Source organism: Salinivibrio sp. VYel1, from assembly GCF_009377945.1.
Taxonomy (GTDB): Bacteria; Pseudomonadota; Gammaproteobacteria; order Enterobacterales; family Vibrionaceae; genus Salinivibrio; species Salinivibrio siamensis.
In genome coordinates, this window is record NZ_RSAM01000003.1 from 173,015 (window position 1) to 230,685 (window position 57,671).

Here is a 57,671-nt window from a genome sequence, read left to right on the forward strand (position 1 = left end):
CGCCTTTTCCCCCTAATCACAATATCGAGCTGGCGCTCGGTATTCGGTTTTGCTGTGCGTGATGCACAGCCAAGGAGAACGAATGAATAAATTATCCCCCGCCAATCGGTATTCTTTATGGCACTACGTCGCATTGGTGCTGATATTAATCGTCCTGACCCTGCAGGCGTTGCCAAGCTTTTTTGGCGACCACCCGGTGGTGAGCGTGTCTCATCACTCGCATCAAGCACTGCAAAACTGGCTAAAAGCCCATCCTGAGACCGTGAGTGAAGTGCGTTATGACTCGCAAGGGACGGTTACCTTAATCACGCCCGATATTAGCCAGCAACAGAACGTACAACAGCAATTAAAAGGCACTCTAGGACCCGACGCGGAAATCACCCTCGATTATTTATCCGCAGCACCCGCGTGGCTATCGCGACTCGGTGCCGAGCCGGTAAAACTAGGGCTCGATCTGCGCGGCGGTGTGCAATTGTTGCTTTGGGTTGATACCGACCAAGCACTCGCCCATCAAGCCGAGACGTTAGTACAAAGCCTCAACCTTTGGTTAGACAGTCAGCACTTACCCGCTAACGCAACGGTCAACACCAAAGATAAGACGACGGTGCGCTTGCCGATGCTCAGTGCCAGCGATCGCAGCAAAGCTGGCGCTTGGTTTACCAAGCATTATCCGCAATGGCGATTCAATCGCACCACGAATGGCTGGCAGATGACCGATACCGAGCAAGACGCGATGAGCCATCAAGCCGTGCGTCAGAATATCGATATTCTTCGCAAACGTATCGACGCCTTAGGCGTGGCTGAGGCGAGTGTGCAACGTCAGGGTACAGACTATATTCGTATCGAACTGCCCGGCGTGCACGATCCTAAGCAAGCTAAAAATGTCATTGGCGCGACAGCCTCACTCGCGTTCTATGCCCTCGATACCACCAGCCCGAAACGCCTGTATGACTCACAGCACAATGTAGTGCCGTTAGCACGTCATGCCATTTTGGGTGGAGAACACATTATTGATGCGCGCACCAGCGTTGATGAAATGCGTCGTCCACAAGTGGATATTCGCTTGGATGGCCCCGGTGGCGAAACCATGCTGGCCTTTACCCGACGTCACTTAGGCGATCCCATGGCCACTGTGTACCGTGAGTATCAAGCTAATGAGCAGGGCGATCTGATTGCCAACGAGCGTGTGATCAACGTCGCGACGATTCAAAGTGCGCTCAGCGATCGATTCCGGATCACGGGCCTGTCGAGCCCAGAAGAAGCCCGTAACCTCTCGATGTTGTTACGCGCTGGCGCACTCACCGCACCGATTAAAATCGTTGAAGAACGCGCGATTGGCCCGACCTTGGGGGCCGATAATATCAAGGCAGGGTTTTCTGCACTGGCCGTCGGCATGATAGGTATGGCTATCTTTATGGTGCTTTGGTATCGCCGCTTTGGCTGGGTCGCGATTGTCTCGCTGGGTGCCAACTTGATGATGCAAGTCGGTCTACTCGCGCTGCTGCCCGGCGCAGTCCTGACCCTACCGGGGATCGCCGGCTTGGTATTAACCGTGGGGATGGCGGTCGATACCAATGTGCTTATCTTTGAGCGTATTCGCGATCGCTTGCGCGCGGGGAACAGCCTTGCCAATGCTATTGATACCGGTTATCGAGCGGCCTTTAGCACGATTTTCGATGCCAATATCACCACCTTAATTTCTGCGCTCTGCTTGTATGCGGTCGGCTCAGGACCATTACAAGGGTTTGCCACCACACTGATTCTGGGACTATGCGCGAGCATGATCACCGGCATTGTCGGCACGCGAGCCATTATCAACCCAATTTGGGGACGCGACCGCCGCCGCACCGTGACCATTTAAGGAGCCTGTTTATGAAACTGACACACGTCCGCTATGCCAGCTTAGCGCTCTCGGGACTGCTTATCCTGATCAGCCTCTGGGCGATCGCTTATTATGGCCTAAACTTGGGGATCGATTTTACCGGCGGTATCGTGATTGATTTCGCCCTCCCTAGCCTAACTGGCAGTGAACCGCTGATCGCCGCCCTGCACAGTCAGTTTGGCGAGTTGGCAGCACTCACGCCAAGTACAACTCAGGGCGAGTGGCAACTCATTTTACCCCACGCGTCCCAATGGCAAGATCCGCAACAGATCATCGCCCAAATCAGCCGTGCGCTCGCCATGCCCGTCACTTTAGTTCAAGCGAACGTCGTCGGCCCTCAAGTGGGGCAGGTGCTGTTTGAACAAGGCGGGTTAGCACTGCTGGTTGCCTCGTTAGCCATCATGCTTTATTTGGCCATTCGCTTTGAATGGCGTCTCGCCCTGGCGGCGGTAGGAGCGCTGGTGCACGATGTGACGCTTACCTTGGGCCTACTCGCAATGCTTGCGGTGCCGATGGATCTCAATGTCATTGCCGGGCTCCTCGCCGTGATCGGTTACTCGCTCAATGACTCGATTGTGATCGGCGATCGGCTGCGCGACGTGCTCAGAGCCAAACCGAACCAATGTGTGTATGTCAGCACCAATATTGCGGTCTGTGAGACGTTCTCGCGCACCTTGATCACCGCTGGCACCACGCTATTTACCATCGGATGTTTGTTGGTATTAGGTGGCGATGCCTTGTATGGCTTTGCGCTGACGCTCTTTGTTGGCGTGCTCACAGGCACTTGGTCATCGGTCGCGGTGGCGTCTTGTCTACAAGAAATGCTGGGGTTATCCCCTGCGCATTATCAGCGCGCGCCGGCTCCCGAGCGAGAAGGCGCTCACTGACTCACCCTTATTGACTCACCATAGGCACAAAAAAACCGAGCGACCGCTCGGTTTTTCATTGCTCGTGAGACGCTCTGCGCGATGATTAGCGTTGCCAATCGCCGTGAAAATTAATCCAATGGAATCACTTTACCGACGTACGGCAGATGGCGGTATTTTTGCGCATAATCAATGCCCACACCAACCACAAATTCATCTGGAATCGTAAAGCCCAACCAATCAACCTTAACGTCAACTTCTCGGCGCTCTGGCTTGTCTAACAATGTACAAATGCGTACTGAATTTGGCTCGCGCAAAGACAGGATTTCACACACCTTGCTCAGCGTATTGCCAGTATCGATGATGTCTTCGACTAAGAGTACGTCTTTGCCTTTAATATCATCATCCAAGTCTTTCAAAATACGCACATCACGCGTACTTTCCATGCTGTTGCCGTAACTTGATGCGGTCATAAAGTCGACCGCATGCGGCATATCAATCGCACGGCATAAATCCGCCATGAAAACGAACGAGCCACGCAGCAGCCCCACTAATACCAACTCAGATGAGTCTTTATAGTGCTCGCTGATCTCAGTGCCCAAGGCTTTCACTCGCGCCTGTACGTCCTGCTCTGAAATCATCACTTCAACGGTGTGTTTCATATCTGCCCCGATGGTTGTCTCTCCACAAAAGGGAGGTCACTAACAAAGGTGGCATAGTCTAGCACTAAATCGATTGCGGATCCCAGCGAGCGCGTTTTCATCGCTTATGCACCCGCACACTAGTTGGGTATCACACTGATTGATAAGAAAAAATAATCCGTGCCTTTGTTTTTTGTAATGAATGACTTTTTTTGCAGACAAAATTACGTTTTTACGGCCTAGATCAGGCTTCTAGCCGTTGTCAGGTCATAAATGGCTGGTATAAACTCAATCCCGCTAATAATAAAATCATTAGCACAAACAATAATTAATTTGTACAAACCAAAAATAAGTTGGCAGGTTTTAGGATGGCTCAATCAAATGAGAGAACAAGGACGCGGCTATCGCCCGAGCGCCGCAAAGAGCAGTTATTAGGGTGTGGCTTAGATGTGTTTGCCAAACGCGGGATTGGTCGTGCGGGGCACGCCGATATTGCCGAAATGGCAGACGTCTCCGTCGCAACGGTATTTAACTACTTCCCAACCCGTGAAGACTTGGTGGAAGAGATCTTGGCCCAGACCGAGAAACACTTCATTAAACTGATTAATGAGTGCACTGGGCAAGATCAATCAATGCGGGCATCGCTAAACTGCATTACCTCGCAAATTATTGACACGGCACTGGCAGACAAAGCGTGGATGAAAGTCTGGTTTGAGTGGAGTACCTCTATTCGCGAGGATATTTGGCCACGCTTTGTCAAAGGCAGTCGAGACGCGATGGATCAGTTCGAGCAAGTGTTCGAGCACGGGATGGCAAAAGGTGAGATGGTCGACCGTCACCAACCGCGTGAGCTTGCCAGTATGTTGGCAGGGGTATGCTATGTGCTATTTTTACAGGCGCATCAGCAACCCGACAAAACGGCTTTAAACGCCATGGCTCAACACTATATTGACGTATTGTGCCAACAAAGCTAGCCGCGTTGTCAACGCCGTAAAAAGCCAACCCCTCGGTTGGCTTTTTTGGTTCTGGTGTCTTAATCGTCAATAAAACTCGGCCCATCATTGAACAGGACTGGCTCGTGGGGGCGAATATGTAAGCTGACTTTATCCCCTACCAATAGCGGCTCACGCGCGTGTACCGACAGTTTTTGACCATGGATATCGATGGTATAACGGCTACTGTCACCCATAAACTGTTGGGATAACACCTGTCCTTCCCCCTCAGCATCAGCACGAATGCTTAGAAATTGAGGGCGCAGTAACCACCAATGCGGGCCTGGGTGACAATGCACCGGACGTGGCCACGGACCGAGCGGTGTCTGCATTTGTTCTTGCGACGAGACCGTTACGGGCACATAAGAGCCCTGGCCAAGAAAATCAGCGACGAAACGGCTCGCAGGTTGGTAATACACGTCTGTGGTATCGCCATACTGTTCAATGAGCCCCTGATTCATTACCGCTAGCTTATCGGCAAACGCGAATGCTTCCTCCCGACTGTGCGTCACAAGGATCGCCGTGACGCCTTGGGATTTAAAAATGCGTCGGATTTCTTCAATTAAATCATGACGAACCTGGGTATCAATATTCGAAAAGGGCTCATCAAGCAATAACAGATCCGGTTCATAAGCCAGCGCTCTCGCTATCGCTACGCGCTGTTGTTGGCCGCCCGAGAGCTGATGAGGATAGCGGTCACCCAGCTCCGCCAGACGCACCAGCTTGAGCATCTCAGCCACTTTTTCACTTCGCGCTGCCGCGCTGAATCCAGACAGACCAAACCCCACATTGTCTGCCACCGTAAGGTGTGGGAACAGCGCATAGTCTTGAAAAATCATCCCAATATTACGTTGCTCTGGCGGGATTGAATGCTGATTATCGTCCATGAGTTTGCACCCAATCGATAGTTTTCCTGACGATAATGGCATTAATCCTGCCATCGCTTTTAGCAACGTCGTCTTCCCGCAGCCACTGGCGCCGAGCAAGCACACAATTTCTCCCGGCGCGACTTGCAGCGACAAATCTTTTAAAACAGGGGTGCCGTTATAACTGCAGGTCAAATTCTCTATCGCGAGCGCACACTTCATTGATATTTTTGCTCCAATGACCGATTAATCAGGATAAGGGGGACCAAGCCAACCACGACCAACAAAATGGCAGGTAAGGCGGCATACTCTAGGTGCTCATCCGAGGTAAAGTTGTACACATAAGTGGCCAGTGTTTCGAAATTAAAAGGGCGTAATAGAATCGCAGCATTAAGCTCTTTCATCGACTCAATAAACACCAACAGCATCGCAATGAGTGTCCCCCGCCGAATTAAGGGTAAATGCACACGACGAATCACCCCTGTGATGGTGCACCCCATGGTTCGCGCCGCCATATCCAATGAAGGAGGAATTTTGGCCATGCTTGATTCAATGCTGCCAATGGCGACGGCACTGAACCGCACGACAAAGGCCACCAATAAGGCCACCATGGTGCCAGATAATAGGAGGCCAGGCCGTCCCCAGCCGTAATGCGTGGCGATATCGTTAATGAAGTGATCGCTGCGCGTCAGCACTAACATCACGCCAATCGCAAGCACCGTGCCCGGCACCGCATACCCCATAGACGCCAATCGCATGGGCGCCACACTGACCCCATGCCCACGCAGGCGGCGATACACATTCACTGTCCACGCAATGCCGACGGCAATGAGCGCCGCTAAACTTGAGGTATAAAAGCTGTTATAGCTAAAAGTGGCAAACTCGCTGACCGCATTTTTTTCGTAGTAGTGCCATGCATAAACTAAAAGCTGGAGCAGAGGTAAAATAAACGCCAGTGACAGCAGACTCCAACACCAGGCTAACACCCCCACTTTACGCCAGCCTGTTAAGGGCATTTTCTCAATCGCATCACTGCTCGAGCTTGGACTAAATTGTGCTTGTTTACGTCGCCCATAACGTTCAGCACTGATCAAAAGGAAGATAGCAACCAGCATGATCGCAGAGATTTTGGCGGCAGCGGTTAAGCTCGAGTAGCTCAACCAAGTATCATAGACTGCGGTTGTCAGGGTGCTGACCGCAAAGTAATTGACCGTACCAAAATCGCCCAGCGCCTCCATCGCCACCAAAGAGGCCCCCACCGCAATCGCCGGCCGTGCCAAGGGTAAAGAAATGCGACGAAAGCTTTGCATCGGCGAGCAACCGAGCAAACGCGCAGAGTGGGTCAAGGTGACACTTTGCTCCATAAACGCGGCACGGGTGAGCAGGTAGATATAAGGGTATAAGACTAACGCCAGCACAAAACACGCACCCGGCAAGGTACGCATATCGGGAAACCAGTAATCATTGACCGTTTGCCATTCAAACAATGCCCGCAAGCCACGTTGTAGCGGACCGGCATAATCAAACCAATCGGTATAGATATAGCCAATAATATAGCCCGGCATCGCAAGCGGAAGCACCATCGCCCACTGCAGTTGCCGGCTGCCCGGTACCTGATACATGGCCAGCATCCACGCGGTGGGCACCCCGAGGATAATCGCAATCGCCACCACGCCAGCCACTAACAAGCTGGTGTTCAAGGTATAAGTCGGCAGTACGGTCTCGAACAAATGGGGGAAAATATCCCCAGTATCGCCCACCGCGGTATAAAAGATCGCTAAGATCGGCAAAACCAGCAATAGGGCTAAGCCCCAACTGCTGGTTTTTATCATGGGTAATCTATCTCGCATGGCCTACTACATTAAGGCGTCAGAGAAAGACAACAGGGGCGGCATCCGCCCCTATGCAATGGCTTACAGGTCGAACTGAACTTCATCCAGCAGTTTCACTGACTGGCTGTAGTTATCCGCAATCGCCTCAAGCGGCATTGGGTCATGCTTGTAGTCGCCCCAAGACGCCACGAGCTCAGACTGCTCAACACCCGGCTTCACAGGCTCTTCGAAGTTCACCTCAGCATACATATGCTGTGCTTTGTCTGACGTTAAAAATTCCATTAGTTTTAGCGCGTTTTCTTCGTTCGGTGCGTACTTCGCCATCGCCATGCCACTCACGTTCACGTGCGTACCGTGCGCGTTTTGGCCAGGATAGTTCAAGTAAACCGCTTCCGCCCACGCTGTTTGTTCTTCGTCGTTCAGCATTTTGCCTAGGTAATAGCTATTACCCAGTGAGACGTCACACAGGCCTTCTTTGATCGCTTTCACTTGTGCACGATCATTGCCTTGTGGTTTACGTGCGAGGTTGTCTTTTACGCCCTCAAGCCACTCTTTGGCTTTCGCTTCACCGTGGTTTTCGATGATAGCTGACACTAAAGAGACATTGTATGGGTGTTTACCTGAACGGGTGCAAATCTTGCCTTTCCATTCTGGTTTTGCCAAGTCGAGATAATCAAAATCGTCACCCAATTTGCCGACACGCTCGCGTGAAGAGTATACCGCACGAGCTCGTGTTGTCAGCGCGACCCACTTATCTTCACTATCTCGGAACTGCTCAGGCACGTTTTGATCGATAACATCACTTTGCACGGGCTGTACCACGTCTTGGTTTACCAGCTCTTTAAGGCGTGAAATATCAACGGTTAGCAGTACGTCAGCCGGGCTGTACTCACCTTCTTGCTTGACCTTTTCCGCCATGCCTTTTTTAGCGAATTTAACATTCACAGCAATGCCGGTCTCTTCGGTAAACGCATCGAACATGGGTTCAATCAAGAAAGGTTGGCGATACGAGTAAACATTGACTTCTTCGGACGCAACCGCGGCGCTGGTTCCTAATAGGCTTGCGGTGATAGCCGAGGCAATCAGTAGTTTTTTCATCGTGGTAGTCCTTAAATATGATGATAAATGATAACGAATCTCAGTTTCGTTAGTATACAACTAATGACTCAGGGCTCAATATGATCAGACGCAAAAAGAAAGAAACCTTACATCCAAAAATGTAAGGTTTCGTTTCAGAGTTTACTCGAGTTACGTGTAACTGACTATTTTACGCTAACAAATTCGGGATACGCATCAATACCACAGTCGTGAAGATCCATCCCTGACATCTCCTCTTCTTCGGTGACACGAATGCCCATGGTATTTTTCAGCACCAGCCACACGAGGAAACTTGCCGCAAATACCCAAGCAAAAATCACTGCCGCCCCCAGAAGCTGCGCACCAAAGGTCGCCCCTGTGTTACTTAATGGCACAACCATCAGGCCAAAGAAGCCACATACACCGTGCACGGAGATAGCACCGACAGGATCATCCACTTTGACCTTATCCAGACCAACAATACTGAATACGACAATCACACCCGATACCGCACCGATAATCAGCGCTGCCACGGGTGAAGGCGATAACGGATCCGCCGTGATGGCCACTAAGCCGGCTAAGGCACCGTTGAGTACCATGGTCAAATCGGCTTTCCCCCATAGGGTTTTACACACCAGTAATGCTGCTATCGCACCAGCCGCTGCCGCCGCATTGGTATTCAAGAAGATTTGTCCGACAGCCGTGGCATTTTCAAAATCTGACACCATCAGTTGTGAGCCGCCGTTAAAACCGAACCAGCCGAACCACAAGATGAAGGTACCCAGTGTTGCCAGAGGCAGGTTTGAGCCAGGAATGGGGTTAATTTTACCATTTTTTCCGTATTTACCTTTACGCGCCCCCAAAAGTAGCACACCTGCGAGGGCTGCCGCCGCGCCCGCCATGTGAACAATCCCAGAGCCGGCGAAGTCACTAAAACCAGCCTCTGAGAGGAAGCCTCCGCCCCATGTCCAGTAACCTTCAACCGGATAAATCACCGCAGTTAAGATGACAGAGAACACGAGGAACGCCCACAGTTTCATGCGCTCGGCAACCGCCCCTGACACCACAGACATGGCGGTGGCAACAAACACCACTTGGAAGAAGAAGTCAGATTCGAGCGAATGATCCGCATCGGCGCCTTGGGTGCCAATCAAGGCCCCAAAAGAAGGGACAAAACCGCCGCCACTGTTGTCCACGTACATAATGTTGTAGCCCACCAACAGGTACATGGTACAAGCGATAGCATAGAGGCAGATATTTTTGGTCAGTATCTCAGTGGTGTTTTTCGAGCGCACCAAGCCTGCCTCTAACATGGCAAAGCCAGCCGCCATCCACATCACTAACGCACCAGATAAAAGAAAGAAAAAGGTGTCGAGCGCGTAGCGCAATTCAGTCACCGTGTTTACCAGTTCCATTGTCTTTACTCCCTGTTTTTAAATTGCTTCCAGATCCATCTCACCAGTACGGATCCGCACCGCCTGCTGAAGATCAAAGACGAAGATTTTACCGTCGCCGATCTTGCCCGTTTGTGCGGCCTTAGAGATCGCCTCCACAACACTGTCGACATGTTCGCTCTGCACAGCGATTTCTAATTTTACTTTGGGTAAAAAATCGACCTGATACTCAGCACCACGGTATAACTCTGTGTGCCCTTTTTGGCGGCCGAAACCTTTCACCTCTGAGACAGTCATGCCGTCAATGCCAGCATCCGCCAACGCTTCACGTACGTCATCAAGCTTGAACGGCTTGATAATGGCGCTAATCAGTTTCATATCCTTCTCCTGAGTCCTTGTGTTTGCATCATCGTCTAACTATCAAGAGCCGTGCCAACATTTAACTTATTTAAAATCAATAATTTAAATAAGCTCGGGATAGAAAGGCTTTCATTTGCACCATATAAGTGCGAATTATTCACCAACACAGCGCATGCCAGGGGGAGCAGCATGCGATTGCACCAAGGAGGAACATCGGAACGAGAATCAGGAGAAAAAGCGAGGGGGAGGTTCAGCCATTCGAAGCACGCACACGGTGATACGTGCTCAGCCATGAAGAGTTGACTCAGAGAACCCGCTTAACGTCGACCGTAACGGACAATGAAGTCTTGGTAGGCGTCCAGCATCACCACAAAGTCTTGGTAACCACACGCCGCGTAACTTTCTTCATCGTAAAAGGTCAGCGCTTGCTCATTGAGCGTGGTTTGCGCCTCGTCCGAGGCAGGTTGCAGCATGGCATTCGCCACCACCACGACCTCATCACGATTGGCGGTAAGCGTGAACGTATGCCCGCGCCACTGCTGCTCTGACTCAAGTTGCTGCAGGGTATGTAGACAGGATGTTACTTGAGTCAGCTCAGTGCCGAGTTCATCCAATAGCCAACGTCCTATGGCTTCATGTCCCATCGAAAAAACAATCCGGTAGCTGTCATCAAAACTGTTGCGAGAAAATTCGTAATCCACACTGACCTCCAAAATTGGCCGGCTATTGTCCTGCTTTTTGTCAGAATTGCCAAGCCAGTGCTGTCATCAAAATGTCACTTCAACCATACTTAAATGGAATAACAGTAAGCAGTAAAGGATAGGCTTATGCATATCGTGATCGCGCCTGATTCATTTAAAGAGAGCCTGAATGCTCGCCATGTTGCACAGGCGATCGAGGCAGGCATGGCGCCTATTTTGCCTCACGCTCGCTTTTCACAACTGCCAATGGCGGATGGGGGCGAAGGTTATGCGCAAAGTTTTCTCGACCAAATCGGCGGTGAGCGTTATCACTGTGAGGTGACTGGACCCGACTTTCGCCCGGTGACCGCCGAATTTGTTATCAATCGCGAACATCGTCTGGCCGTTATCGATGTTGCCAGTGCTTCAGGCCTTCCCTTAGTCCCACAAGACGCACGCAACCCTCGTCATACCTCCAGCTTAGGCACTGGCGAGCTTATTCGCGCCGCACTTGACCATGATATTGACGAAATCATTATCGGGTTGGGCGGCAGTGCGACCAATGATGCCGGTGCGGGGATCTTGACCGCCCTCGGTGCCAAGCTCCTTGATGGCGCAGGCCACCCCATCACGCCCACCGGGGAAGGACTCGGCGCCTTGATGACAATTGATCTTGATACGCTTGATTCACGGCTTAAGCCCGTGACACTGACCGCCGCCTGCGATGTGGATAATCCATTATGTGGACCGCACGGCGCCACCACTATCTTTGGGCCACAAAAAGGCGGACAAGAAGAGGATATCCGTGTCTTAGAGCAATACCTGCACCGCTTTGCGAGTATCTGTCACTTGCAACTGGGACAGTCGGTTTGCCACTTTTCTGGCGCCGGCGCAGCAGGAGGTATAGGTGCTGCCTTGGGCGGGCTACTCGGGGCAAGACTCGAACCCGGGGTCGACTTATTACTCTCACGCACCCAGGCTCATTCATTATTGGCCAATGCCGATTGGGTGATCACTGGCGAGGGGCGTGTCGATGGACAAACGCAGCACGGCAAAGTGCCGGCTGCTATCGCCAGCATTGCACAAGCTTATCAGATCCCAGTCGTGGTGCTCGCAGGCAGTGTGGGTGACGATTGCGAAGCGCTTTACCAACAAGGTGTCACGGCGATATTTCCCATTCAAGCCGGCCCCTGTGAATTGAGCGACGCGCTAATGAACAGTAAAAAAAACCTCATTCGCACCAGTGAAAACATCGCACGCATGATCCGACTCTCCTCCCATCGATCCACAACGGCTTAACACACATAAAAAAAGCGCCCCACGTCTGGGGCGCTTTCAGAACGAAATGAGTCAGCAGCCGTTATACCGCTGCTTTAATAATCACATCATCCGCTTTTTTGGTGTAGGCATCCATTTGATGGAAGTTGAGGTAGCGATAGGTATCGCTGGCGGTCGCATTGATTTGCTCCGCGTACTCAAGGTACTCCTCTTTAGTCGGAATACGGCCAAGGATCGCGCCGACAGCAGACAACTCCGCTGACGCGAGATAGACATTCGCGCCTGTACCCAGTCGATTAGGGAAGTTTCGCGTCGAGGTCGACAGCACAGTCGATTTTTCTGCCACACGCGCTTGGTTACCCATACACAACGAGCACCCTGGCGTTTCGATGCGCACCCCTGCTCGGCCATAAATACCGTAGTAACCTTCGGCGGTGAGCTGATCTCGGTCCATCTTCGTCGGTGGTGCCACCCACATACGGGTAGATAAACTCCCTCCGAACTTGTCCAGCAGTTTACCCGCCGCGCGGAAGTGACCAATGTTCGTCATACAGCTGCCGATAAAGACTTCATCAACACTGTCACCTGCCACATCTGACAAGCTACGTGCATCATCTGGGTCATTCGGCGCGCACAAAATCGGCTCTTTGATGTCAGCCAAGTCGATCTCGAGCACATGCGCATATTCGGCATCTTTATCTGCTTCCATCAAACTTGGGTTTTCCAACCATTGCTGCATAGCTTGAATGCGGCGCTCGATGGTACGGCGATCGCCATAGCCCTCAGAGATCATCCACTTAAGCATCACAATGTTCGACTCGAGGTATTCAGCCACTGAATCTTGCGACAGCTTGACCGTACAGCCAGCCGCAGAGCGCTCCGCTGACGCATCTGACAGCTCAAACGCTTGCTCTACCGTCAGGTGCTCAACCCCTTCGATTTCCAAAATACGGCCAGAGAACTCGTTAATCTTGCCCGATTTCTCCACCGTCAGCAGCCCTTTTTGAATGCCAAAGTAAGGGATAGCATGAACCAGGTCGCGTAGCGTTACCCCAGGTTGCATCTCACCTTTAAAGCGCACTAGGACAGATTCTGGCATATCCAGTGGCATCACGCCGGTCGCGGCCGCAAAGGCCACGAGACCTGAGCCAGCAGGGAACGAAATGCCCAGCGGGAAACGGGTGTGTGAATCCCCACCCGTCCCCACGGTATCGGGCAACAGCATTCGGTTGAGCCATGAGTGGATCACACCGTCACCGGGACGCAGCGCCACGCCACCACGGTTCATAATAAAGTCGGGCAACGTATGGTGTGTTTCCACATCAACCGGTTTTGGATAAGCAGAGGTATGGCAGAACGACTGCATGGTCAAATCAGCGGTAAAGCCAAGGCAGGCCAAATCTTTCAGCTCGTCGCGCGTCATGGGCCCGGTGGTATCTTGTGAGCCCACGGTGGTCATTTTTGGCTCACAATAGGTGTTCGGGCGCACGCCCTCAACGCCACACGCTTTACCCACCATTTTTTGTGCCAAGGTAAAGCCTTTGGTGGAATCAGCCACCGGACGTGGGCGACGGAACACCTCAGACGGCTCAAGCCCTAAGCATTCGCGGGCTTTGTCAGTCAGGCCTCGGCCAATGATCAATGGAATACGTCCGCCAGCACGCACTTCATCGTACAAGATGTCTGTTTTTAGTTGGAAGGTAGATAGGACATCATCGGTGCCGTGCTTGCACACTTTGCCGTCGGCCGGATACAGGTCAATCACATCGCCCATGTTGAGCTTGCTCACATCAAGTTCAATCGGCAGCGCGCCCGCATCTTCCATGGTATTAAAGAAAATAGGCGCGATTTTGCCACCTAAACAAAAACCACCTGAGCGCTTGTTAGGGACGTTAGGAATATCGTGCCCCATAAACCACAACACCGAGTTGGTTGCCGACTTACGAGACGAGCCAGTACCGACCACATCACCGACATAAACCAGTGGATGACCTTTTTCTTCCAGCTTTTTCATTTGCTCGATCGGGCCAATCTCTCCCGGTTTGTCCGGGTGAATACCTTCACGCTCGTTTTTCAGCATGGCCAGCGCGTGCAGGGGAATATCAGGACGAGACCAAGCATCTGGCGCGGGTGACAAGTCATCGGTGTTGGTTTCACCCGAGACTTTGAACACCGTCAGTGTCACTTTTTCAGGAATTTGTGGTTTTTCCAGGTACCACTCAGCGTTCGCCCACGACTCCATCACCTGCTTGGCGTAGGCATTGCCTGCTTTCATTTTGTCTTCAACGTCGTAAAACGCATCGAACATCAATAAGGTATGAGACAGCACTTTCGCCGCAATCGGCGCGAGCTTGTCATCATCAAGTAAGGTGATCAGCGGCTCGATGTTGTAGCCACCTTGCATGGTGCCAAGTAATTCAGTGGCACGCTCGGGGCTAATCAACGGAGACTGCGCTTCACCTTTTGCCAGTGCGGCCAGAAAGCCTGCTTTCACGTAAGCGGCTTCATCCACACCGGGTGGGATTCGGTTTTCCAGTAAATAAACGAGAGTTTCTTCTTCGCCAGCGGGCGGGTTTTTCAGCAGTTCTATCAAACTGGCGGTTTGCTCAGCGTTAAGCGGTTTAGGCACAATACCCTGAGCGGCACGTTCTTCGACGTGTTTACGGTAGGCTTCAAGCACGACTATTTCCTCTTTTCTCGGTCAGACCGTATGATCCAACATCCTTGGAAAGTGTTAGTACTCGTATCACGCTTATCCGGCGAAGTTTATTAAAATTTTCCAGCAAGACGAGGGTTCGAGCACGTAACCGCTGCGTGAGGATAGCATTTTTAACCTAAAATTAAAATCTACTCGTTTTGTGAAACATAATACTTAGGTCGTAGTAACGCGGTACGCTAATCCACACCTCTAGGTATAAGTTACCCAGAGCCTGTCGCGGTTGTAACTGATTCTACACCGCTTTTCGCCATCGCGCAGTGATCCGACTACCATTGCTTTGCGCCCTATCTCCTTCAAACGACGACGCACTTTTACCGCTTTATGTTGAAAGCGCGAGTAAAGTGTCATTTTTATCAATAACCCTGAGCAAAGGCTTCAATTTTATTGTTTCATGGTCGATACATAACCAATCATTCACACATATCTGCTAACTTAGATGTTAGTGCCATAAACATCATCACATTTTTGTCACGCTAACCTATCGTCTGTTAATAGACCAAATAGAGAGAAGGGCATGAAGCTAAAGCAACTCACGATCAAACAAAAACTCGTGTTGGCATTTGTCTCAGCGGTGATCGCCTCCACCGCCATCATCAGTTATATGAGCTTAAGCCAAGCACGCGACATCATGGAAAAGCGCCTGTTAGAAAACGAGCTTCCCACCACCCTCACCCAGTTTAGAGATACCATTGACAGTGAGGTCAACCAGCTACAATCGGCCGCACGCCAGCTTGCCTCTAACCCGGTGATGCTAGATATCATCAACCAAGATATTACACCCGCAGAAGAAACCCGCGTGATCAAACAGCTCAACGTATTACGTGAGCAATACGATTTGAATGATGCCTCCATTGCCAACCGCAACACCGGGCAGTATTGGAATCAGAACGGATTTTTACGTGTGTTAACGCGTGAAAAAGACAGTTGGTTTTACAACTTCCTCGACAGTGGCAATGCCACCATGGCCCAGGTTTTCCAAGAAGAAAACGGCGAACTCAAGCTATTTGTTAACTTCCAACAGCTCAACGGCAAAGGGTTAGCCGGTTTCTCACGCTCGTTGGAGGACATGACCCGCTTTTTGAATCAATTTAAAATTGAGCAGTCAGGGTTTGTGTTCTTAGTCAACGCTGAGGGCTTGGTCCAATTACACCGCGACACCAATCTGATGGGTGAGCAAACCCTGAGTGATATTTATGGTGGCCAAGCGCGCAGCTTGCTGCAAAAAGGCGATTTTAACCTGCTCGACACCCGTATTAATGGTGAAGAGGTCCTGCTGGCATCCAGTTATGTGCCCTCCATGGATTGGTTTGTTATCGCCGATGTCCCTGCCGAAGAGGTTTACGCGCCTCTCAATGAAACGCGCAATCAGATCCTGATGGTATCGGTCGTCGTCGGTCTCATTTTTATCGTCGTTGCCGTCTGGTTAGCTGCGACCATTACCAAACCCATCCAATATGTCGCCAATGTGTTCCGTGAAATCGGTGAAGGTGAAGGGGACTTGCGCCAACGCGTGGATATCAATAGCCAAGATGAAATTGGCCAACTCGCCTCTGGTTTCAACAGTTTTGTGGAGAAAATCCATCGTCTAGTCTCAGACGTTGCCCGTACCGGTGGCGAATTACGTAGTGCGGCCGAGCAAGTCTCTTCACAAGCCAGTGCTACCCAATCGCAAAGCGAGTATCAGCGGGATCGCACCGTGCAAGTGGTTACCGCCATCAATGAAATGGGGGCGACCGTTAATGAGATTGCAGGCAATGCCGCCAGTGCTGCCAGTGCCGCCAACCAAGCCTCTGATGATGCGGCAAGTGGCCAAGGCGTGGTGACCCAGGCACGGGATACAATCGCTCGCCTTGCTGATGACATGGAGAATATGTCGAAAGTGATCAGCGCCTTGGCTGAAAACACCGATTCGATCGGCGGCATTTTGGATGTGATTCGCGGGATCTCCGAGCAAACCAACTTACTGGCGTTGAATGCGGCAATTGAAGCGGCGCGAGCCGGCGAGCAAGGACGTGGCTTTGCGGTTGTCGCCGATGAGGTACGCAGCTTGGCCAGTCGCACCTCTGATTCCACCGATGAAATCCAGACCATGATTGACCGCCTGCAGCAAGAAGCGCGCAACGCCGTGGATGCTATGGAGCAAAGTCGCACCATGACCGCTGAAGGGGTCAATGCCTCCGATGAGGCCTCACAATCGCTCAATGCAATCAACGAGCAGATTGTACAAATCTCGGACATGAACACCCAGGTGGCCACCGCGACTGAAGAGCAGTCCACCGTGGTCAACGATATTAACCAAAATATCGAAGAGATTAACCACAGCTCGCAGCAAACCGCTGATACCGCCAACACCATGGCAGAAGCCAGTGAGTCACTGCGCGATCTTTCCAAACGTCTTGATACCTTGGTTGGGAGCTTTAAGCTTTAAACCATTGCGATGCTACCGACTGACGCACTAAGCGGGCCTTGGCCCGCTTTTTTATTGTTCACGACCCAGAAGTACATCACAGGTACAAAAAAGCCCCGCATGGCGGGGCTGAGTCAGAAAAACATAAACGTGTGGTTTATTTCTTTTTCTTCGCTTTCGGGTTAGGCATATCAGTGATTGAGCCTTCAAACACTTCTGCAGCCAAACCAACCGATTCGTGCAAGGTGGGGTGAGCGTGTACTGTCAAGGCGACATCTTCGGCATCACAACCCATTTCGATGGCAAGACCGATTTCACCCAGCAGCTCACCGCCGTTGGTACCCACGACGGCACCACCAATCACACGGTGGGTGTCTTTGTCGAAGATCATTTTGGTCATACCGTCTGAACAGTCAGACGCAATCGCACGACCTGAAGCCGCCCATGGGAAGGTCGCCACTTCGTAGTTAATGCCTTCTTCTTTACACTCTTTCTCAGTTTTTCCGACCCAAGCCACTTCTGGCTCAGTGTACGCAATCGATGGGATCACTTTTGGATCGAAGTAATGCTTCTTACCTGAGATAACCTCTGCCGCCACATGGCCTTCGTGTACACCTTTGTGCGCCAGCATAGGCTGACCCACGATGTCACCAATCGCATAGATGTGCGGCACGTTGGTGCGCATTTGCTTATCAACATTGATAAAGCCACGATCGTCGACTTCAACACCCGCTTGGCCCGCATCAAGCAGTTTGCCATTCGGGCTACGGCCGATAGCAACCAAGACAGCGTCATAGCGTACAGGCTCTGCTGGGGCTTTCTTGCCTTCCATGGTGACGTAGATGCCGTCTTCTTTGGCTTCTACCGCGGTCACCTTGGTTTCCAGCATGAGGTTCATCTTCTTGCTGATGCGCTTGGTAAAGACTTTGATCACATCTTTATCTGCCGCAGGGATCACCTGATCGCACATTTCGACCACATCAACCTGTGAGCCGAGTGCGTGGTAAACGGTTCCCATCTCTAGACCAATGATACCGCCACCCATTAACAGCATTTTTTCAGGCACTTCTTTGAGCTCAAGCGCGTCGGTGGAGTCCCAAATGCGTGGGTCATCATGCGGGATAAATGGCAGCTCGATTGGACGAGAGCCAGCCGCGATGATGGCATTATCAAAGTTGATGGTAGTGCTTTCTTCCCCTTCGACTAACAGGGTGTTGGCACCAGTGAAACGGCCTGTGCCATTAACGACTGTCACTTTACGCTGCTTGGCCATACCGCCTAAGCCGCCCGTCAGTTGACCAATAACCTTATCTTTCCAAGAACGGATCTTGTCGATATCGGTTTGTGGTTCGCCGAATACCACGCCGTGCTCGGCCATGGCTTTGGCTTCTTCAATCACTTTGGCAACGTGAAGTAGGGCTTTAGATGGAATACAGCCGACGTTTAGACACACACCGCCAAGGTTGTTGTAACGTTCAACCAATACGGTTTCCAAACCTAGGTCGGCACAGCGGAAAGCGGCGGAGTATCCAGCAGGACCAGCGCCAAGGACGACGACTTGCGCTTTGATTTCTTTACTCATTCTGACCTCGTTATAGTCTTATTCCCTGACAGGCTAAGAGCGGTAATTTTTTATTGTTGTGGGTATCTGGGAGCCACAGTTTACAGCCATGTTAATGGGCTGAAAAATAAAAACCCATAGCCTGTGAGCTGCACAACAATTCCCGACCGACCTTTAACCGGCCAGTCGGGTTGTTGGTATTGCGATTAGAGTACCAAACGGCGAATATCAGACAGTAAGCCGTTGAGGTAGCTAATAAAGCGCGCGCCCTCGGCACCGTCAATCACACGGTGGTCGTAAGACAGCGATAGCGGCAGCATTAGGCGAGGTTCAAAGTCCTTACCGTTCCATACTGGCTTCATTTCTGACTTAGACACGCCCAAGATAGACACTTCTGGTGCATTAACGATTGGCGTAAACGCCGTACCGCCGAGCCCCCCTAGGCTAGAGATGGTAAAGCAACCACCTTGCATGTCAGAGGCCGTTAGCTTACCGCCACGGGCTTTCTTCGATACCACCATCAGCTCTTCAGATAGCTCGTGGATGCCTTTCTTATTCACGTCTTTAAAGACAGGCACGACCAGACCGTTTGGTGTGTCAACCGCGATACCGATGTTGACATACTTCTTCATGATCAGGCTTTCACCATCTTCAGACAGTGACGCGTTGAATGAAGGGAAAGCTTCCAGCGCTTTAGCAGCCGCTTTCATGATGAACACCAATGGGGTGATCTTCATGCCTGACTCTTTCTTCTTCTCGATCGCGTTTTGCTCTTTACGGAACGCTTCAACTTCAGTGATATCGGCGTTATCCCACTGGGTCACGTGCGGGATCATTACCCAGTTACGTGCCAGGTTCGCACCCGAGATCTTCTTGATGCGAGACAGTGGTTTTTCTTCCGTTTCACCGAATTTGCTGAAGTCGACTTTCGGCCAAGGTAGCAGACCCAGTGCACTACCGTCGCCTGAGCCAGATGCTGCGCCAGATTCAAGACGCTTAAGCGCCTCTTTCACGTAGCCTTGCACGTCTTCTTTCAGTACACGTCCTTTACGGCCAGTGCCTTTGACTTTTGCCAAGTTAACACCGAATTCACGCGCAAGACGACGCACAACAGGTGACGCATGGGCGTACTCTTTGTTTTCGACAAACTCGTCTTTACCGGCATCAGCTTTAGCCGCTGCAGGTGCTTCCGCTTTTGGCGCTGGCGCAGATTTTTCCTCTGCAGCAGGTGCCGCGGCAGGTGCTGCTGGTGCGCTACCGGCGACTTCGAACACCATGATGTGCGAGCCGGTAGACACTTTATCGCCCGCGGCGATTTTGATTTCTTTAACCGTACCCGCAAACGGTGCCGGCACTTCCATCGACGCTTTGTCGCCTTCAACGGTGATCAGAGACTGTTCTTCTTCAACCGTATCGCCTACAGCGACCATGATGTCAGTCACTTCAACTTCATCACCGCCAATGTCAGGAACGTTTACATCTTTTGCTTCTGACGCAGCGGCGGCAGGTGCAGCCTGTGCTGGCACCTCAGCAGGGGCACTGCTGCCGACTTCAAACATCATGATAAGAGAGCCGGTTGACACTTTGTCACCCGAAGCAATCTTGATCTCTTTGACAGTCCCTGCAAACGGTGCTGGCACTTCCATTGAGGCTTTATCGCCTTCAACGGTGATCAGTGATTGCTCTTCTTCGACGCTATCGCCTACCGCCACCATGATCTCGGTGACTTCGACTTCATCGCCGCCGATATCAGGCACGTGCACTTCTTTGATTTCTGACGCAGCCGCTGGAGCAGCAGGGGCAGCTGGCGCCGCCTCTTGCGCGGGCGCACTTGGCGCGGCGTCTTCTGCTTCAAAGATCATCATCAAAGAGCCGGTGGTCACTTTGTCACCTTCGGCAATTTTAATTTCCTTGACCACACCCGCTTGTGACGCAGGGACTTCCATGGATGCTTTATCACCTTCAACGGTGATTAACGACTGCTCTTCTTCAACCTTGTCACCCACGCTGACAAGGATCTCAGTCACTTCTACTTCATCCGCACCGATGTCAGGTACATTAATCTCGATTGACATTATTTCAGCCTCTTACGCGAACAGCGGGTTTACTTTGTTGGTATCGATGTCGAATTTTTTGATCGCTTCTGCGACCACTTTTTTGTCAACATCGCCACGCTTAGCCAGCTCATTAAGTGCCGCCACAACCACATAGCCTGCGTTCACTTCGAAGTGACGACGGAGGTTTTCGCGGCTGTCAGAACGACCAAAGCCGTCAGTGCCCAGTACTTTGTAGGATTCAGCTGGGATAAACGCACGAACTTGGTCAGCATAGTTCTTCATGTAGTCAGTCGCAGCGATAGCTGGCTCTGTGCCCATGACCGTTTGGATATAAGGCACTTTGCTTTCTGCATCTGGGTTCAGCATGTTGAAACGATCCACATCCTGACCGTCACGTGCTAGCTCGTTGAACGAGGTCACGCTGTAAACGTCAGACGCCACGCCGAATTCGTCGCTCAGCAGTTTCGCCGCTTTGCGCACTTCGGTCATGATGGTGCCCGAGCCCATTAGCTGGACTTTCGCTTTGTCGCCCGTGTAGGTTTCTAGCTTGTAGATACCTTTGCGGATACCTTCTTCCGCGCCCTCAGGCATGGCTGGCTGATGATAGTTTTCGTTCATCAGCGTCAGGTAGTAGTAGATGTTTTCTTGGTCAGGGCCGTACATGCGACGGATACCGTCTTGCATGATCACCGCCACTTCGTACGCGAAGGTTGGGTCGTAAGAAACACAGTTAGGTACCGTGCTCGCCAGGATATGGCTGTGACCGTCTTCGTGCTGTAGACCTTCACCGTTAAGCGTTGTACGACCGGCAGTGGCACCCAATAGGAAACCACGTGCTTGTTGGTCACCCGCCATCCACGCCATGTCGCCAACACGTTGGAAGCCGAACATTGAGTAGTAGATGTAGAATGGGATCATGGGCAGATCATTAGTGCTGTAAGAGGTCGCCGCGGCTACCCACGATGACATCGCACCGAGCTCGTTGATCCCTTCTTGCAGTACCTGACCGCCTTGGTCTTCTTTGTAGTAAGACACCACACCGCGGTCTTCTGGAGTGTAAGTCTGACCGTGTGGGTTGTAGATACCTACTTGACGGAACAGACCTTCCATACCAAAGGTACGCGCTTCGTCGGCAATGATTGGCACAATGTTTTTGCCAATGCTTTTGTCTTTCAGCAATACATTCAAAGAGCGTACAAAGGCCATGGTGGTGGAGATATCACGCTTCTGCTCAGACAGCAGGGCTGAGAAATCGTCCAGTTCTGGCAGTGTCAGTTCTTGCGTAAATTTCGGCAGACGCTGTGGAGTATAACCGTGAAGTGCCTTACGACGTGCGTGCAGGTATTCGTACTCGGCAGAGCCTTCTTCCAACTTTAGGTACTTCAGGTTTTGTACATCGTCGTCAGACAACAAGTCTTGTAGGCCAAGACGATCACGCATCGCGTGAACATGGGTCATGTCCATTTTCTTGACTTGGTGCGCGATGTTTTTCCCTTCAGCCGCTTCACCCATGCCATAACCTTTTACGGTTTTCGCCAAGATCACGGTTGGACGGTCATTGCACTCTTGTGCTGCTTTGAAGGCAGCAAACAATTTAGATGGCTCGTGGCCACCACGCTTAAGTGCAAAGATCTCTTCGTCAGTCATGTCTGCAACCAAGGCTGCCGTTTCTGGGTACTTGCCGAAGAAGTGTTCGCGGACGTAAGCGCCATCTTTCGATTTGAACGTCTGGTAATCACCGTCGATGGTTTCATTCATCAACTGCAGCAATTTACCTGAGGTGTCTTTGGCCAGCAGTTTGTCCCAGCCAGAGCCCCAAACCACTTTGATCACGTTCCAGCCAGCGCCTTTAAAGAGGCCTTCCAGCTCTTGAACGATTTTACCGTTACCCATCACAGGGCCATCAAGGCGCTGCAGGTTACAGTTAATCAAGAAGCAGAGGTTATCCAGTTTTTCACGCGCCGCAAATGACAGCGCACCGCGTGATTCTGGCTCATCCATCTCACCGTCACCAAGGAACGCATAAACACGCTGCTCAGAGGTGTCTTTCAGGCCACGACCGTTGAGGTATTTGAGGAAACGCGCTTGATAGATAGACGCAATGGGACCCAGACCCATAGATACGGTTGGGAACTGCCAGAACTCAGGCATCAGTTTCGGGTGCGGATATGAAGACACCCCTTTGCCATCGACTTCCTGACGGAAGTTGTCGAGCTGCTCTTCGCTCAAGCGGCCTTCAACAAACGCACGCGCATAGATACCTGGAGAAATATGACCTTGATAGTACACCAGGTCGCCACCGTCTTTCTCGTTAGGCGCACGGAAGAAGTGGTTAAAGCAGGTTTCATAAAATGCCGCCGAAGACTGGAATGATGCCATGTGGCCACCCAGCTCTAAATCTTTCTTGGACGCACGCAACACGATCATGATTGCGTTCCAACGAATGATAGAACGGATACGGCGTTCCAGATTCACATCACCTGGGTAAGCAGGTTCTTGATCAGCAGGAATGGTATTTACATAGTTGGTGGTCACGCCCGTTGGCATGTCAACACCGTCTAAACGTGCTTGCCCTAATACTTGCTCCAGAAGGAACTGGGCACGTTCTACACCTTCTTCACGAACGACTGACTCAAGAGCTTGCAACCACTCTTGTGTTTCAAGTGCGTCCACGTCATGTTTCATGACTTCAGACATGGCGATCTATCCTTTCGTTGATTGACTCGTACAAAACAAACGTTGTCGCAGCTGCAGTGCCCTTCGCGTTTTTATCGGTGCGAATAAGGCTACTCCAACTCGTCCTTGCGTTGTTGAATTCGACGTAGAGACCGTTCGCGACGGCTTTCTTCTCGACCAAGATCCAACAGAGTTTCCTCAATGTAAGCCAAGTGTGCATGCGACGCTTGTCGGGCTTTTTCTGGCTCGCCAGCGGTAATCGCATCCACTATCTCAGCTCGGTGTCGGCTGACGTTTTCCACCGTCTCTTGACGGCGATAAAGTAGCTCAAAATTTTGCAAAATATTCTGTTCCAGTAACGGCGCGAGACTGCGCATGATGTGAAGTAACACCACATTATGCGCCGCTTCCGTTACGGCAACGAGATACTGCATCACAGCCGATGCTTCTGCCTCTAAGTCCCCATTTTGCTGCGCTTGGCGAATGGCGTCATGACAGTCTTCAATGCGAGAGAAATCCTCTTCTGTGCCCCGTAGTGCGGCAAAATAAGAAGAAATACCCTCCAAGGCATGTCGTGACTCCAGTAAGTCAAGCTGGGTTTCTGGATGGTCCGCCAATAACTCTAGCAGTGGCTCAGAGAAGCGTTGCCAAAGGCGTTCACTGACAAAGGTGCCGCCACCTTGCTTGCGCGTCAGTAGCTTTTTGACTTCCAGCCGTTGAATCGCTTCGCGCACTGACGGGCGAGACACATCAAATTGCGTCGCTAACTCTCGTTCAGGCGGTAACTTCTGGCCTGGAGACAAGGTCCCTTCCAGAATTAAGCCTTCGAGCTCTTTTTCAATTACATCTGAGAGTTTAGGTTGACGAATTCGCTGATATGCCATTGTATTTATTGACCATCCGCACCCTAAGCTTGGCGCTTAATTGCAGAAACTGACTGATTGTAAATTGGTAAGACCAATTACTTTATTGATCCCTAAAGTTACCAGACAGCGGGTATTCTGTCCACCTGAACTTTGATTGACATCATGGAAACCTGTGTATTTTTAGCCTGACAGCCACGAATACTCCGCCCTTCAAAATTGGTCAGACCATTTAGATCAATCAACGCAATAGGCATTTAAATCAGCGCGTGTAACTTTTTCCAGTCAAACGCCGCGCCAGGATCCGTTTTTCGTCCTGGGGCAATATGTTGGTGTCCTGTGATTCGATCACGGGTAATGGCTGGGTAGTACTGCATCAGCGTCTGCGTGATCGCCGCTAACGATTGGTACTGCTGATCGGTGTATGGATGTGTGTCTGTGCCCTCTAGCTCAATACCGATAGAAAAATCGTTACATTGCTGCCGACCGTCAAAACACGAAGCGCCAGCATGCCATGCACGCGCACTGAATGGTACAAACTGGATCACACTTCCATCTCGTCGGATCAGTAGGTGGGCAGAGACGCGAAGCGATGCGATCTCGGCAAAGTAAGGGTGTTCAGCCGGATCGAGGTGCCCCTGAAAAAACTGTTCAATATAGGGACCGTCAAACTGACCGGGCGGCAGGCTGATATTGTGGATCACCAGCAAGGAGATATCGTTACTCTCCGGGCGTTGGTTATGATGAGGAGACAGGCAAGCGCGCGCGCCTACCAACCAATGATTGTCAATCTGTGAAAAAGACATACCCGATCCGCTTGAGCAAAATCGCTACTTTATCTGGTCAGTCGGTAGATTGGAATACAAGCAACAACGCGCTGTCGGATGGGTTTTGGCGTAATACATGGCGGCATCTGCTTGATTCATCATCTGCTGTAGCTCGAGTCCATCCGTTGGGAAGCAACTCACGCCGATACTAATGGCCAAAGACAATGAGGTCTCGGCAACCTGTATTGGCGCATGCATTTCGTCTTGGATACGTGTGATCACTTCATTCAACGCCGATTTGTCGGCTAACAAATCCAGCCAGACAATGAACTCATCACCGCCCAAGCGGCCAACCAAATCAGATCGACGCACAGATTGTTTCAAGCGCTGACTGACCACCTTGAGAAGCTCATCTCCCACACCATGTCCATAGGTGTCGTTCACTTGCTTAAAGTTATTCAAATCAATAAACAGTAAGGCAGCGTTCGTTTGGGCGCGATTAGCGCGCATTAACGCCACTTCAACATGCGATTCAAACGCACGCCGATTGAATAAGCCCGTCAACTCGTCGTGTTCGGCAAGGAATTTAAGTTGGTGTTGCTGTTCACGAAGCTGTTGGGTTTGGCGTGCGACTTCTTCGCTCAACTGTTTTTTGTCCACCATGGTATGGCTCAGCGCACGCTTCATCTCATTGACATGATCAGCCAACTCAGTCAGCTCATCTTTGTCAGTCAAGGTTAATTCAGTGGTTAAGTCACCTTGCTTTATTTGTGTAATCGTCGAATGCAATGCTTTTAGGCGGTGTGTTAACCGTCGCCGCAAGCTGGTCACAAACATGGTCACCAACAAGGCTAACACCACCAGTACGCCACCATGTACGACTAGCAGGGTTTTCTGTTGCTGCCCCGACTGGTGCATGACTTGCTGACGCACCGAAAAAGCGGTTTCACTCATCGCCTGCAGTAACACATTAAAACGTGAAAACAGCATCAAACGCCTGTCATCCACAGAGGGATCATCATCTAATTGCTCGGCGGTAATGCCCAATAGGCGATCAATGCTGTTTGCCGCGAGTCGGATCGACTGCGCGGACTGCGGCGGTAACGCCTCTTCATCACTGCTTAACTGCGCCCGCAATGCGTTGGTTGACTGATGGACATCTTGACGTGTTTGCGTGCTGGGGTATTGGCGATACAACCATAGACGGCCTCGCAGACTATCAATCTGCGAATGCACCGCCACGATGCTGTCTAACCGTGCTTGGATTTGATTTTGCTTATAAAAAAGCTCCACCGTAATTAACAGCGTAACGAAAGTGAGCGCCGTGCAAGCATACACAACGATACTGAGCTGCTGACCAATCCTCATTCTAATAAACTCACTTTTTGCGTGGCCTCAACCAAGGGGCCTGGGTTGAGTATGTGGCGGAATGACGGCGTGTTCCCTTCAACTAAACCCGCCTCTTGCGCCCATCGCGCTTGGTTTTTTAACCGCAGTAACAATGAGTCATTCAATGAAAGGCGAAATAAGTAATCTTGCCATAGCCAGCTGAGTTTATCGTCTGACATGTCAAGATACGCGGAGACCTGTGCCTTCGCTCGCTCTGGGTGCTGATGAATAAAGCTCACCGCGTCGTCTAAGGCACTGACAACCCGTTGCATGTCCTGGTGTTGCTTATTGACGAGCAAGCGATCACTGACTAACAGAAAAGAGAGGCTGTGCAAGCCTTTACTGTCAAGCGACTGTACCGGCTGGTTAGACTGCCTGAGTAGCTGATAGCCATAGGGCTCCCATATGGCTATCGCATCCACTTTCTCATCTAGGAGCGCGTTGGGCAGTGCTTCGGGGGGATAATCAACTTTTTCCACCTGATCTCTAGGAATGTCGTGCAATTGCAGCAAGGAATCAAAGAAATATTCACTGGCACTCGACGCAACAATGCCAACGCGTGCCTTGTCGAGCGCGTCCACCAGCGAGCCGCTAATCTCACGGCGAATAGACCAGAGTTTTACGTCGTTATCTGACTCGACAAAGCTAGTTAGCACATTAAAGTCATCGCGCTCAAAACTGTTAAACATCACCACCGTCTCTGAGGTAGTGGCTAAGTCCACTTCCCCTGACATCAAGGATTGAAAGCTTTTTACGCCCCCATGAACCGGCTTTAGCGTCATGTCGATGCCCTGCTTTTTAAACAAACCTTGCTCCTTAGCCACAATAATCGGTGCCGATAAGGGGGTAAGCGAGACGGCGATGGTCAGTGACGATAATGGCTCGGACACCGGAGGTCTGAGTTGCTGCCAAGCACGAAACCCAATGAACGCGATCGCTATCATGGCCACCAGCGCTAACCCTCGCTTCATGGCATCACCTCTTTGACTGTTCCTGCCTAAAGTGTAGACAAGTTAAAAGACAGAATATGATTAAAAAGATAGACGAATACGGGGAAACGAGAGAGAAAAGCTGCATTTCGTTATCACCAGCGTTATCATTCGACCACTTTTTGATGACCGCGGTAAGCCATGATGACATCGACCCCTTTTCATGCTGTCCATGACAGCGAGCGCCGCCTGGCCTATCTCACCTCTCACCTCAGCGCCGACGTGACCCGCGCGGTGACCGACGCACTGCGAGAAGATCTGGGTGGCGAGATCGACGCCAGTAAAGACATAACCGCCAGCCTCATTCCGGCAGACTCAGTATCCACCGCCACATTGATCACCCGAGAAGATGGCGTTTTCTGTGGCCGTGCCTTTGCGGATGAAGTGTTTCATCAGCTCGGTGGCGAAGTCACCTTGACGTGGCATGTCGAGGACGGCGACGCCATCACCGCCAACCAATCGCTGTGTACCTTACAGGGACCCTCGCGTGTCTTGTTGACCGGTGAACGCAATGCGATGAACTTTATTCAAACCCTCTCTGGGTGTGCGAGTAAGGTCGCCACCTATGTGGCAGCGCTCAACGGCACCCACACCAAATTGCTCGACACGCGTAAGACCATTCCGGGACTGCGCAGTGCCCTCAAATACGCTGTTGCCTGCGGTGGTGGCCATAACCATCGTATTGGTGTGTTTGATGCTTATTTGATCAAAGAGAATCATATTCTCGCCTGTGGCGGGATAGAGAACGCCGTCAAAGCGGCGCGCCGACTTAATCCTGATAAACCGGTCGAAGTAGAAACCGAAACCCTGGATGAGCTGCAACAAGCGATTAACGCAGGCGCCGATATTGTCATGCTGGATAACTTTAGTGTGCCGATGATGCGTGAAGCGGTGGCGTTAAACCAAAACCGCGTTGCGCTGGAAGTCTCGGGCAATGTCACCCTAGAGACGCTGGCAACATACGCCGCCACCGGGGTGGATTATATTTCTGTCGGCGCACTCACCAAGCACGTGACTGCGCTCGATTTATCCATGCGTTTTCAATAATACGTACGCTCGCTCAGATTCGACCAGGCCGCCCACGATGGGCGGCCTTTTTTATCGCGCTTTCGTGACAAAAAATTTGTTGTCAGTCGAATACTACAGTAGAAAAAAACACCATTACATCCGGCTTTTACCCTTCACTCTCAAACTCATATTCGCCCTCTTTTTTGCGTCACACACCAGCGTAAAGTCGCTGCACTCGCGGCCACCGCGTTGGCGGCCGACCATCATTGAGAGGAGAAATATAGGATGAAAAAGCAACAAGGGTTTAGCTTGATTGAGTTACTGATCGTCGTCGGCATTATCGCAGCGCTATCGGCTATCGCCGTTCCCGCTTATGTTAATAAACAGAAAATTGCTGAATTTAACTCAGGGTTAGCATCAGGCCGTGCTCTCCTTACACGGTTAGATCTTTATTTGGATGAAAATAGTGGCGATTCATTGAATAAATTTAAAAAAGCCTTGGGTGACGCTAAGAACCTAGGCGAGCTGGCAACAGTCAAGGTCTCGGGCCCTAAAGAAGGCGAAGATGATAAAGGGACTGAGCTGAAAGTCTCGTTTAATAATAATAGCTCGATTAACGGAACAGAAATTACCTTTGAGAAAAACAAGCTTGCTTGGGTATGTAAATACACAACGAAAGAAACTTTCGATGATGGTGATATTAAAGGATGTAAAAAAGCATAAGCAGCCAATGATCCCAACCGCTCCGTTATATCAATCTGGTTTGTTGAGTGATGCCCAGCGCCATACGTTGGGCATTGGCGACAATGTGTCGCTCAGCCTCGCGCATTTACTCGATGCAGGCGTTGACCCCACCGCGCTCGCCCACACCCTCGCGAGTCAGCATCACCTTCCGTTCGTGGAGAGCCATCAGTATCCGTTTAAAGACACCTGCTATGCCCTAGATAGGCGCGATTTGATTCAGCGTCATCAAGTGCTGCCGCTTGCTCAGCAAGGCCAAGAGCTACTGCTCGGCGTCAGTGACCCAGATAACACAGAGGCGGTCGCCGACTTTCGCTTTTCTACTGGGCTCAATGTTCGTTTGGTAGTGCTCAGTCAGCCGGATTTGGATGCCGCGCTGCGTCACTTGTACGGCGAAGATATCGATGGCACCCACGATGGCATGACTATCAGCGATCAGGACTTAGTCGCCCTGACCGTCACCGATAGCCCGCAAGAAGACAGCACCGAGCTACAAAGCGATCAGGCGCCGATCAGTCGCTACATTCAGCAGATCTTGGTGGATGCAGTGCGTAAAAACGCCTCCGACGTGCACTTTGAGCCCTTTGAGCAGCACTACCAAATTCGCTTTCGCCAGGACGGTTTATTGCACACCTATGCTCATCCTCCTGCGGGGGTCTCGCGGCGGCTGTCGACTCGACTCAAAATCTTAGCCCAACTTAATATTGCCGAGCGACGCTTACCACAAGACGGACGCATCAAGCTGACCCTTACTGCCGATCACACCGTCGATATGCGCGTCTCCACCTTACCGACCGTGTGGGGAGAGAAGGTGGTGGTGCGCTTGTTGAATAACGGCCAGCAGCAACTGACGCTGCATGATTTAGGCTTAACCGAGTGGCAGCGCCGGCACTATCAAGAGGCACTGGATAGACCGCAAGGCATGATTTTGTTTACCGGCCCAACCGGAAGCGGCAAAACCGTCTCTTTGTACAGTGGGTTAAAGTATCTCAATCAGCCCGAGCGTAATATTGCCACCATCGAAGATCCGGTTGAGATCCAGCTAGAAGGCGTCAACCAAGTCAACGTCAACACGGCCATTGGTTTAGATTTTGCCACCGCACTCCGTGCCTTTTTGCGTCAAGATCCCGATGTGGTGATGGTGGGGGAAATTCGCGATCTCGACACCGCTGAAATCGGGATCAAGGCCGCGCAAACCGGTCACCTGGTGTTATCAACCCTGCATACCAATTCAGCGGCCGAGAGCATCACCCGTTTAGCCCATATGGGCATTGCGCCCTACAATCTTGCTAGCTCTCTGAGCTTGGTAGTGGCCCAGCGTTTAGTACGCCGTTTATGCCCTATTTGCAAACAACCGCATCCGTCTGGTGATCCTCGCCTTCAGTTCTTGGCTAACCTCTATCCGTCTCTAACCCCAAGTACTCTGTACCAGGCTAACCCCCACGGCTGTTATCAGTGCTATCAGGGCTATCAAGGCCGCACAGGGGTATACGAGGTGCTTCCCGTGACCGAAGCCATTGCTGACGCCATTTACCGCAATGCCAGTGCCATTGAACTGACCCAACTGGCTACCGAAGAAGGCATGTGGCGGTTGGCCGACTCTGGCGTTGCCAAACTCAACCAAGGGAGCACCAGTATTCAAGAACTTACCCGCGTTATTCAACTTGCCTAAGGAGTCGTCATGGCCAAACCCACCCTGTTTATCTTTCATTGGCGCCAAGCCGCCGCAAGCGGCGAAAAACAAGGGCAAGTATTCGCCTATACCGAGCGAGATGCACGCCAAGAGCTAGCCAACCAATCTATTGTCCCCAGCCGCCTTATTCGCCGCCGACTATCGAGCTTTCAGCAGCGTCGTCATAAAGCCAAAGCAGCAGATATCACCCAATTTTCCCGCGATCTCACCACCTTGCTTGAGTCTGGGATCCCTATCGTGCAAGCCCTCAACCTCATCGCGCTCAATCAGGTCAAAGCCGAAATGCGCTTACTGGTGCGTCATATCCGCCAGCAACTGGAGGCGGGTACCAATTTGAGTGATGCGTTGGCGCACGCAAGTCCCTTGTTTGATCGCTTTTATTGCGATTTAGTCGCAACGGGCGAGCAAACCGGGCAACTGCCGGAGATCTTTGCTCGCCTGACTCTATACCGTGAAAAGCAGGCGTTGCTTCGCAGTAAAGTCATCAAAGCCATGATCTATCCCAGCATCGTGGTCAGCGTGGCATTAGGCGTCAGTGCCTACCTGCTGGTATTCGTGATCCCGAAGTTTAAACATATTTTTGACTCCTTCGGGGCAGAACTGCCTTGGCTCACCCAACAAGTGCTCGCCTTGTCTGATATCGTCAGTCAGCACGCCTTAACCATGACTGTTGTCGTAGCGGGCCTTGCCGCTGCGCATCAATTACTGCAGCGTAAAAACGCGACCTACCGATATCACTATGACCGCTGGCTGCTCAAATTCCCCGTCATTGGTGAAGTGATTGGCAAAGCCTGCATTGCCAAATTTTCTCGCACCTTAGCCACCACCTTTAGTGCCGGTATTCCGTTACTCTCTGGCTTGCAAGCCGCGACGAAATCCATGACCAACGCGTATTATGTTCACGCGCTTAACGCCGTGCATCAGCACACGGCCACTGGTATTCCGCTTTACCAAGCCTTGCGCGACAGTAATAGCTTCCCTGTGATGGTGACGCAAATGGTAATGATTGGCGAAGAGTCGGGATCGCTCGATGATATGCTCAATCGCATCGCACAAATCTATGAAGCCGAGGTCGACAACACCGTGGACAATCTCGGTAAAATCATTGAGCCCCTGTTAATTTTAGTGCTAGGGCTATTAATTGGCGGCTTAGTGGTGGCCATGTATCTACCCATTTTTAATCTGATGTCTGTTCTTGGCTAGCCAAGATAGAGTCTCTCGCGACAAGGCGCTATGATGCGCACAAGGTTCATGCCCAGAAGGTACCATGTTGATATTCTCATCACCGTTATTCATTTTTTTTGCTGGCTTATTTGGTCTGATTGTCGGTAGCTTTTTAAATGTGGTCATCGCGCGCGTGCCAATCATGATGGCGCGGCGTTGGCGGCAAGAATGCTTGGCCACGTTTCCCGATGCTAATATTGACGCCCCTAACGCGCAGCGCTTTGATTTGTGTCTTCCCGCCTCACACTGCCCAGATTGTCAGCAGCCGATTGCGTGGTACGATAATATTCCTTTGCTCAGTTGGCTGATGTTAAAAGGCCGCTGCCGTCAGTGTGGCACGATGATTAGTCCGCGCTACCCACTGGTCGAGGTCACCAGTGCTATTGTCTGTGTGTTACCGGCATGGCTTATTTCCTCACCGGCGTGGGCCGTCGCGGTGATGGCGGCCAGCCTCACTTTGCTGGCGCTGACCCTCATTGATTGGGAAACCCTGTTGCTGCCCGATCAGCTTACCCTGCCACTCCTTTGGGCTGGGATCGCTCTCGCACTCTTGGGGATCAGCCCTGTCTCACTCACAGACAGTGTCATCGGCGCCATGACAGGCTACCTCAGCCTATGGAGCCTCTTTTGGGCATTCAAGCTGACCACTGGCAAAGAAGGCATGGGCTATGGTGATTTTAAACTGTTTGCGGCACTGGGCGCTTGGGTCGGTTGGCAAGCCTTACCGCTACTGATTTTACTCGCCTCACTGAGTGGCGCCATCGTCGGGGCACTATTACTGCGCCAACAACAAAAAAGTCTGCAACACGCGTTTGCCTTTGGCCCCTTTATTGCTGTCGCAGGCTGGCTAAGTCTGCTTTGGGGCGACAGCCTGTTACACTGGTACCTTTCACAAATTCTAGGAGTACGCTAATGGCCGTTGTGATCGGGTTAACCGGAGGGATTGGCAGTGGTAAAAGCACGGTTGCCAACCGTTTTGCCGCCAAGGGCATTGATATTATTGATGCCGATGTGATCGCCCGTGAGGTGGTTGCTCCCGGTAGTGATGGTCTGGCCGCGATTGTCGCGCGTTTTGGCACGCCGGCATTAACCCCAGATGGCAGCCTAGATCGTGCCTGGCTTCGTGAGCGAGTGTTTAGTCATCCAGACGACAAGCAATGGCTCGATAACCTGCTTCATCCCATGATCCGCCAACGCATGATCCAAGCCTGTGCGCAGGCCAGTTCAGCGTATTGTTTGCTTGTGGTGCCCTTGTTAGTAGAGAATAACCTGACGTCATTGGCGCAACGGGTGTTGGTCGTCGATGTTGACGAGCAAACACAAATCGCGCGCACGCTCGCGCGTGATCACGTGAGCGAACAACAAGTTCACGCGATTTTGGCCGCACAAGCCAGTCGCTCACAACGCCTCGCCGTCGCCGATGATGTGATCGATAATACGCAAACCGAAGCGGAACTTGATCGGCAAGTTGATGCCTTACATCACACGTATTTAACCTTGGCAACCCAGGCAAACGTCGACCCATAGTCGGACAGGACAGCTAAACGCTTATGACCAGCCTCACTTTGTATGAACACCCACTCAATGAACAGGTGCGAATTTACTTGCGCCTGGAGTACCTGCTCTCTCAACTGGACGAAGTGAGCGGGCTTTCTGCGCCCTGCCACCATATTCAATTTTTCCGCAGCCTGTTTGACCTACAGGAGATTTTAGAGCAGGTGCAAGTGAAAGCGGATCTCGCCAAGGATTTGGACAAACTCAAGAAAAAACTCAAAGCCTGGGCTGACGTCCCCCAAGTCGATCAGACACAGCTCAACCAGCTACTCGATCAACTCGCCGCACACCAACGCGCGGTATTGCAAGCCAAACGCTTCGGCCAAGCGTTAAAAGAAGATCGCTTTTTAACCAGCATCAAGCAGCGCTTTTCGATTCCAGGGGGGAGCTGTAGCTTTGATCTACCCAATTTCCATTACTGGCTCCATCAACCGCTTGCCGCACGACAAAGTGCGATTCAGGCCTGGATGGAAACCCTAGCACCATTACGCCACGCTTTGGCGTTCTGGCTGCAGCTCACGCGTGAAAGCGCACACGGGGGAACCGCCAACGTCCAACAAGGCTTTTACCAGCAAGAGGCGGATGGAGCCTGCTTAATTCGGCTTAAGATATCCCCTGATCTTGGGGTTTACCCGTTAGTGTCTGGGCACAAAAACCGCTTCGCGATCCGCTTTATGCCATTTGACGACGATCACGAGGTCGCCGACAATATGTCTGTTCATATCAGTGTTTGTTAAGGAGATCCACGTGAGTGATGCCCCTACCGTTGTCAAATGCCCAACATGCCAACAGCCTGTGGTTTGGGGAGAGGTCAGCCCACATCGTCCATTTTGCAGTAAACGCTGTCAGTTGATTGATTTGGGAGAATGGGCCAGTGAAGAAAAAGCCATCCCCGGGGCCCCTGACCTTTCTGATGATGATCTCTGGTCAGAAGGGCAGCACGAGTAAACGCTCTGCCCCTGTTCACTTTTCTCCAACGCCTCTCTCGCGCTCAGAACCGAGCGCGAATTTTTTCTAATACCGCATCGTTGGCCTCGGGAAACGGATAGTTATCCAATTCGGCAATCGGTGCCCAAATACCCTCCTGCCCCTCACAGCCTTGCGGCTCGCCCTCAAAGTCACAGACCAAGAAAAAATCCAAACTTAATGCTTTGTCGGGAAAGTCAAAGTCCAACGATATAAAGGGGCTGACCGCTTTTGCTGTAATCCCGACTTCTTCGTTTAATTCACGCAGCAGTGCCCGTTGCGGGGTTTCACTCCCCTCAATTTTTCCGCCAGGAAATTCCCACTTTCCCCCTTGATGCGCGTGAGCATGGCGGCGAGTGATAAAGACTTTGTCTTGTGTCGGATTAACAATAATGCCAGCGGCAATACTTACCCGTTTCATGGTCTCTCCTGATAATAAAAAAAGGCCGATAAACGGCCTTTTTGATAATGCATGGTCAGGGCTTAGATTCTACCGTGACATTGCTTAAATTTCTTCCCTGATCCACAAGGACAAGGCTCATTACGACCAACTTTACGTCCATCACGCACCACGGTTTCGTTGCCGCTGCCACCTTGTTCGGCGCTGTCGCTATCATCAAACTGGTTATCAGCTTGCGCATGGTTAACTTGCTGCTTTTGCGCGGCCTGCTCTGCGCGCGCTTTGCGCTCGGCTTCCATACGCTCAACGTCATCCGGCTGCTGAACACGCACTCGGCTAAGCGTTGTCACCACATCGGTTTTCAGCGCTTCTAGCATGCCCTCAAACAGCTCAAACGATTCGCGCTTGTACTCTTGTTTCGGGTTCTTCTGCGCATAGCCACGTAAGTGAATACCTTGACGGAGGTGATCCATCGCCGCGAGGTGCTCTTTCCAAAGCGTATCCAAGGTTTGCAGCATCACTGCTTTTTCAAAGTTACGCAGGGTTTCTGCCCCTACCGCCTCTTCTTTGCCTTTATAAACCTCGATCAAGGCCGTCAGAATGCGCTCGCGCAACAACTCTTCATACAGCTTGTCGTCTTCATCTAGCCATTGCTGAATCGGCAATTCGAGATCAAAATCCGCTTTAAGGCGCTTTTCAAGGCCAGCAATATCCCACATTTCTTCTAGCGATTGTGGCGGAATGTACTGGTTCACAATGTTATTAACCACATCCTCGCGGTTGTGCTCGATCATTTCGCTGATATCTTCTGACACCAGTAACGCGTCACGCAGCTCGTACACCACTTTGCGCTGATCGTTGGCGACATCATCAAACTCGAGCAGTTGCTTACGGATGTCAAAGTTACGCCCTTCTACTTTTCGTTGTGCGTTTTCAATGGCTTTATTGACCCATGGGTGCTCAATGGCTTCGCCTTCGGCCATCCCTAATCGTTTCATCATGTTAGAGACTTTTTCTGAGGCGAAGATCCGCATCAAAGAATCTTCCATCGACAAATAGAAACGGGTTGAGCCTGGGTCACCTTGACGACCAGCACGACCACGCAGCTGGTTATCGATACGACGAGATTCATGACGCTCAGTACCAATGATATGCAGGCCACCCGCTTCAACGACCTGGTCATGAAGCTGCTGCCATTTTTCTTTCGCCGCTTCTACTTGCGCATCGGTCGGGTTTTCAACATCACCCAGCACTTGTTTCCAGCTACCACCCAACACGATATCGGTACCGCGACCGGCCATGTTAGTGGCGATCGTTACCGTGCCTGGGTAACCGGCTTGCTCAACAATATCGGCTTCATGGGCGTGGAATTTGGCGTTGAGCACTTGGTGCTTGATACCATCTTTTTTCAAGGCATTCGATAACAATTCAGATTTTTCAATCGATACCGTTCCGACCAATACCGGTTGACCGGCTTTGGCACGTGTTTTGATGTCTTCCGCAATAGCGGCAAACTTTTCTTTTTCGGTCATGTAGACCTGATCGGCGTGATCTTTACGCACCATTGGGCGGTTAGTCGGGATAACCACGGTGTCTAGGCCATAGATAGACTGGAATTCGAACGCCTCGGTGTCCGCGGTCCCTGTCATGCCTGAGAGTTTGTCATACAAACGGAAGAAGTTTTGGAAGGTGATCGAGGCCAGCGTTTGGTTCTCGTTTTGAATTTTCACCCCTTCTTTGGCTTCCACCGCCTGGTGTAAGCCTTCTGACCAACGACGTCCCGGCATGGTACGCCCAGTGTGCTCATCCACGATGATGACTTCATCGTCTTTAACGATGTAATCAACGTCGCGCTCAAACAAGACGTGCGCGCGTAATGCGGCATTAATATGATGAATCAGGCTGATATTTGCCGGTGAGTACAGCGTATCGCCGTCTTCCATCAAGCCGTTTTTCTTGAGCAAGTCTTCGACAAACTCTTGACCATTTTCGGTCATGTACACTTGCTTGGCTTTTTCATCGACCGTGAAGTGGCCATCACCTTGATAGTCTTCGGTATCTTCTTGCTCTTGCTGTTTCAGGCTTGGGATCAAGGCATTGATACGCTGATACATCTCCGAGCTGTCTTCTGCTGGCCCAGAAATAATCAGAGGCGTACGCGCCTCATCAATGAGGATCGAGTCAACCTCATCGACAATCGAGAAATAGCGATCGCGTTGCACACGGTCTTCTGCTCGAAACGCCATGTTGTCACGCAAATAGTCAAAGCCGAACTCGTTATTGGTACCGTAAAGTACATCACACGCATAAGCGGCTTTTTTCGCCTCCGGCGGCATGTTGGGGACATTGACGCCCACCGTCATTCCTAAAAACTCAAACAACGGACGGTTGGTTTCGGCATCACGTTCCGCCAAATAATCATTCACCGTCACAATGTGAACCGCTTTTCCGGTCAGGGCGTTCAAATAAGAAGGTAGCGTCGCGGTCAGGGTTTTACCTTCACCGGTGCGCATTTCCGCAATCTGACCATTGTGGAGTACGATACCGCCGACCATTTGCACGTCAAAGTGGCGCAGGCCAAATACACGCTTAGAGGCTTCTCGTACAGTGGCAAAGGCTTCAGGAAGGAGGTCATCAAGCTCGGCACCTTGATCAAGGCGCTCGCGGAATTCAACGGTTTTCGCTTTCAGCGCATCATCATTCAATGCTTCAAATTGGGGTTCGAGTTTGTTGATTTCATCAACAACTTTTCTCAGCCGACGCAAGGTGCGGTCATTACGGCTTCCGATAACTTTAGTCAGGACTTTCGATAACATGGCGTTGCCGGTACTCTTTTTAATGGTTTTCCCACATGGGCGGCCGCTACACTGCCTCTATGCTGGCGTGTTTCAGTTCAAACGCGGGTTGGCTTAAGCTCATCGATTCAACACAAGATGCCAAAACGCATCTACCTTAAGTGGAGCCAAATCGGACAGAATTCAAGGGCGATGACGCCACTTCACAACGATTTCCACGTGACTGAATGTAAATGTGGTAGATGGCACGGAAAAAATACGCCGCCATCGCCTTACCCATGCGACACTTACCTGTGAATGGTTTTTTCACTCTACGGTGATCACCTCAGGACATACCGATATATCAACCCGGTAGGCTACATGCCGAGGTGGAGCATGTATGATAAGGTAAATTACTTTCACATCCTATGACAAATCCAATACTCAAGGGATCAATTAGCGAAAATTAGACGCTGTGCGCCCGTTCAGGCGCCGAATTGATGACAAAAAAGGCAGTTATTGCGCGATGAGAGACCACCGTCCCCGCTCTACCCTCCATCTGTTGGAGAGCGACCCCAATAATATTGCTCAGCGAGCGGTTGAGCTCGCCAAGCTAAACAAGCTGATCTTAGCCTTGTTACCCGGTGAGACATCAAAAGCTTGCCGCGTCGCCAATTATCGTGATGGCGTATTGGTGGTAGAAGCCGGTAGCGCCGCCTGGGCGATGCGACTGAACTACGAACGACAACATTTATTGTCGGTATTACGTCAAAAAGGGCTGGCAAGCCTAACAACCATTGAAGTGAAAATTAACCCGGCACTCGCCGCCGCCGATCGAGAAGACAAAGAAACCGCGCCGTCCCGCCACCTTAGTCAAGCCTCGGGTGAGTTACTGCGTGCACTAGGTGACAATGCCTCTCCCAAACTAAAAGCACGGTTCGAGGCGTTGGCCAAACTCGCCGAGGATCAAAAAAAGCCAGAGTGAGCTCTGGCTTTTTATCTATCAATCTCTGGGTATTAGCGGTTTATTCTGCCTCAGTATGGTGCATTGCGCTGTTACCGTGCAACCGCCTACCGCATCAGACAGGGCTTAGGCCAAGACCATCCCCGGCTCAGCAAATGCGACCGGTGAGGTGTCGGTTTCTTCAAACGTGACCCACTCCCAAGCTTCTTGATCGGCCAAGACCGCGCGCAACAGTTTGTTGTTCAGTGCATGGCCCGATTTGTACGCGCGCATCTCACCGAGGATACTGTGGCCACACATGTAAAGGTCACCGATAGCGTCCAACACCTTATGCTTGACGAGTTCGTTGTCAAAGCGCAGGCCTTCTTCATTCAAGATACGATAATCGTCCAGCACGATGGCACAGTCAAAGCTGCCGCCCAGACACAAATTTTGTGACTGCAGGTACTCGATGTCACGCATAAAACCGAAGGTACGAGCCCGGCTCAAGTCTTTAATAAAAGACTGGCTTGAAAAGTCTAGTACCAGGTTTTGTTGCTCAGATTCAATCGCGGGGTGGTCGAATTCGATAGCAAAATCAAGACGGAAGCCGTTATACGGCAGCAACTCCGCCCATTTGTCATCGTCTTCAATGCGAACAGGCTTTTTAATGCGAATGAACCGTTTTGGCGCGTTTTGGACGTCGATACCCGCAGACTGCAGCAAAAAGATGAACGGGCTTGAACTGCCATCCATAATTGGAATTTCTGGCGCGTCCACTTCGATAATAATGTTATCGATCCCCATGCCTGCAATTGCTGCACTGAGATGCTCAACGGTTGAGATGCGAACACCCGCGTCATTGACTAAGGCGGTGCACAACATGGTGTCGCGCACATCCTCAGGGTTAGCCGGAAAATCGACCGGTGGCTCCATGTCTGTGCGACGGTAAATCACACCGGTATTGGCAGGAGCCGGACGCAGAGTAAGCGTAACCTTACGCCCAGAGTGGAGACCCACACCAGTCGTTTGGACCATACTTTTCAATGTTCGCTGTCTAATCATCGGCTTATCTCAACTTTTTCTCAAAAAAGTGTGCTCTGTGTCACTCATTACCCTGTCACCTTAGACAAGGGGAGCGTGATGGTAGCACATCACTGGCTACAAACCAAGCAATTGCGATTAGTCAGCTTGTTTACGCAAAAACGCAGGAATATCGAGATAATCATGCTCGGTCTGCGATTTTGGTGCTGCATTCGAAGACGATGCAGCAGGCTGCTCTTTCGCCGCAGGGTTTGCACTTGCCGCCTGAGGTTTCTCTTGCAAAGGCTGTGCCTTTTTCGGCTCTGCCTGTGCTTGCCCAGACTGTGAGTTGGTCACCAAGGTGATATCTGGCTTACGCTCATTACCAATTCCGGTGGCCACGACAGTCACACGCAGCTCGTCGCTCATCTCTGGGTCCATCGATGTCCCAATCACCACAGTCGCATTGTCTGATGCAAACGCTTTGACGGTGTTACCCACGGTCTCAAATTCATCAAGACGCATATCAAAGCCTGCGGTAATATTCACCAGCACACCGCGCGCACCGGCTAAGTCGATGTCTTCAAGAAGCGGGCTAGAAATGGCCATTTCTGCTGCCTCTTCCGCGCGATCTTCGCCGGTTGCCACGCCGCTACCCATCATCGCGTGTCCCATCTCTGACATCACAGTGCGGACATCCGCAAAGTCGACGTTGATGTGACCTGGGCGCGTGATTAACTCGGCGATCCCTTGCACGGCGTTGCGTAGCACGTCGTTTGCTTTGGCAAAGGCATCGAGCAATGTAATCCCACGACCTAGCACTTTAAGCAGTTTTTCGTTCGGGATCGTAATCAGCGAGTCAACATGTTTTGACAGCTCTTCGATACCTTGCTCTGCAAAAGCGAGTCGCTTTTTACCCTCAAAGCTGAATGGTTTAGTGACCACAGCAACGGTCAGGATTCCCATTTCTTTCGCGATTTCCGCAATAATGGGGGCTCCGCCGGTTCCTGTACCACCGCCCATTCCGGCTGCGATAAATACCATATCGGCACCTTCGAGCTCAGCTTTAATCGCATCGCGATCTTCAAGGGCAGAATCTCGACCTACTTGTGGGTTAGCCCCCGCACCTAGGCCTTTAGTGATATCACCACCAATTTGAATGACCGTGCCTACGCTGCTTTTACGTAGTGCTTGGGCATCCGTGTTAATGCTAATAAAGTCAACCCCTTCGATTGACTCACGCACCATATGCTCAACGGCGTTACCACCGCCACCGCCAATGCCGACGACCTTAATCACCGCATCGTCAGACATTTCCATCATCGGTTCAAACATGAGTTCTCTCCGTCCTTCCTGTTCGCATCAGGGTTAAAATTCTTTCTTAAACCAGCTACTCAGCTTGTTTATCCAGCTAGCCACAGCCCGCTTTTGTTCTGGTTCACTCGTTTCTGTCAGCAAGCTCTCTTTGCCGTAGTGTAAAAGCCCAACCGCGGTTGCATAACAAGGCGCTTGCACATAGTCGGTCAATCCGGTGACATTCACAGGTTGCCCCACTCTTACTTGGTTTTGGAATACGCGTTCTGCACATTCCACCAAGCCATGCATTTGTGATGCGCCCCCAGTGAGCACAATTCCCGCTGCCATTTGATGTTTAACACCATCGCTACGCAGCTTTTCTTGGATAGCGACCAGCTTTTGGTTCACCAGACCCAAAAGCTCTGAGCAACGCGGCTCAATCACCTCTGACAAGGTTTGTCGCTGCAATGTCCTTGATGGGCGTCCTCCCACACTTGGGACATTCACTTTGGCATCCTTGTTCACCAACTCACTCAATGCACAGCCATATTTCACTTTAATGTCTTCTGCATCGGCCAGTGGTGTGCCAAAGGCATAGGCAATATCACTGGTAATCACATTGCCCGCATAGGGGATCACTTCGGCATGGCGGAGGGCACCTCCTGTCCACACGGCAAGATCCATGGTGCCGCCGCCGATATCGACGACACAGACACCTAGCTCTCGCTCATCCGGTGTGATCACGGCATGACTTGCTGAAAGCCCGGAGAAAATCAGTTGATCAACGCTAAGACCACAACGTTCGACTGCTTTCTCAATATTTTTTGCGGTGTCATTGTGACATGTGATGAGGTGCACACTCGCTTCCATCCTCACCCCGGATAACCCGAGCGGATTTTTGATCCCTTCTTGATAATCAATTTTGTATTCTTGTGGGATCACATGCAGCACGCGCTGCTCATCACTGATTTTGACCGACTTCGCGGTATGAATCACATTGTCTATGTCGTCTTGGGTAACATCTTCATCCGATATTGTCCCCATCCCTCTCTCAGTTTGGCAGTGAATATGCTTCCCTGACAAAGAAAGATAGACAGAGCTGATTTGGCAATCTGCCATCATCTCGGCTTCATTCACCGCACGCTGAACAGATTTAACCACAGACTCTAAGTCGTTAACGCCACCTTTATCCATGCCGCGAGAGGGACTACTGCCCACACCCAGCACGTTGATCGTGCCATCTGGCAGCACTTCACTGACCAGGGTAGACACTTTGGACGTCCCTATATCGAGCCCAACTATCAGTGACTTGTCTGTCGTTTTATTCATTCAACCATCTCTTAATTTTGGCGATTCGCGTCGTCTGCCTCTGTTTTCCAGCCTACCGCAGCCCCGGTGTCATAACGTAAATCGACATACGCAATGGCTTTGTCTTGTGCCTTTATCCGCGGATATAAACGGACCAATCGCGCTAGCCTTTCTTGTCGCGCCTTTCGCCCTAACTCAATCCGTACGCCATCTCGTGTCACGATACGCCATGAGCGCCGTTTATTGAGTGATAACGCCTGAATCGATAAGCCAATTCGCTGTAATTTACGTTCGAGTTCTCGACTCGTATGCAATACTTCTTCCGACGTGCCGGTATTGCCGTGTAGCGACACCAGCTTTTTATCGGCGACATCTTGCGGGGCGCCATTGAATACCGTCCCGTCTGGCGTCAGCAACTTTTGCCCATTCCAAATCGCGCTCGCCCGGTATTCAGTAATATGTACCTTTAAGGTGTCGGGCCACTGCTTTCTTACCGCGACCTGTTTCACCCATGGGAGCGCCTCAATGTTCGCTTGGATGCGATTTACATCCTGCAGCATAAAGCTTTTTAGCTCGCCGCCTGACAACACGGCTTGGCGAACTTGATCAACACTGACATGTGTTTGGTCACCTTCCATCACCAGTTGTGACAAGGGGAGCTGCTGCTCATCACTCATCCAATCAATCACACGGACGATCCCTAGCAACATCAGGGTGATCACCCCAACCAGGAACGCGAGTGAAGCGCCTGTTTGCCGATCCAGTTTTATCACTGCTTGTACGCGTGTCAGGGCATTGACCATGCTCATACCTATCTTATCGCCTTGTGTCGATGCGACTTGACACTCACAGCGAAAAAACCGACTGATTATAGCGATCCCGCGTGACGCTCTCCAACCTAGAGATGCACTTTCATCAATAAGCTGGGATCGATTGCGCGTCATTTTCCCACAAAGACGATAAAAACCGATGTTTATTCTCGCAACAACCGATGTTGACCGCTATTTTTATCTCGCCAGCTACTTTTTATTGCGCCATTTTAGCCTTGTCTAGCTGCTTTGCCGCTAAATTTTTTGCTACTTTACCAATATCACCCGCGCCTTGTGTTAAAACCAAGTCATTAGGTTGCAGCACGTTGGCTAACGCCGGGGGTAATGCCTCAGCATTAGGCACAAAAATAGGATCCAGCTTCCCGCGCGCGCGAATGCTACGACACAAGCTTCTACCGTCAGCCCCCGCAATCGGCGTTTCACCCGCTGAGTACACATCCAGCATCAGCAAAACATCCACTTTTTCCAACACATTGGCAAAGTCATCATAAAGATCGCGCGTACGGCTGTAACGGTGTGGCTGAAAAATCATCACTAAACGATGGTCTTGCCAGCCAGCGCGTGCCGCTTTGATGGTCACGTCCACTTCACTGGGGTGATGACCATAATCATCCACCAGCAAGGCGGTGCCATCCTCCACGGCAAACTCACCGAGTTGGTCAAAACGCCGCCCTGTACCCGCAAAATTGGCTAAAGCACGTAAAATAGCCTCATCGTCGACACCATCTTCTGTGGCGACAGCAATCGCCGCTGCCGCGTTGAGCGCATTGTGCTGGCCTGGCGTATTTAAACGAATCGTCAGTGTCTCGCGGTGAGGGCGTGTGACTTTAAACACGCCACACTGCCCATGCTGTTGGTAATCATGTAAACATACATCGGCATCTTGCGAGAACCCGTAAGTGATCACTTGCCGTCCAATCGACGGGATCAGCTCACGAACGACCGGATCATCAATGCACACCACCGCCAATCCGTAAAAGGGCAGATTATGGAGAAAGTCGATAAACGTCTGCTGCAACTTCGCGAAGCTACCACCATAAGTGTCCATGTGGTCCGCTTCTATGTTGGTGACAATGGCGACCATTGGCTGCAAGTGTAAAAAGGAAGCATCACTTTCATCTGCTTCGGCAATCAAATAGCGACTGCTACCTAACCGCGCATTGGTGCCTGCACTTTTTACCAGCCCTCCATTGACGAAAGTGGGATCTAACCCTGCCTCAGAGAAAATTTGTGTGACCATCGCGGTGGTGGTGGTTTTGCCGTGTGTACCGGCAACGGCAATTCCGTGCCGGTAGCGCATTAACTCGGCAAGCATTTCCGCCCGGCGCACCACAGGTATACGCGCCGCCTTTGCCGCTTCCACCTCCGGGTTGTCCGGCTTGATGGCCGTCGATACCACCACGACACTGGCTTGTTCAATATGGCTGGCTTGATGACCGATAAAAATCTGCGCCCCCATGGATGCCAATCGCTCTGTGACGATATTCTGTGCAAGATCCGAGCCGGTTATTTGGTAACCTTCATTAATCAGCACTTCAGCAATACCACACATGCCTGCACCGCCGATCCCCACAAAGTGGATCCGCTTAACCCGGCGCATTTCCGGGATCATGGTGCGAATTTTTTCCAGCTGCTGATTATCCAATTTACCCATTCTCTATTCTCTATTTGTTGGCGTGCGTGACGATGACGTCCGCGACACGGGCATCTGCATCAATAATGGCCGCCTCTCGCGCTGCCGTCGCCATCGCTAACAAGCGCGGACGGTCAAGCTGGTTGATTGTCTCAGCCAATGTGCTTGCTGTCAGTGATGGCTGTTCAATCATTAAAGCCGCACCGCGGGCGACTAAATAATCACCGTTAAGTGCTTGTTGCCTATCGGCATGCATAAAGGGGACGAAAATCGCCCCAACGCCAGCCGCCGCCAGCTCAGAAACCGTCAATGCCCCGCTGCGGCAAATCACTACATCGGCCCACGCATAGGCCTCGGCAACATCGTCAATAAATTCGCTGACAACCACATCGCTAACACCGGTTTGCTGATAAGCATCCCGTGTCAGGTCGGCGTTATGCTTGCCTGCTTGGTGGCGAACCGTCACCGCTTGCTCGGTGAGCGCGACCGCCTCGGGGACTGTTTGGTTAAGAATACGCGCCCCTTGGCTGCCTCCCATCACCAAAATCCGCAACGGCCCTGCTCGTTCATTCAAACGGTGTTCAGGCGCCGGAATATCACACACATCTCGGCGCACCGGATTACCCACCACTGTCTTGCCATCGAATGCGCCAGGAAACGCTTGTAACACCTGTTTGGCGACCTTCGCCAACCAGCGGTTGGTTAACCCCGCGACCGCATTTTGTTCATGTAAGATAACGGGCACACCGCTTAACCACGCCGCAATGCCACCTGGGCCACTCACATAACCGCCCATGCCTAACACAGCATCCGGTTTAACCCGTTTAATGACTTGTCGCGCTTGCCAAATCGCACTGACAATCATCCAAGGGGCTCGTAGCTTGCGCATCAGCCCTGAACCAATCAAGCCTTTAACGCGAATAAATGCGATCTCGATGCCATATTTAGGCACCAAATCGGCCTCCATGCGATCCGCGGTGCCCAACCAACAAACGTCCCAGCCTTGTTTCTCTAAATACTTGGCGACGGCGAGCCCCGGAAAAACATGCCCACCGGTGCCACCTGCCATCACTAATAATCGTTTTTTACGCATTGTTAGGGTCTTTATCTTGATAAGGGTTTCTTTGATGTGCTTGCGATGTGGCTAAGCGATACTCATGATCAATGCGCAATAACAGCGCCACGGCCACCGCCATGATCACCAAGCTGGAGCCCCCGTAACTGATCAACGGCAAGGTCAAGCCTTTAGTGGGGAGCATACCAGCAGCAGCCCCCACATTGACCATGGTTTGGAACGCAAACCAGATCCCAATCCCGAAGGCAAGAAAGCCACCAAATAGTTGGTTTTGCTCGAGGCAACGCTTACCAATAAACAAGGCTTTAAACACCAAGTAAAAAATCAAACACAAAATGACGCTGACGCCCACCAAACCAAGCTCTTCGGCAATCACCGCAAACACGAAATCAGTATGGGCTTCTGGCAGATATTCCAGTTTTTGGATGGAGTTACCGAGCCCTTGTCCAAACCAATCTCCGCGACCAAATGCCATCAAAGACTGGGTTAGCTGATAACCACTGCCAAACGGGTCTTGCCATGGGTCTAAAAAGGCAGTGACACGGCGCACTCGGTAAGGCTCAGCGACAATCAAGCCGCCTACCAAGGTCAACCCGGTGATCAGCAGCGCAATAAACTGCCACAGCTTGGCCCCTGCAATAAACAACATGCCCACAGTGGTGACAAACATCACCACCACCGAGCCTAAATCAGGTTGTGCCAACAGCAAGCTCGCAAACAGCAACAAGACAGCCAGCGGTTTGGCAAAGCCGCGGAAATGCTCACGCACCTCACCATGACGACGCACCAGATAACCGGCTAAAAAGACAAACAAGGATAACTTGGCGATCTCCGCAGGCTGAATATTGATCCCAGCCACAGAGATCCAGCGCGCGGCACCATTGACAGACCGACCCACAGCAAGCACCGCCAGTAACAATAGCGACGAGAGCAATAACATGTAGCCGCTATAGCGCTGCCACCAATGCACGGGAATGTACATCACTACCACTGCGGCGACGATGGCGACGGTCAGATAAAAAGCATGACGCTTGGCAAACAAAAAAGGCGCATCCGCCAGCCTAAGCCCCACAGGCAAAGATGCCGACGTCACCATGACTAACCCGATGACCATCAACAGCAACGACGTCCACACTAACTGGCGATCGTATAACACGCCAGGAGACGGCGTCCGAAGCCACTGCCAGCAGTATTGAGGAAGTCTGCGCACGGTCATGTCTGCCTCGCAATCATCGATTCTACGCCCGCGATAAAAGCGTCACCACGGGCAGCAAAATTAGCAAATTGATCCAGACTCGAGCAGGCGGGCGATAACAACACCATATCACCGGCTGTCACTTGATTAGCAGCGGCCGTCATCGCTTGTTGCAGAGTATCGACACAGTGCGCCTGCTTATCGAGCTGTGCTAACTGGGCTTTATCCTTGCCAAAGCAATAAAGCGATACCGAGAGTTTCGCCAACGCCGGTTGTAAAGCGCGAAAGTCGGCGCCTTTACCATCGCCACCCACCAAAAGGTGTAACCGCCCGTCGAGATCCAAACCATCAAGCGCCGCCAGGGTACTGGCCACATTGGTGGCTTTTGAATCATTGACCCATAGCACGCCCTGATGCTCGGCGACTTTTTGACAACGGTGCGGGAGGCCAGCGTACGTACTGAGTGCTGCTTTTTGTCCTTGTTGGCTGATGCCGACACTGTCAGCCAGCGCCATGGCCGCCAGCCCATTCGCCACGTTATGACGGCCCACCAGCCCCAGCGAAGAGACGGGAAGCAGTGGCTGGCCGTGTGCCGCTAACCAAGCTTCACCTTGGTGGCTGATAAGGCAATAATCGCCTTGGTGGAAACCAAACAGACGCATGGAGGAGGCGCTGTTCGTTTGCAGATCATCGTGCGTTTGCGGATCATCGGCATTGGCAATCAGGGTAGTCGCATGGGTGAAAATACGGCACTTGGCGGCACGATAATCGGCCAAGCTGTCGTATCTATCCATGTGATCTTCTGAGAAATTCAAAAAGGCCGCGCCATCTAGAAACAAAGAGTCGGTGGTTTCGAGTTGAAAGCTCGACAGCTCCAACACATACAGCTCGTGACCACGGTCGAGCAAGTCTAACGCCGCCACACCAATATTGCCGCCGACGCCAACATTCATACCTGCCGCTCGAGCCATTTCGCCCACTAGCGCCGTGACGGTACTTTTGCCGTTGGAGCCGGTGATCGCCACCACAGGCTGGTCGCAATACCAAGCAAACAACTCAATATCCCCCACAACAGGGGTGCCCGCTGCATGGACTGGCAGCAAGGCGGGTGTCTGCAGCGATATTCCAGGGTTAGTGACCACCAAGTCGGCGTCCGCTAACCACGTGGGTTGCCAGCTGCCTGTGTGCAACTCGACGTTATCCGGCAGTTGGTCTTGCCCCGGAGGCTGCGTGCGAGAGTCCATCACGCGAATGCATGCCTTGGGATGATGGCGGGCAATAAAGCGCACCACTGACAATCCGGTCACACCCAAGCCCATCACCACGATATGATGAAACTCGGTCAATGAACGCTGGTTCGCGGCTGGCATGATTAGCGTACCTTAAGCGTGGCCAGTGCAATGAGCACTAGCATCAACGAAATGATCCAAAAGCGCACGATTACCCGCGGCTCCGGCCAGCCTTTTAGCTCATAGTGGTGATGAATCGGTGCCATACGGAAAATACGTTGGCCGCGCAATTTATAGGAGCCAACCTGCAAGATCACCGACACCGTCTCCATCACGAACACCCCGCCCATGATGATCAGCAACAGCTCTTGACGCACCAGTACCGCAATCGTGCCTAGCGCACCGCCTAATGCCAGCGAGCCCACATCCCCCATAAACACTTGAGCTGGGTAAGTGTTGAACCACAAAAAGCCAAGGCCAGCCCCAACAATCGCGGCGCAAACAACCACCAGCTCACTGCTGTATTGGATATACGGAATATGCAGGTAGCTGGCAAAGTTCACATTCCCTGTCGCCCAAGCAATAAAGGCAAACCCACCGGCGACCATCACGGTGGGCAAGATCGCTAACCCATCGAGGCCATCCGTCAGGTTCACCGCATTGCTGGTCCCCACAATCACAAAGTAGGTAAAGACCACATAGAACAGGCCAAGTTGCGGCATCACATCTTTGAAAAACGGTACCACCAACTGAGTGGCTGCGGTGTCCTTGCCGTGCGCATAGAGGGCAAACGCCACGCCTAACGCAATGGCGGATTGCCAGAAATACTTCCAGCGCGCGACCAGCCCATCCGTATTCTTGCGTACCACTTTGCGGTAATCATCAACAAATCCCACCGCGCCATAGCCAAGCAGGACAACCATCACCGCCCATACATATGGGTTGGCCAAGTCCGCCCATAAAAAGACCGTCAGACTGATGGCCGCGACGATCAGTACCCCGCCCATGGTCGGTGTACCGCGCTTGCTAAAATGAGATTCAGGGCCTTCTTCACGGACCACTTGGCCAATTTGCATCGATTGCAGGCGTTTAATCAAACGCGGCCCGGCCCATAGCGAGAACAACAGTGCGGTTAATGCACTCACAATCGCTCGGAACGTCAGGTATTCAAACAACCGCATCGAGGGTAAAAGGTTTTGTAGCGCTTCCGCTAACCATAAAAGCATTAGCAAGCCTCCTTGATGGCGGCAACAACGGCTTCCATCGCCATCCCGCGAGCGCCTTTAATAAGAATGGTGTTAGGTGTCTGTGTATTTATCATGGCTACGACATGCGCAATGAGCGCCTCTTTACTATCAAAATGGTTACCGCCACAGCATTCGCTGATCACACGGCTATCGTTTCCAGTCGTGAAAACTTGGTGTAACTGCGCTTGCGCGGCATGCTCTCCCACTTCACGATGCATTTGTTCACTGTATTGCCCAAGCTCAGCCATATCGCCCACAATGAGCCACTTTTCGCCTGGGTAGCTGGCCAGCACATCAATCGCGGATTTCATTGCCGGCACACTGGCGTTGTAGGTGTCATCAATCAACCTCAAGCCTGGTCGAGGCTCAGTGACCTGGGTACGTCCCGCAGCATTTTCCATCGCCGCTAAGCCACTCACCACATCGTCCAACGCCACGCCTGGTAATTGCATGGCCGCACAGCCTGCCATCAGCGCATTGGTAATATTGTGCAATCCGGGTAGAGGCAAGGTCACGGTTCTTTGTATCTGGCCGTCACTCAAGGTCATGTGATAACAGCCCGAATCAGTGAGCGTGCTATCTAGCAACCTCAGTGGTGCCGCCTCAGTGTCAGTGACGGGGATCACCTGCTTGTCAGCCAAGACCGCTTGCCACTTTTCGTCGCCGTGGCTGTGCTGATTGACCAGAGCAATGCCACCTTCTGGTAAGCCTTGGTAGATCTCTCCTTTGGCAATCGCCACCCCTTCCAATGAGCCAAATCCCTCAAGATGAGCCGCGGCCAAGTTGGTCACCATGGCAATATCGGGTTTAACCAACGCGGTGGTATAAGCGATTTCGCCAATATGATTCGCGCCCAGCTCAATCACCGCATACTGGTGCTCTGGCGTCAGTCGAAACAGGGTCAGCGGCACACCGATATCATTATTGAAATTACCCGCAGTGGCTAACGTGGGTCCTTTTTGCGCGAGGATCGCCGCCAACATCTGCTTCACGGTGGTTTTACCGCAGCTGCCGGTAATGGCAATGGTGGACACCTGACACTGGCTTTTCACCCACGCCCCGAGTTGGCCAAGGGCAATACGCGTGTCCTCCACCAGCAATTGAGGGATCGCCACATCCAGCGGACGATCGACCACTATCGCCGCCGCACCGGCCTCTTTGGCTTGAGCCGCAAAGTCATGGCCATCAAAGCGCTCCCCTTTCAGGGCAACAAACATCGCCCCTTCGCCAAGCTCGCGGGTATCTGTGGTAATGGCATCAACTTGCGGGCTCGCCGGTATCAACTCACGTTGTAAAATCGTCGCGTTCACCGCGTGCGCGAGGGTATCGAGTAAGGTCCGAATCATGATAACTCCTTGAGTTGCGCCGCCACCGTCTCTCGGTCGGAATAGTGCACCTTGCCGTGCGCCAACACTTGATAATCTTCATGGCCCTTGCCTGCGACCAAAACAATGTCCTCGGCTTTCGCTTGGCGAATAACCTGGCTCACCGCGTCGGCGCGATCATGTTTTACCCATGCGCGCTCTGGCGCCTCCATGCCCGCAAGCATGTCTTGAGTAATGGCTTCAGGCGCTTCGCTGCGAGGGTTATCATTGGTTAACACCGTATGATCGGCATGCTGTTCGGCGAGGCGGGCCATTAACGGCCGCTTGCGTGTATCACGGTCTCCGCCACAGCCAAATATGCACCACAGCGCGCCTTTACAATGACGTCGCAACGCAAGCAGTGCTTTCTCCAGCGCATCGGGCGTGTGAGCATAGTCAACCACGACTGTCGGTTTGTCAGCGGCGAGAAAAACCTCCATCCGCCCTGTGACAGCTTGCAGCTGCGGGCTCACGGCCAATAACGGCGCTAACGGATAGCCCAGCCCCAATAAGGTGGCCAAGCTCACCAGCAAATTGCTGACATTAAAATCTCCCACTAATGCTGCTTGGATCTCGCCTTGCCCCCACGATGAGTCGACCTGTACCCGCACACCGTCGCTGGCATAGGCGACCGAGGTTGCGCGCACAAACGGGCCTGCATGTCCATCTAATGAGGAGGTGGTCATGGCGACAGCGATAGCGTCTGGCCATTGCTTGAGCCAAGTGCGACCCACCGTATCATCCGCATTGATGACTTTAAGTGGCGAGCCTAACTCAAACAGTTGCTTTTTCGCCTCGGCGTAGGCGTCGAGGGTGCCGTGATAATCAAGGTGATCATGACTTAAATTTGTAAACACCGCGGCATCAAAGGCAAGGCTGGCCACGCGACCTTGCACCAAGCCGTGCGATGACACTTCCATCGCCACATGCCGGGCACCTTGCTGAACGAAATCGGCTAATTGGGCTTGAATGCTAATCGCGTCCCCAGTGGTGTTGTCAGCGGCTTTAAGCGCGCCAATAAAGCCGTTCCCCGTGGTGCCCATCACGGCTGTGCGTTGATCTAAAGCGTCTAGCCATTGGGCAATCAGTTGCGACACCGTGGTTTTACCGTTGGTTCCGGTGACACCAATCAACCCGAGGTGTTGCTGAGGATCCTGATAAAAGCGCGCCGCCATCGCCGAAAGGGCATGAGGTAACGCGCGCAAGCTGATCACTGGCACCTGATCACGCCAGGCTATCTGGTCGTTTTCACCTTGTTGCACCACGGCCGCCGCGCCTGCCTCAATCGCTGCTTGAATAAACTGGCGACCGTCAACCTGGTGACCTTGAACCGCCACAAATACATCACCGGCACCGACTTGGCGACTGTCTAATGTCATTTGCTGGACCGAGAGGCTGGGCACATCCGCCAGCCACGGGCTCAGCCATTGGTTTAAATCATTCATTCCGGTTCACTTCACTTGCATATTTTGCCACTTGCAGCCCGGGGCCTGTGCCCGCGTCCGGCGCAATGTTTAAGATCTGGAGCGCACTTTTCATCACATCCGAAAACACCGGCGCCGCCACTTGGCCACCGTAATACTTGTCACCTTGTGGCTCGTTGATCACTACCACCATCGCTAGCCTTGGGTTGCTGATCGGCGCAAGGCCCGCGGTATAGCCGATATACTCATCGCCATAACCGCCCGCTACCGCCACTTTGGCCGTACCGGTTTTCGCCCCGACTCGGTAACCGTCCACCGCAGCACGGCGCGCACTTCCGCCCTCTTGCGTCACGCCTTCTAACATTTGCAGCACTTTATAAACGTTCTCACGCGACGCAACCTGCTTGCCTTCGGTCACCCCTTCACGCTTTAAAATACTCAGCGGTCGATTGATCCCCAAGGCGCCGAGGGTAGCGTAAGCGCGTGCAAGCTGCGCCGGGGTCACCGACAGGCCATAACCAAAGGCCAAGGTGGCTCGTTCAAAATCGGACCAACGACGGCGAGAAGGAAAATGGCCCACCGACTCACCCACAAGCTCGACACCGGTACTGGCTCCCAAGCCAAAGCTACCGTACTCGCCCAACAGGGTCTCCACTGGCATCGCTAAGGACAGCTTACTCACACCAATGTTGCTCGACTTTTTGAGGATCCGCGCGAGATTGGCTTTACCCACTTTGGACACATCCCGCACGCGGCTTCCGCCGATTTGCATGATGCCATTGCCGGTATCAATTACGGTGTCCATATCCGCGACACCGTTTTCCAACGCGGTAAGCACCACAAAGGGCTTCATGGTTGATCCAGGCTCAAACACATCGGTGATCGCGCGGTTGCGCATATTAAAACTTTTCAGCGAGCTGCGATTATTAGGGTTATAAGAGGGGGCGTTAACCATCGCCATCACTTCGCCAGTTTTCACATCCACCATCACCAACGAGCCAGACGTGGCGCGATAGTCGGCCACCGCTTGCTTAATCGCCCGGTAGGCAATGGCTTGCAAACGCTGGTCGATACTGAGCGTGAGTGATTGGCCTTCTTTTTTGTCTTCAGTGGCAATATGTTCAACCACACGACCAAATCTGTCTTTACGCACGGTACGTTTGCCATGCTCACCGGCCAACCAGTCGTCAAACCGGCGTTCAATGCCTTCCAGGCCATGGCCGTCAATCCCCGTCATTCCCACTAAGTGGGCACTCACCTCCGCACTAGGATAAAAACGGCGAGACTCGGCTTTCAGTCCCACACCGGGCAAGTCGAGCTTGTTCACATACGAGGCCATTGCTGGACGCACTTGACGCTGTAAATAAATAAAACGCCGTTTGCGGTTCGCTTGAATCTTGTCAATCAACGCCTGGCGGTCTAGACCCAGCACGTCGGCCAGCGCATACCAGCGCTCAACGTTGTTCAGCCCTTGGTGTTTAAACACAGTCACCGGATCGGCCCACACTGCTTGCACGGGGACACTGACCGCCAACGGCTCACCTTGTCGGTCTTCAATCATCCCACGCGCGGAATGCACCTGCTCCACGCGCACTGAGCGTAAATCCCCTTCATGACGCAGCCTGTCTGGCTCAATCACTTGGATATACGCCGCACGCGCCACCAGCGCCACTAAGGCAAATGCAATAAACACGCAAATAAGGCCAAAGCGCCACTGGATGAGCACAGGTGGTGCTTTTGGCGTACGGCGATTGGCTGGCTTACTAGAACGTTTTTTCACCGGCTATTACTCAAAGACCGTTTTACGATCACTTCGTTATCACTGGTTGGTCGAATCATGCCAAAATCCTCACGCGCGACCGACTCAACATGGCTGTGCTCAGACAACGCATTTTCTTCCAGCAACTGATTTCGCCACTCCACTTCAAGCGTTTCGCGCTGCTCAAGCAGTGCATCTTGTTTGGCAATCAAACTGCGCGTCGATTGCGTCATTGACACCACAGCGATCGCTGATATCAGCACCGCGACCAACAAACCCAACGGCAACTTACCGATGGCCAGCACGTCCTGACGAATTTGTTTGGCGAGGCTGGGACGCGGCTCCATGATTTACCCTAATTTCTCCGCCACGCGTAACACCGAGCTACGCGCACGCGCATTGTGTTCCACCTCTTTCGCAGAGGGCTTAACCGCCTTACCAATCGGTTTCATCGCGGCTGAGCCCATCTCGGCAATTTGTGCTTCGGTTAAAGGCACCCCTTTAGGCACGTCTGGACCTTTGCTTTGTTTGCGAATAAAGCGCTTCACCATCCGATCTTCTAACGAGTGAAAGCTGATCACAGACAAACGGCCACCGGGGGCGAGGCTTGCCAACGCGCCTTGCAGCGCTTGCTCAATCTCATCGAGCTCGCTGTTGATATAAATGCGGATCGCTTGGAAACTGCGCGTTGCCGGGTGTTTTTTCTTTTCTCGAAACGGCACCGCATTATCAATCAACTTGGCCAGTTGGTTGGTCGTAGACAGCGCCGGCGCCTCCTCGTCCTCGCGATGGCGGACAATCGCATTGGCAATCCGGCGAGCAAAGCGCTCTTCGCCAAACACTTTTAACACCCAAGCAATGTCATCTGGGCTGGCAGTTTCTAACCACTGCGCCGCTGACTGACCAGAACTCGGATCCATGCGCATATCCAAAGGGCCGTCATGCATAAAGCTGAATCCGCGGCTAGGATCATCCAACTGCGGAGACGACACGCCAAGATCGAGCAAGATCCCATCGACTTTTTCACTCAAGCCACGTTCACTCAAGTAAGTTTCAATGTCAGAAAACGGCCCATGGATAATATGAAAGCGGGGATCGTCGATGGTGTTGGCTTCTTCAATCGCACGAGGGTCGCGATCAATGGCGTATAAGCGCCCGTTCTCACCCAGTTGAGACAAAATATGACGGGAATGACCGCCGCGACCAAAGGTACCATCGACATAAATACCGTCTGGCTTTATCGCAAGGCCGTCTACCGATTCGTTCAATAGGACGGAAACATGGGTATATTGTTCTGACATAAGTTCACTTCATTATTTACAGAGAGAGGTCTGCTAACCGCTCACTGATCATCGGGGTTGATTCCGCCTGTGTGTCCATATCCTGGCGAATTTGTGCCTGCCATGTTTGCTCATCCCAAATCTCAAACTTGTTGAGTTGGCCCACCAGCATCGCTTTGCCCTCAAGCCCCGCATATTGACGCAACGCCGCAGACAGCAAGAGTCGCCCTTGGCTATCCATCTCACAATCAAACGCATGACCGAGTAGCAACCGCTGTAAACGCCGTTCTGCTGGCTGAAAGCTCGATAGCTGTGCAAGCTTATCTTCTATCACTTCCCACTCCGGGACGGGATACAAGGCCAAACAAGGGAGCTGGTGATCGATCGTGCACACAAACTGGCCGTCACAATGGTTAATTAAGCCATCGCGATAGCGAGTGGGTAGGGCAAGCCGCCCTTTCTTGTCGACCGATATGGCACTGACGCCGCGTAGCATGGCGCTATTTTCCCTTTTTCACCAAGATTATCCACTTTACACCACATTTTCCCACCCAGAAGTGTACGTAGCAGGTAAAAAGAAAGTCAAGCAAGCCATGACAGTGACAAGGATCACACTTAGGGAGATTAAAGAGATATTTCAGCGGGTTAATCCTTGAGTTAGCCAATCTGCTACATGAGGTTATAACCAAATCGTCTGACTCAAACGCTGAAAAAGAGAGGGCGAGCCCAAAAGGCTCGCCCGATAATGAGGTGAGTTGGCCTGTAAGCCGGGTTCTGTACCGTAAAAACGGCGGTAACCATTCGTCTAGGCCTGCAATTGCTCACAGGCTCCAGCAACCTACCCGTCCCCAAACGCGGGCCGCGCCAATAGGGACCTATTTGGTCTTGCTCCGGGTGGAGTTTACCGTGCCACGAACTGTTGCCAGTCGCGCGGTGCGCTCTTACCGCACCCTTTCACCCTTACCTGTGCTCCGAAAAGCCATCGGCGGTCTACTCTCTGCTGCACTGGTCGTAGGCTCGCGCCTCCCAGGCGTTACCTGGCACCCTGCCCTGCGGAGCCCGGACTTTCCTCCCCTTCATCAGTCTCCCGTGGGACATCAATAAAGCAGCGGTTACCCGGCCAACTCGAGCGGGGGAGTATATAGAAGAATACCCACGCAAGCCAGGGTAAATCACGCTCAGCTACAAATTCTCTAGGCCCCATTTGTAGAGTGCGTTCTTTTTAACCGAATACAATTCCGCCACCAATGCCGCTGCTTTTTTGAGTGGTAACTCAGCTGCTAACAAACTCAGCGCGTGACAGGCTGCTGACGGCAAGGCGTTTTTATCGGCGCGGTGGCCCGCGACCAGTAACACCATTTCACCGCGAAGCCGATTGGCATCTTCGTTTAACCACTCAATCAGTTCGCCCAATGGCGCCCCATGAATGGTCTCAAAGGTTTTGGTCAACTCACGCGCCAATACCACGCGGCGCGCCTCACCCAGCACTTCACGCATATCCGCCAAACTATCGCGAATCCGGTGCGGCGATTCATAGAAAATCAAGGTGCGAGGGTCATCGGCCAACGCGCGGAACGTATCTTGACGTGCTTTTGTCTTCGGGGGCAGGAACCCTTCAAAACTAAAGCGGTCTGAAGGCAAACCAGAGGCACTTAATGCGGTGACCACCGCGCAAGCGCCAGGTAAAGGCACCACTCTCACGCCAGCTTCACGGCATTGCGTGACAAGGTGGTAGCCTGGGTCGCTAATCAGTGGTGTCCCCGCGTCCGAGACTAATGCGACCGACTGACCTTGTTGTAAACGCGCTAATAACGCTGCCGCTTTTTGCTGTTCATTATGCTCATGTAAGGCAAACGTTTTGGCATTAATAGAAAAATGCGAAAGCAATCGTGCGGTATGCCGTGTATCTTCGGCGGCAACCAGATCCACGCTGGCTAATACATCGAGAGCACGCTGGGTAATATCCGCCAAGTTGCCTATCGGTGTCGGCACAATGTACAGCGTGGGGTGAGCATGGTCGGATAGATTTGCATCAGTCATTTGTTTAACAACCCTTCGGCGATTAAGATAGGGGCAACGTTGTCACGGTTGAAACATGTTCATGGTTAAACTTACCCAGAAGCGTCAAAGTGTAACACGACTTATCACCCCTGTAGCCCTAGCGTTAGCGCTGGCTGCATGTAGTGCGCCGTCCACCACGCCAACCGCGCGTGATGTCATCAGTCAGCCAGCAACAGAGAACTCGACATTTTACCTGTTGCAAGCGGAAACCAGCCAAGGCGAGAAGCAAAACGACTGGTATCTACTGGCGATCAAAGCGCTGATTAACGAGCAGCAGTTTAACCAAGCGGACGTGCTATTGCAGCGCTTGTCAGAACGCCAACTCAATACCGAGCAGCGTATTGAGTG

At 52.0% G+C, this 57,671-nt stretch carries 48 protein-coding genes and 1 other RNA gene (1 of these 49 cut by a window edge); 15 read left to right on the plus strand and 34 right to left on the minus strand.

The features are described from left to right. Positions 1–82: 82 nt before the first annotated feature. Complete coding sequence (secD, locus tag EHW58_RS04705) at positions 83–1,861, plus strand: protein translocase subunit SecD (RefSeq protein ID WP_227986281.1); 1,779 nt, start codon at positions 83–85, stop codon at positions 1,859–1,861. 11 nt (positions 1,862–1,872) lie between these two features. Continuing rightward, on the plus strand, positions 1,873–2,769 hold the full coding sequence (gene secF / locus EHW58_RS04710; RefSeq protein WP_152795045.1) for a protein translocase subunit SecF: 897 nt from the start codon (positions 1,873–1,875) through the stop codon (positions 2,767–2,769). Between the two features lie 110 nt (positions 2,770–2,879). On the opposite strand, the gene hpt is transcribed toward secF, so the two are convergent. Beyond that, the gene (gene hpt, locus EHW58_RS04715) at positions 2,880–3,410 is read right to left on the minus strand and encodes a hypoxanthine phosphoribosyltransferase (RefSeq protein WP_152795047.1); all 531 of its coding nucleotides are present in this window, start codon (positions 3,408–3,410) and stop codon (positions 2,880–2,882) included. A gap of 347 nt (positions 3,411–3,757) precedes the next feature. On the opposite strand from hpt, the gene EHW58_RS04720 reads away from it, so the two are divergent. Further along, on the plus strand, positions 3,758–4,363 hold the full coding sequence (locus EHW58_RS04720) for a TetR/AcrR family transcriptional regulator (protein WP_077578734.1): 606 nt from the start codon (positions 3,758–3,760) through the stop codon (positions 4,361–4,363). 59 nt (positions 4,364–4,422) lie between these two features. Here EHW58_RS04720 and EHW58_RS04725 read toward each other — a convergent pair whose 3' ends face one another. The 6 genes from EHW58_RS04725 to EHW58_RS04750 form a co-directional block, all read right to left on the minus strand. Beyond that, positions 4,423–5,469, minus strand: a complete 1,047-nt coding sequence (locus EHW58_RS04725; protein WP_077578733.1) for an ABC transporter ATP-binding protein — start codon at positions 5,467–5,469, stop codon at positions 4,423–4,425. Continuing rightward, the gene (locus tag EHW58_RS04730; RefSeq protein ID WP_152795048.1) at positions 5,466–7,097 is read right to left on the minus strand and encodes an iron ABC transporter permease; all 1,632 of its coding nucleotides are present in this window, start codon (positions 7,095–7,097) and stop codon (positions 5,466–5,468) included. Before EHW58_RS04730 ends, EHW58_RS04725 begins: the two co-directional genes overlap by 4 nt. A 63-nt stretch (positions 7,098–7,160) precedes the next feature. Then, positions 7,161–8,177 carry a Fe(3+) ABC transporter substrate-binding protein gene (locus EHW58_RS04735; protein WP_046073997.1) on the minus strand — a complete coding sequence of 339 codons (1,017 nt, stop codon included), beginning with the start codon at positions 8,175–8,177 and terminating at the stop codon, positions 7,161–7,163. Positions 8,178–8,341: 164 nt separating this feature from the next. Continuing rightward, positions 8,342–9,571: an ammonium transporter gene (locus EHW58_RS04740; protein WP_046073996.1), complete on the minus strand. Its 1,230-nt coding sequence runs from the start codon at positions 9,569–9,571 to the stop codon at positions 8,342–8,344. Positions 9,572–9,589: 18 nt separating this feature from the next. Then, the gene (gene glnK, locus EHW58_RS04745; RefSeq protein WP_046073995.1) at positions 9,590–9,928 is read right to left on the minus strand and encodes a P-II family nitrogen regulator; all 339 of its coding nucleotides are present in this window, start codon (positions 9,926–9,928) and stop codon (positions 9,590–9,592) included. 299 nt (positions 9,929–10,227) lie between these two features. After that, positions 10,228–10,611, minus strand: a complete 384-nt coding sequence (locus tag EHW58_RS04750) for a YacL family protein (protein ID WP_172970005.1) — start codon at positions 10,609–10,611, stop codon at positions 10,228–10,230. A 126-nt stretch (positions 10,612–10,737) separates the two neighbouring features. Between EHW58_RS04750 and EHW58_RS04755 the strand changes: the two genes are divergently transcribed. After that, positions 10,738–11,889 (plus strand): glycerate kinase, encoded by a 1,152-nt coding sequence (locus tag EHW58_RS04755; protein WP_152795052.1) that lies wholly within the window; start codon positions 10,738–10,740, stop codon positions 11,887–11,889. A gap of 61 nt (positions 11,890–11,950) precedes the next feature. On the opposite strand, the gene acnB is transcribed toward EHW58_RS04755, so the two are convergent. Continuing rightward, complete coding sequence (acnB, locus tag EHW58_RS04760) at positions 11,951–14,548, minus strand: bifunctional aconitate hydratase 2/2-methylisocitrate dehydratase (protein ID WP_046073992.1); 2,598 nt, start codon at positions 14,546–14,548, stop codon at positions 11,951–11,953. A 553-nt stretch (positions 14,549–15,101) separates the two neighbouring features. Between acnB and EHW58_RS04765 the strand changes: the two genes are divergently transcribed. Next, positions 15,102–17,015 (plus strand): methyl-accepting chemotaxis protein, encoded by a 1,914-nt coding sequence (locus EHW58_RS04765; protein WP_046073991.1) that lies wholly within the window; start codon positions 15,102–15,104, stop codon positions 17,013–17,015. Between the two features lie 136 nt (positions 17,016–17,151). Here EHW58_RS04765 and lpdA read toward each other — a convergent pair whose 3' ends face one another. The 7 genes from lpdA to EHW58_RS04800 form a co-directional block, all read right to left on the minus strand. After that, on the minus strand, positions 17,152–18,576 hold the full coding sequence (lpdA, locus tag EHW58_RS04770) for a dihydrolipoyl dehydrogenase (protein WP_046073988.1): 1,425 nt from the start codon (positions 18,574–18,576) through the stop codon (positions 17,152–17,154). Between the two features lie 185 nt (positions 18,577–18,761). Continuing rightward, positions 18,762–20,630: a pyruvate dehydrogenase complex dihydrolipoyllysine-residue acetyltransferase gene (gene aceF, locus EHW58_RS04775; RefSeq protein ID WP_152795054.1), complete on the minus strand. Its 1,869-nt coding sequence runs from the start codon at positions 20,628–20,630 to the stop codon at positions 18,762–18,764. Positions 20,631–20,642: 12 nt separating this feature from the next. Then, entirely contained in the window at positions 20,643–23,309 is a 2,667-nt protein-coding gene (gene aceE / locus EHW58_RS04780) for a pyruvate dehydrogenase (acetyl-transferring), homodimeric type (protein ID WP_152795056.1), read from the minus strand. 89 nt (positions 23,310–23,398) lie between these two features. Further along, positions 23,399–24,172: a pyruvate dehydrogenase complex transcriptional repressor PdhR gene (pdhR, locus tag EHW58_RS04785; RefSeq protein WP_046073985.1), complete on the minus strand. Its 774-nt coding sequence runs from the start codon at positions 24,170–24,172 to the stop codon at positions 23,399–23,401. Between the two features lie 236 nt (positions 24,173–24,408). Then, complete coding sequence (gene ampD, locus EHW58_RS04790; RefSeq protein ID WP_077606094.1) at positions 24,409–24,957, minus strand: 1,6-anhydro-N-acetylmuramyl-L-alanine amidase AmpD; 549 nt, start codon at positions 24,955–24,957, stop codon at positions 24,409–24,411. A gap of 24 nt (positions 24,958–24,981) precedes the next feature. Next, a complete protein-coding gene (locus tag EHW58_RS04795; protein ID WP_077606093.1) occupies positions 24,982–26,286 on the minus strand; it encodes a diguanylate cyclase domain-containing protein in 1,305 nt (434 codons plus the stop codon). After that, the gene (locus EHW58_RS04800; protein WP_152795058.1) at positions 26,283–27,278 is read right to left on the minus strand and encodes an ABC transporter substrate-binding protein; all 996 of its coding nucleotides are present in this window, start codon (positions 27,276–27,278) and stop codon (positions 26,283–26,285) included. The genes EHW58_RS04795 and EHW58_RS04800 overlap by 4 nt, the downstream gene beginning before the upstream one ends. Before the next feature lie 159 nt (positions 27,279–27,437). On the opposite strand from EHW58_RS04800, the gene nadC reads away from it, so the two are divergent. From nadC to yacG, 8 genes are all read left to right on the plus strand, one after another. Then, positions 27,438–28,343: a carboxylating nicotinate-nucleotide diphosphorylase gene (gene nadC / locus EHW58_RS04805; protein WP_046073983.1), complete on the plus strand. Its 906-nt coding sequence runs from the start codon at positions 27,438–27,440 to the stop codon at positions 28,341–28,343. A 246-nt stretch (positions 28,344–28,589) separates the two neighbouring features. Beyond that, on the plus strand, positions 28,590–29,027 hold the full coding sequence (locus EHW58_RS15960) for a prepilin-type N-terminal cleavage/methylation domain-containing protein (RefSeq protein ID WP_152795060.1): 438 nt from the start codon (positions 28,590–28,592) through the stop codon (positions 29,025–29,027). Continuing rightward, complete coding sequence (gene pilB, locus EHW58_RS04815; protein WP_370517144.1) at positions 28,993–30,717, plus strand: type IV-A pilus assembly ATPase PilB; 1,725 nt, start codon at positions 28,993–28,995, stop codon at positions 30,715–30,717. Before EHW58_RS15960 ends, pilB begins: the two co-directional genes overlap by 35 nt. Before the next feature lie 9 nt (positions 30,718–30,726). Then, positions 30,727–31,941, plus strand: coding sequence for a type II secretion system F family protein (locus EHW58_RS04820; RefSeq protein WP_046073981.1), 1,215 nt, complete (start codon positions 30,727–30,729; stop codon positions 31,939–31,941). Positions 31,942–32,005: 64 nt separating this feature from the next. Beyond that, positions 32,006–32,875 (plus strand): A24 family peptidase, encoded by an 870-nt coding sequence (locus tag EHW58_RS04825; protein WP_046073980.1) that lies wholly within the window; start codon positions 32,006–32,008, stop codon positions 32,873–32,875. Continuing rightward, positions 32,875–33,489, plus strand: coding sequence for a dephospho-CoA kinase (gene coaE, locus EHW58_RS04830; protein WP_152795062.1), 615 nt, complete (start codon positions 32,875–32,877; stop codon positions 33,487–33,489). Before EHW58_RS04825 ends, coaE begins: the two co-directional genes overlap by 1 nt. Before the next feature lie 23 nt (positions 33,490–33,512). Beyond that, complete coding sequence (zapD, locus tag EHW58_RS04835; protein WP_077667360.1) at positions 33,513–34,253, plus strand: cell division protein ZapD; 741 nt, start codon at positions 33,513–33,515, stop codon at positions 34,251–34,253. A 10-nt stretch (positions 34,254–34,263) separates the two neighbouring features. Continuing rightward, the gene (gene yacG, locus EHW58_RS04840) at positions 34,264–34,464 is read left to right on the plus strand and encodes a DNA gyrase inhibitor YacG (RefSeq protein ID WP_069363361.1); all 201 of its coding nucleotides are present in this window, start codon (positions 34,264–34,266) and stop codon (positions 34,462–34,464) included. Between the two features lie 43 nt (positions 34,465–34,507). Here yacG and mutT read toward each other — a convergent pair whose 3' ends face one another. Beyond that, positions 34,508–34,903: an 8-oxo-dGTP diphosphatase MutT gene (mutT, locus tag EHW58_RS04845; RefSeq protein WP_077606085.1), complete on the minus strand. Its 396-nt coding sequence runs from the start codon at positions 34,901–34,903 to the stop codon at positions 34,508–34,510. Between the two features lie 62 nt (positions 34,904–34,965). Then, positions 34,966–37,698 (minus strand): preprotein translocase subunit SecA, encoded by a 2,733-nt coding sequence (gene secA, locus EHW58_RS04850; protein WP_077606084.1) that lies wholly within the window; start codon positions 37,696–37,698, stop codon positions 34,966–34,968. Between the two features lie 484 nt (positions 37,699–38,182). On the opposite strand from secA, the gene EHW58_RS04855 reads away from it, so the two are divergent. Next, positions 38,183–38,641, plus strand: a complete 459-nt coding sequence (locus EHW58_RS04855) for a DUF721 domain-containing protein (RefSeq protein ID WP_046073974.1) — start codon at positions 38,183–38,185, stop codon at positions 38,639–38,641. Positions 38,642–38,746: 105 nt separating this feature from the next. On the opposite strand, the gene lpxC is transcribed toward EHW58_RS04855, so the two are convergent. The 17 genes from lpxC to rsmI form a co-directional block, all read right to left on the minus strand. After that, positions 38,747–39,664: a UDP-3-O-acyl-N-acetylglucosamine deacetylase gene (gene lpxC, locus EHW58_RS04860; protein WP_046073973.1), complete on the minus strand. Its 918-nt coding sequence runs from the start codon at positions 39,662–39,664 to the stop codon at positions 38,747–38,749. 117 nt (positions 39,665–39,781) lie between these two features. Continuing rightward, the gene (ftsZ, locus tag EHW58_RS04865) at positions 39,782–40,957 is read right to left on the minus strand and encodes a cell division protein FtsZ (RefSeq protein ID WP_046073972.1); all 1,176 of its coding nucleotides are present in this window, start codon (positions 40,955–40,957) and stop codon (positions 39,782–39,784) included. A gap of 33 nt (positions 40,958–40,990) precedes the next feature. Further along, on the minus strand, positions 40,991–42,247 hold the full coding sequence (ftsA, locus tag EHW58_RS04870; protein WP_046073971.1) for a cell division protein FtsA: 1,257 nt from the start codon (positions 42,245–42,247) through the stop codon (positions 40,991–40,993). An 11-nt stretch (positions 42,248–42,258) separates the two neighbouring features. After that, positions 42,259–43,035, minus strand: coding sequence for a cell division protein FtsQ/DivIB (locus EHW58_RS04875; protein ID WP_077638557.1), 777 nt, complete (start codon positions 43,033–43,035; stop codon positions 42,259–42,261). 217 nt (positions 43,036–43,252) lie between these two features. Next, positions 43,253–44,710 (minus strand): UDP-N-acetylmuramate--L-alanine ligase, encoded by a 1,458-nt coding sequence (gene murC, locus EHW58_RS04880; protein WP_046073969.1) that lies wholly within the window; start codon positions 44,708–44,710, stop codon positions 43,253–43,255. 10 nt (positions 44,711–44,720) lie between these two features. After that, complete coding sequence (gene murG / locus EHW58_RS04885) at positions 44,721–45,782, minus strand: undecaprenyldiphospho-muramoylpentapeptide beta-N-acetylglucosaminyltransferase (protein WP_152795064.1); 1,062 nt, start codon at positions 45,780–45,782, stop codon at positions 44,721–44,723. Beyond that, the gene (ftsW, locus tag EHW58_RS04890; RefSeq protein ID WP_046073967.1) at positions 45,775–46,980 is read right to left on the minus strand and encodes a cell division protein FtsW; all 1,206 of its coding nucleotides are present in this window, start codon (positions 46,978–46,980) and stop codon (positions 45,775–45,777) included. The genes murG and ftsW overlap by 8 nt, the downstream gene beginning before the upstream one ends. Then, positions 46,977–48,329 carry a UDP-N-acetylmuramoyl-L-alanine--D-glutamate ligase gene (murD, locus tag EHW58_RS04895; RefSeq protein ID WP_152795066.1) on the minus strand — a complete coding sequence of 451 codons (1,353 nt, stop codon included), beginning with the start codon at positions 48,327–48,329 and terminating at the stop codon, positions 46,977–46,979. Before murD ends, ftsW begins: the two co-directional genes overlap by 4 nt. A 2-nt stretch (positions 48,330–48,331) precedes the next feature. Next, on the minus strand, positions 48,332–49,414 hold the full coding sequence (gene mraY / locus EHW58_RS04900; RefSeq protein WP_046073965.1) for a phospho-N-acetylmuramoyl-pentapeptide-transferase: 1,083 nt from the start codon (positions 49,412–49,414) through the stop codon (positions 48,332–48,334). Further along, entirely contained in the window at positions 49,414–50,781 is a 1,368-nt protein-coding gene (gene murF / locus EHW58_RS04905; RefSeq protein WP_152795068.1) for a UDP-N-acetylmuramoyl-tripeptide--D-alanyl-D-alanine ligase, read from the minus strand. Before murF ends, mraY begins: the two co-directional genes overlap by 1 nt. Continuing rightward, positions 50,778–52,244 (minus strand): UDP-N-acetylmuramoyl-L-alanyl-D-glutamate--2,6-diaminopimelate ligase, encoded by a 1,467-nt coding sequence (gene murE, locus EHW58_RS04910; protein ID WP_152795070.1) that lies wholly within the window; start codon positions 52,242–52,244, stop codon positions 50,778–50,780. The genes murF and murE overlap by 4 nt, the downstream gene beginning before the upstream one ends. After that, positions 52,237–54,003 (minus strand): penicillin-binding transpeptidase domain-containing protein, encoded by a 1,767-nt coding sequence (locus EHW58_RS04915; RefSeq protein WP_172970006.1) that lies wholly within the window; start codon positions 54,001–54,003, stop codon positions 52,237–52,239. The genes murE and EHW58_RS04915 overlap by 8 nt, the downstream gene beginning before the upstream one ends. Then, a complete protein-coding gene (gene ftsL / locus EHW58_RS04920; RefSeq protein ID WP_046073961.1) occupies positions 54,000–54,329 on the minus strand; it encodes a cell division protein FtsL in 330 nt (109 codons plus the stop codon). The genes EHW58_RS04915 and ftsL overlap by 4 nt, the downstream gene beginning before the upstream one ends. A gap of 3 nt (positions 54,330–54,332) precedes the next feature. Then, the gene (rsmH, locus tag EHW58_RS04925; RefSeq protein WP_046073960.1) at positions 54,333–55,283 is read right to left on the minus strand and encodes a 16S rRNA (cytosine(1402)-N(4))-methyltransferase RsmH; all 951 of its coding nucleotides are present in this window, start codon (positions 55,281–55,283) and stop codon (positions 54,333–54,335) included. A gap of 16 nt (positions 55,284–55,299) precedes the next feature. Continuing rightward, the gene (gene mraZ / locus EHW58_RS04930; RefSeq protein WP_046073959.1) at positions 55,300–55,758 is read right to left on the minus strand and encodes a division/cell wall cluster transcriptional repressor MraZ; all 459 of its coding nucleotides are present in this window, start codon (positions 55,756–55,758) and stop codon (positions 55,300–55,302) included. A gap of 251 nt (positions 55,759–56,009) precedes the next feature. Continuing rightward, an RNA gene (gene rnpB, locus EHW58_RS04935) (RNase P RNA component class A) lies at positions 56,010–56,390 on the minus strand. A gap of 54 nt (positions 56,391–56,444) precedes the next feature. Continuing rightward, the gene (gene rsmI / locus EHW58_RS04940; RefSeq protein ID WP_046073958.1) at positions 56,445–57,302 is read right to left on the minus strand and encodes a 16S rRNA (cytidine(1402)-2'-O)-methyltransferase; all 858 of its coding nucleotides are present in this window, start codon (positions 57,300–57,302) and stop codon (positions 56,445–56,447) included. A 61-nt stretch (positions 57,303–57,363) separates the two neighbouring features. On the opposite strand from rsmI, the gene EHW58_RS04945 reads away from it, so the two are divergent. Beyond that, positions 57,364–57,671, plus strand: the 5' portion of a protein-coding gene (locus tag EHW58_RS04945) for a penicillin-binding protein activator (protein ID WP_227486505.1). It continues 1,543 nt past the right edge of the window; the window shows 308 of its 1,851 coding nt (coding positions 1–308); the start codon lies at positions 57,364–57,366; the stop codon falls past the right edge of the window.

Excerpts from the sequence above, each read along its gene's own strand:
- pdhR (WP_046073985.1), bottom strand. The coding sequence starts at position 24,172 with ATGGCATATCAGCGAATTCGTCAACCTAAACTCTCAGATGTAATTGAA.
- hpt (WP_152795047.1), bottom strand. The coding sequence starts at position 3,410 with ATGAAACACACCGTTGAAGTGATGATTTCAGAGCAGGACGTACAGGCG.
- lpxC (WP_046073973.1), bottom strand. The coding sequence starts at position 39,664 with ATGATTAGACAGCGAACATTGAAAAGTATGGTCCAAACGACTGGTGTG.
- EHW58_RS04730 (WP_152795048.1), bottom strand. The coding sequence starts at position 7,097 with ATGCGAGATAGATTACCCATGATAAAAACCAGCAGTTGGGGCTTAGCC.
- mraY (WP_046073965.1), bottom strand. The coding sequence starts at position 49,414 with ATGCTTTTATGGTTAGCGGAAGCGCTACAAAACCTTTTACCCTCGATG.
- zapD (WP_077667360.1), top strand. The coding sequence starts at position 33,513 with ATGACCAGCCTCACTTTGTATGAACACCCACTCAATGAACAGGTGCGA.
- ftsA (WP_046073971.1), bottom strand. The coding sequence starts at position 42,247 with ATGAATAAAACGACAGACAAGTCACTGATAGTTGGGCTCGATATAGGG.
- glnK (WP_046073995.1), bottom strand. The coding sequence starts at position 9,928 with ATGAAACTGATTAGCGCCATTATCAAGCCGTTCAAGCTTGATGACGTA.
- ftsL (WP_046073961.1), bottom strand. The coding sequence starts at position 54,329 with ATGGAGCCGCGTCCCAGCCTCGCCAAACAAATTCGTCAGGACGTGCTG.
- rsmH (WP_046073960.1), bottom strand. The coding sequence starts at position 55,283 with ATGTCAGAACAATATACCCATGTTTCCGTCCTATTGAACGAATCGGTA.
- EHW58_RS15960 (WP_152795060.1), top strand. The coding sequence starts at position 28,590 with ATGAAAAAGCAACAAGGGTTTAGCTTGATTGAGTTACTGATCGTCGTC.
- rsmI (WP_046073958.1), bottom strand. The coding sequence starts at position 57,302 with ATGACTGATGCAAATCTATCCGACCATGCTCACCCCACGCTGTACATT.
- coaE (WP_152795062.1), top strand. The coding sequence starts at position 32,875 with ATGGCCGTTGTGATCGGGTTAACCGGAGGGATTGGCAGTGGTAAAAGC.
- EHW58_RS04795 (WP_077606093.1), bottom strand. The coding sequence starts at position 26,286 with ATGAGGATTGGTCAGCAGCTCAGTATCGTTGTGTATGCTTGCACGGCG.
- aceF (WP_152795054.1), bottom strand. The coding sequence starts at position 20,630 with ATGTCAATCGAGATTAATGTACCTGACATCGGTGCGGATGAAGTAGAA.
- ftsW (WP_046073967.1), bottom strand. The coding sequence starts at position 46,980 with ATGACCGTGCGCAGACTTCCTCAATACTGCTGGCAGTGGCTTCGGACG.
- murG (WP_152795064.1), bottom strand. The coding sequence starts at position 45,782 with ATGCGTAAAAAACGATTATTAGTGATGGCAGGTGGCACCGGTGGGCAT.
- EHW58_RS04740 (WP_046073996.1), bottom strand. The coding sequence starts at position 9,571 with ATGGAACTGGTAAACACGGTGACTGAATTGCGCTACGCGCTCGACACC.
- lpdA (WP_046073988.1), bottom strand. The coding sequence starts at position 18,576 with ATGAGTAAAGAAATCAAAGCGCAAGTCGTCGTCCTTGGCGCTGGTCCT.
- EHW58_RS04875 (WP_077638557.1), bottom strand. The coding sequence starts at position 43,035 with ATGAGCATGGTCAATGCCCTGACACGCGTACAAGCAGTGATAAAACTG.
- murE (WP_152795070.1), bottom strand. The coding sequence starts at position 52,244 with ATGAATGATTTAAACCAATGGCTGAGCCCGTGGCTGGCGGATGTGCCC.
- murC (WP_046073969.1), bottom strand. The coding sequence starts at position 44,710 with ATGGGTAAATTGGATAATCAGCAGCTGGAAAAAATTCGCACCATGATC.
- ftsZ (WP_046073972.1), bottom strand. The coding sequence starts at position 40,957 with ATGTTTGAACCGATGATGGAAATGTCTGACGATGCGGTGATTAAGGTC.
- EHW58_RS04820 (WP_046073981.1), top strand. The coding sequence starts at position 30,727 with ATGGCCAAACCCACCCTGTTTATCTTTCATTGGCGCCAAGCCGCCGCA.
- murD (WP_152795066.1), bottom strand. The coding sequence starts at position 48,329 with ATGCCAGCCGCGAACCAGCGTTCATTGACCGAGTTTCATCATATCGTG.
- mutT (WP_077606085.1), bottom strand. The coding sequence starts at position 34,903 with ATGAAACGGGTAAGTATTGCCGCTGGCATTATTGTTAATCCGACACAA.
- EHW58_RS04720 (WP_077578734.1), top strand. The coding sequence starts at position 3,758 with ATGGCTCAATCAAATGAGAGAACAAGGACGCGGCTATCGCCCGAGCGC.
- EHW58_RS04855 (WP_046073974.1), top strand. The coding sequence starts at position 38,183 with ATGAGAGACCACCGTCCCCGCTCTACCCTCCATCTGTTGGAGAGCGAC.
- murF (WP_152795068.1), bottom strand. The coding sequence starts at position 50,781 with ATGATTCGGACCTTACTCGATACCCTCGCGCACGCGGTGAACGCGACG.
- secD (WP_227986281.1), top strand. The coding sequence starts at position 83 with ATGAATAAATTATCCCCCGCCAATCGGTATTCTTTATGGCACTACGTC.
- EHW58_RS04825 (WP_046073980.1), top strand. The coding sequence starts at position 32,006 with ATGTTGATATTCTCATCACCGTTATTCATTTTTTTTGCTGGCTTATTT.
- EHW58_RS04800 (WP_152795058.1), bottom strand. The coding sequence starts at position 27,278 with ATGAAGCGAGGGTTAGCGCTGGTGGCCATGATAGCGATCGCGTTCATT.
- ampD (WP_077606094.1), bottom strand. The coding sequence starts at position 24,957 with ATGTCTTTTTCACAGATTGACAATCATTGGTTGGTAGGCGCGCGCGCT.
- aceE (WP_152795056.1), bottom strand. The coding sequence starts at position 23,309 with ATGTCTGAAGTCATGAAACATGACGTGGACGCACTTGAAACACAAGAG.
- secA (WP_077606084.1), bottom strand. The coding sequence starts at position 37,698 with ATGTTATCGAAAGTCCTGACTAAAGTTATCGGAAGCCGTAATGACCGC.
- EHW58_RS04765 (WP_046073991.1), top strand. The coding sequence starts at position 15,102 with ATGAAGCTAAAGCAACTCACGATCAAACAAAAACTCGTGTTGGCATTT.
- EHW58_RS04725 (WP_077578733.1), bottom strand. The coding sequence starts at position 5,469 with ATGAAGTGTGCGCTCGCGATAGAGAATTTGACCTGCAGTTATAACGGC.
- pilB (WP_370517144.1), top strand. The coding sequence starts at position 28,993 with ATGATGGTGATATTAAAGGATGTAAAAAAGCATAAGCAGCCAATGATC.
- nadC (WP_046073983.1), top strand. The coding sequence starts at position 27,438 with ATGATGACATCGACCCCTTTTCATGCTGTCCATGACAGCGAGCGCCGC.
- EHW58_RS04735 (WP_046073997.1), bottom strand. The coding sequence starts at position 8,177 with ATGAAAAAACTACTGATTGCCTCGGCTATCACCGCAAGCCTATTAGGA.
- EHW58_RS04755 (WP_152795052.1), top strand. The coding sequence starts at position 10,738 with ATGCATATCGTGATCGCGCCTGATTCATTTAAAGAGAGCCTGAATGCT.
- mraZ (WP_046073959.1), bottom strand. The coding sequence starts at position 55,758 with ATGCTACGCGGCGTCAGTGCCATATCGGTCGACAAGAAAGGGCGGCTT.
- secF (WP_152795045.1), top strand. The coding sequence starts at position 1,873 with ATGAAACTGACACACGTCCGCTATGCCAGCTTAGCGCTCTCGGGACTG.